The organism is Cardinium endosymbiont cEper1 of Encarsia pergandiella (genome assembly GCF_000304455.1).
GTDB lineage: Bacteria > Bacteroidota > Bacteroidia > Cytophagales > Amoebophilaceae > Cardinium.
In genome coordinates, this window is the sequence record NC_018605.1 from 1 (window position 1) to 57671 (window position 57671).

Annotated in this window: 46 protein-coding genes, 2 tRNA genes and 3 pseudogenes (1 of these 51 running past the window's edge); 23 read left to right on the forward strand and 28 right to left on the reverse strand. The window is 37.2% G+C overall.

Going from position 1 to position 57671, the window contains the following annotated elements; translation table 11 throughout:
• Nucleotide 1: 1 nt before the first annotated feature.
• Nucleotides 2–517 (reverse strand): annotated as a pseudogene (locus tag AL022_RS00010) (IS6 family transposase); the annotation flags it as partial.
• A 41-nt stretch (nucleotides 518–558) separates the two neighbouring features.
• Between AL022_RS00010 and AL022_RS04360 the strand changes: the two are divergent.
• Nucleotides 559–690: pseudogene (locus AL022_RS04360) on the forward strand (IS982 family transposase); the annotation flags it as partial.
• Nucleotides 691–719: 29 nt separating this feature from the next.
• Here AL022_RS04360 and AL022_RS00015 read toward each other — a convergent pair.
• Nucleotides 720–2501 (reverse strand): tyrosine-protein phosphatase, encoded by a 1782-nt coding sequence (locus tag AL022_RS00015; RefSeq protein WP_014934158.1) that lies wholly within the window; start codon nucleotides 2499–2501, stop codon nucleotides 720–722.
• A 221-nt stretch (nucleotides 2502–2722) separates the two neighbouring features.
• Between AL022_RS00015 and uvrB the strand changes: the two genes are divergently transcribed.
• Nucleotides 2723–4735 (forward strand): excinuclease ABC subunit UvrB, encoded by a 2013-nt coding sequence (gene uvrB / locus AL022_RS00020; protein ID WP_014934159.1) that lies wholly within the window; start codon nucleotides 2723–2725, stop codon nucleotides 4733–4735.
• Nucleotides 4736–5161: 426 nt separating this feature from the next.
• Entirely contained in the window at nucleotides 5162–5968 is an 807-nt protein-coding gene (locus AL022_RS00025; protein WP_014934160.1) for a hypothetical protein, read from the forward strand.
• A gap of 138 nt (nucleotides 5969–6106) precedes the next feature.
• On the opposite strand, the gene AL022_RS04475 is transcribed toward AL022_RS00025, so the two are convergent.
• A complete protein-coding gene (locus AL022_RS04475) occupies nucleotides 6107–6256 on the reverse strand; it encodes a hypothetical protein (RefSeq protein ID WP_158309897.1) in 150 nt (49 codons plus the stop codon).
• A 136-nt stretch (nucleotides 6257–6392) separates the two neighbouring features.
• Between AL022_RS04475 and AL022_RS00030 the strand changes: the two genes are divergently transcribed.
• The 5 genes from AL022_RS00030 (at nucleotide 6393) to AL022_RS00050 (ending at nucleotide 11251) form a co-directional block, all read left to right on the forward strand.
• On the forward strand, nucleotides 6393–7334 hold the full coding sequence (locus AL022_RS00030) for a hypothetical protein (RefSeq protein WP_014934162.1): 942 nt from the start codon (nucleotides 6393–6395) through the stop codon (nucleotides 7332–7334).
• A 171-nt stretch (nucleotides 7335–7505) separates the two neighbouring features.
• Nucleotides 7506–8546, forward strand: a complete 1041-nt coding sequence (locus tag AL022_RS00035) for a hypothetical protein (protein WP_014934163.1) — start codon at nucleotides 7506–7508, stop codon at nucleotides 8544–8546.
• A 15-nt stretch (nucleotides 8547–8561) separates the two neighbouring features.
• Complete coding sequence (locus tag AL022_RS00040; protein WP_014934164.1) at nucleotides 8562–8744, forward strand: hypothetical protein; 183 nt, start codon at nucleotides 8562–8564, stop codon at nucleotides 8742–8744.
• A gap of 197 nt (nucleotides 8745–8941) precedes the next feature.
• Nucleotides 8942–9745 carry a hypothetical protein gene (locus AL022_RS00045; RefSeq protein WP_014934165.1) on the forward strand — a complete coding sequence of 268 codons (804 nt, stop codon included), beginning with the start codon at nucleotides 8942–8944 and terminating at the stop codon, nucleotides 9743–9745.
• Nucleotides 9746–10171: 426 nt separating this feature from the next.
• Nucleotides 10172–11251, forward strand: coding sequence for a WH2 domain-containing protein (locus AL022_RS00050; protein ID WP_014934166.1), 1080 nt, complete (start codon nucleotides 10172–10174; stop codon nucleotides 11249–11251).
• A 35-nt stretch (nucleotides 11252–11286) separates the two neighbouring features.
• On the opposite strand, the gene AL022_RS00055 is transcribed toward AL022_RS00050, so the two are convergent.
• From AL022_RS00055 to AL022_RS00085, 7 genes are all read right to left on the reverse strand, one after another.
• Nucleotides 11287–11730, reverse strand: coding sequence for an NUDIX hydrolase (locus AL022_RS00055; RefSeq protein ID WP_041546022.1), 444 nt, complete (start codon nucleotides 11728–11730; stop codon nucleotides 11287–11289).
• 173 nt (nucleotides 11731–11903) lie between these two features.
• Nucleotides 11904–12764, reverse strand: coding sequence for an acetyl-CoA carboxylase, carboxyltransferase subunit beta (gene accD, locus AL022_RS00060; RefSeq protein ID WP_014934168.1), 861 nt, complete (start codon nucleotides 12762–12764; stop codon nucleotides 11904–11906).
• A 45-nt stretch (nucleotides 12765–12809) separates the two neighbouring features.
• Complete coding sequence (lysS, locus tag AL022_RS00065) at nucleotides 12810–14333, reverse strand: lysine--tRNA ligase (protein ID WP_014934169.1); 1524 nt, start codon at nucleotides 14331–14333, stop codon at nucleotides 12810–12812.
• A gap of 220 nt (nucleotides 14334–14553) precedes the next feature.
• Nucleotides 14554–14871, reverse strand: coding sequence for a MerR family transcriptional regulator (locus tag AL022_RS00070; protein WP_014934170.1), 318 nt, complete (start codon nucleotides 14869–14871; stop codon nucleotides 14554–14556).
• Between the two features lie 32 nt (nucleotides 14872–14903).
• A complete protein-coding gene (locus AL022_RS00075) occupies nucleotides 14904–15875 on the reverse strand; it encodes a M23 family metallopeptidase (RefSeq protein WP_014934171.1) in 972 nt (323 codons plus the stop codon).
• 194 nt (nucleotides 15876–16069) lie between these two features.
• Complete coding sequence (dnaK, locus tag AL022_RS00080; protein WP_014934172.1) at nucleotides 16070–17986, reverse strand: molecular chaperone DnaK; 1917 nt, start codon at nucleotides 17984–17986, stop codon at nucleotides 16070–16072.
• 171 nt (nucleotides 17987–18157) lie between these two features.
• Complete coding sequence (locus tag AL022_RS00085; RefSeq protein WP_014934173.1) at nucleotides 18158–20272, reverse strand: MutS-related protein; 2115 nt, start codon at nucleotides 20270–20272, stop codon at nucleotides 18158–18160.
• 190 nt (nucleotides 20273–20462) lie between these two features.
• Between AL022_RS00085 and AL022_RS00090 the strand changes: the two genes are divergently transcribed.
• Nucleotides 20463–21872 (forward strand): Npt1/Npt2 family nucleotide transporter, encoded by a 1410-nt coding sequence (locus AL022_RS00090; RefSeq protein WP_041546156.1) that lies wholly within the window; start codon nucleotides 20463–20465, stop codon nucleotides 21870–21872.
• Nucleotides 21873–22124: 252 nt separating this feature from the next.
• Nucleotides 22125–22833, forward strand: a protein-coding gene (locus tag AL022_RS04200) for an IS6 family transposase (RefSeq protein WP_420888362.1) whose coding sequence is annotated in 2 segments (ribosomal slippage) — nucleotides 22125–22325 and nucleotides 22327–22833 — 708 coding nt in all. Because the reading frame shifts where the segments join, the coding sequence is not laid out codon by codon here.
• Between the two features lie 75 nt (nucleotides 22834–22908).
• Here AL022_RS04200 and murA read toward each other — a convergent pair.
• Genes murA through AL022_RS00115 form a run of 3 tightly spaced genes read right to left on the reverse strand, consistent with a single transcriptional unit; the run spans nucleotide 22909 to nucleotide 27172 of the window.
• The gene (gene murA, locus AL022_RS00105; protein WP_014934178.1) at nucleotides 22909–24216 is read right to left on the reverse strand and encodes a UDP-N-acetylglucosamine 1-carboxyvinyltransferase; all 1308 of its coding nucleotides are present in this window, start codon (nucleotides 24214–24216) and stop codon (nucleotides 22909–22911) included.
• A 37-nt stretch (nucleotides 24217–24253) separates the two neighbouring features.
• The gene (locus AL022_RS00110; protein ID WP_014934179.1) at nucleotides 24254–24850 is read right to left on the reverse strand and encodes a DUF4290 domain-containing protein; all 597 of its coding nucleotides are present in this window, start codon (nucleotides 24848–24850) and stop codon (nucleotides 24254–24256) included.
• A gap of 33 nt (nucleotides 24851–24883) precedes the next feature.
• Nucleotides 24884–27172, reverse strand: coding sequence for an ATP-dependent helicase (locus tag AL022_RS00115; RefSeq protein WP_014934180.1), 2289 nt, complete (start codon nucleotides 27170–27172; stop codon nucleotides 24884–24886).
• A gap of 254 nt (nucleotides 27173–27426) precedes the next feature.
• On the opposite strand from AL022_RS00115, the gene AL022_RS00120 reads away from it, so the two are divergent.
• The 3 genes from AL022_RS00120 to AL022_RS00130 all read left to right on the forward strand — a co-directional run bounded on the left by AL022_RS00120 (nucleotide 27427) and on the right by AL022_RS00130 (nucleotide 31380).
• A complete protein-coding gene (locus AL022_RS00120; protein ID WP_014934181.1) occupies nucleotides 27427–28737 on the forward strand; it encodes a lipase family alpha/beta hydrolase in 1311 nt (436 codons plus the stop codon).
• Nucleotides 28738–28777: 40 nt separating this feature from the next.
• Nucleotides 28778–30217, forward strand: a complete 1440-nt coding sequence (locus AL022_RS00125) for a CCA tRNA nucleotidyltransferase (RefSeq protein ID WP_014934182.1) — start codon at nucleotides 28778–28780, stop codon at nucleotides 30215–30217.
• 401 nt (nucleotides 30218–30618) lie between these two features.
• Nucleotides 30619–31380, forward strand: a complete 762-nt coding sequence (locus AL022_RS00130) for an RNA methyltransferase (RefSeq protein ID WP_014934183.1) — start codon at nucleotides 30619–30621, stop codon at nucleotides 31378–31380.
• A gap of 38 nt (nucleotides 31381–31418) precedes the next feature.
• On the opposite strand, the gene AL022_RS00135 is transcribed toward AL022_RS00130, so the two are convergent.
• From AL022_RS00135 to asnS, 3 genes are all read right to left on the reverse strand, one after another.
• Nucleotides 31419–32636, reverse strand: a complete 1218-nt coding sequence (locus AL022_RS00135) for a ubiquitin carboxyl-terminal hydrolase family protein (RefSeq protein ID WP_014934184.1) — start codon at nucleotides 32634–32636, stop codon at nucleotides 31419–31421.
• A gap of 215 nt (nucleotides 32637–32851) precedes the next feature.
• A tRNA-Lys gene (locus AL022_RS00140) sits at nucleotides 32852–32924 on the reverse strand.
• A gap of 127 nt (nucleotides 32925–33051) precedes the next feature.
• Nucleotides 33052–34470 (reverse strand): asparagine--tRNA ligase, encoded by a 1419-nt coding sequence (asnS, locus tag AL022_RS00145; protein WP_014934185.1) that lies wholly within the window; start codon nucleotides 34468–34470, stop codon nucleotides 33052–33054.
• A gap of 111 nt (nucleotides 34471–34581) precedes the next feature.
• On the opposite strand from asnS, the gene rpoN reads away from it, so the two are divergent.
• A complete protein-coding gene (rpoN, locus tag AL022_RS00150; RefSeq protein ID WP_014934186.1) occupies nucleotides 34582–36000 on the forward strand; it encodes an RNA polymerase factor sigma-54 in 1419 nt (472 codons plus the stop codon).
• Nucleotides 36001–36079: 79 nt separating this feature from the next.
• On the opposite strand, the gene AL022_RS00155 is transcribed toward rpoN, so the two are convergent.
• The 5 genes from AL022_RS00155 to AL022_RS00175 form a co-directional block, all read right to left on the reverse strand.
• Complete coding sequence (locus AL022_RS00155) at nucleotides 36080–36787, reverse strand: IS6 family transposase (protein ID WP_041546162.1); 708 nt, start codon at nucleotides 36785–36787, stop codon at nucleotides 36080–36082.
• A gap of 358 nt (nucleotides 36788–37145) precedes the next feature.
• Nucleotides 37146–38273 (reverse strand): DNA polymerase III subunit, encoded by a 1128-nt coding sequence (locus AL022_RS00160; RefSeq protein ID WP_014934190.1) that lies wholly within the window; start codon nucleotides 38271–38273, stop codon nucleotides 37146–37148.
• A gap of 326 nt (nucleotides 38274–38599) precedes the next feature.
• The gene (locus AL022_RS00165; RefSeq protein ID WP_014934191.1) at nucleotides 38600–38857 is read right to left on the reverse strand and encodes a type B 50S ribosomal protein L31; all 258 of its coding nucleotides are present in this window, start codon (nucleotides 38855–38857) and stop codon (nucleotides 38600–38602) included.
• Nucleotides 38858–39019: 162 nt separating this feature from the next.
• Nucleotides 39020–39760, reverse strand: coding sequence for a hypothetical protein (locus AL022_RS00170; RefSeq protein ID WP_014934192.1), 741 nt, complete (start codon nucleotides 39758–39760; stop codon nucleotides 39020–39022).
• On the reverse strand, nucleotides 39747–43520 hold the full coding sequence (locus AL022_RS00175; RefSeq protein WP_014934193.1) for a baseplate J/gp47 family protein: 3774 nt from the start codon (nucleotides 43518–43520) through the stop codon (nucleotides 39747–39749). The genes AL022_RS00170 and AL022_RS00175 overlap by 14 nt, the downstream gene beginning before the upstream one ends.
• A 135-nt stretch (nucleotides 43521–43655) precedes the next feature.
• Here AL022_RS00175 and AL022_RS00180 point away from each other — a divergent pair, with 135 nt between their 5' ends.
• The 7 genes and pseudogenes from AL022_RS00180 (at nucleotide 43656) to AL022_RS04650 (ending at nucleotide 49786) form a co-directional block, all read left to right on the forward strand.
• Nucleotides 43656–44219 carry a hypothetical protein gene (locus AL022_RS00180; RefSeq protein WP_014934194.1) on the forward strand — a complete coding sequence of 188 codons (564 nt, stop codon included), beginning with the start codon at nucleotides 43656–43658 and terminating at the stop codon, nucleotides 44217–44219.
• A 196-nt stretch (nucleotides 44220–44415) separates the two neighbouring features.
• A complete protein-coding gene (locus tag AL022_RS00185) occupies nucleotides 44416–45861 on the forward strand; it encodes a sodium:solute symporter family protein (protein WP_014934195.1) in 1446 nt (481 codons plus the stop codon).
• A 149-nt stretch (nucleotides 45862–46010) separates the two neighbouring features.
• Nucleotides 46011–47102: a transient-receptor-potential channel family protein gene (locus AL022_RS00190; protein WP_014934196.1), complete on the forward strand. Its 1092-nt coding sequence runs from the start codon at nucleotides 46011–46013 to the stop codon at nucleotides 47100–47102.
• A gap of 52 nt (nucleotides 47103–47154) precedes the next feature.
• Nucleotides 47155–48243 (forward strand): IS481 family transposase, encoded by a 1089-nt coding sequence (locus tag AL022_RS00195; protein WP_014934197.1) that lies wholly within the window; start codon nucleotides 47155–47157, stop codon nucleotides 48241–48243.
• A 37-nt stretch (nucleotides 48244–48280) separates the two neighbouring features.
• Nucleotides 48281–48373 (forward strand): annotated as a pseudogene (locus AL022_RS04365) (IS6 family transposase); the annotation flags it as partial.
• 100 nt (nucleotides 48374–48473) lie between these two features.
• Nucleotides 48474–49580, forward strand: coding sequence for a tRNA (N(6)-L-threonylcarbamoyladenosine(37)-C(2))-methylthiotransferase MtaB (gene mtaB, locus AL022_RS00200; protein ID WP_014934199.1), 1107 nt, complete (start codon nucleotides 48474–48476; stop codon nucleotides 49578–49580).
• A 71-nt stretch (nucleotides 49581–49651) separates the two neighbouring features.
• Nucleotides 49652–49786 carry a hypothetical protein gene (locus AL022_RS04650; RefSeq protein WP_420888363.1) on the forward strand — a complete coding sequence of 45 codons (135 nt, stop codon included), beginning with the start codon at nucleotides 49652–49654 and terminating at the stop codon, nucleotides 49784–49786.
• 171 nt (nucleotides 49787–49957) lie between these two features.
• Here the strand turns inward: AL022_RS04650 and AL022_RS00205 are convergent, their stop codons facing one another.
• The 3 genes from AL022_RS00205 to AL022_RS00215 are packed head-to-tail and all read right to left on the reverse strand — an operon-like array spanning nucleotide 49958 to nucleotide 52427.
• Nucleotides 49958–50596: a 16S rRNA (guanine(527)-N(7))-methyltransferase RsmG gene (locus AL022_RS00205; protein ID WP_014934201.1), complete on the reverse strand. Its 639-nt coding sequence runs from the start codon at nucleotides 50594–50596 to the stop codon at nucleotides 49958–49960.
• Nucleotides 50597–50608: 12 nt separating this feature from the next.
• Entirely contained in the window at nucleotides 50609–51166 is a 558-nt protein-coding gene (gene hslV, locus AL022_RS00210) for an ATP-dependent protease subunit HslV (protein WP_014934202.1), read from the reverse strand.
• Between the two features lie 31 nt (nucleotides 51167–51197).
• Complete coding sequence (locus AL022_RS00215; RefSeq protein WP_014934203.1) at nucleotides 51198–52427, reverse strand: dihydrolipoamide acetyltransferase family protein; 1230 nt, start codon at nucleotides 52425–52427, stop codon at nucleotides 51198–51200.
• A gap of 201 nt (nucleotides 52428–52628) precedes the next feature.
• Here AL022_RS00215 and tilS point away from each other — a divergent pair, with 201 nt between their 5' ends.
• A complete protein-coding gene (tilS, locus tag AL022_RS00220) occupies nucleotides 52629–53957 on the forward strand; it encodes a tRNA lysidine(34) synthetase TilS (protein WP_014934204.1) in 1329 nt (442 codons plus the stop codon).
• Nucleotides 53958–53996: 39 nt separating this feature from the next.
• Complete coding sequence (gene radA, locus AL022_RS00225; RefSeq protein WP_014934205.1) at nucleotides 53997–55337, forward strand: DNA repair protein RadA; 1341 nt, start codon at nucleotides 53997–53999, stop codon at nucleotides 55335–55337.
• On the opposite strand, the gene AL022_RS00230 is transcribed toward radA, so the two are convergent.
• From AL022_RS00230 to ppdK, 4 genes are all read right to left on the reverse strand, one after another.
• A tRNA-Glu gene (locus AL022_RS00230) sits at nucleotides 55335–55406 on the reverse strand. The two genes, radA and AL022_RS00230, sit on opposite strands and share 3 nt — an antisense overlap.
• A gap of 106 nt (nucleotides 55407–55512) precedes the next feature.
• Nucleotides 55513–56265, reverse strand: coding sequence for an outer membrane beta-barrel protein (locus AL022_RS00235; RefSeq protein WP_014934206.1), 753 nt, complete (start codon nucleotides 56263–56265; stop codon nucleotides 55513–55515).
• Nucleotides 56266–56444: 179 nt separating this feature from the next.
• A complete protein-coding gene (gene tsaB / locus AL022_RS00240; protein ID WP_014934207.1) occupies nucleotides 56445–57113 on the reverse strand; it encodes a tRNA (adenosine(37)-N6)-threonylcarbamoyltransferase complex dimerization subunit type 1 TsaB in 669 nt (222 codons plus the stop codon).
• 31 nt (nucleotides 57114–57144) lie between these two features.
• Nucleotides 57145–57671: the 3' portion of a pyruvate, phosphate dikinase gene (ppdK, locus tag AL022_RS00245; protein WP_014934208.1), read on the reverse strand. Its footprint extends 2116 nt past the window's final position; 527 of the gene's 2643 nt are visible here — the last part of the coding sequence; its start codon lies beyond the right edge, outside the window; the stop codon is at nucleotides 57145–57147.

The following is a 57671-nucleotide window of genomic DNA, read 5'->3' on the forward strand; positions in this document are numbered from 1 at the left end:
TATTTACGTCTATATTTTGACATATTTGAATNNNGTGATCTTCATCTAGTTCTGTATTTAATGCATCAAGTGCAGACTTATTACTACCGCTTTTGTCAACTACTACTTTGTATGGAGTGTTATTATATCTGATAGCCTTACGAAAAAAAGAAAGAGCTGAAGACTTGTCTCTACGTGCACTTAGAAAAAAATCAACTGTATCTCCATAACGATCTACTGCTCTATATAAATAAATCCACTTACCATTTAGTTTGACGTAAGTTTCATCCATTCTCCAGCTACTACCAACTGGGCGTTTTCTTTTTCTTACTTCTTGATCTATGAGTGGAACAAATCTAATAACCCACCTTTGTAAAGTAGAATGATCAATCTTTGCGCTTCTCATATGCATCATCTCTTCTAAGTCTCTATAGCTTAAAGAAAAACGACATTTCATATACACAAATAGAAGGATTAACTCTGGTGAAGAACAAAATCCTTTAAAATAAGGCAGTAATCTACGGGTAATAGTAAACATTTTAGGCAATTTTTGACTAAAATTAATAAAATAATTTACTCCTTAAAACAGACGAGACAGAACCACATTTTAGGCATAGAAGTATACCTAATTTTAATGTCAATTTAATAGCTAGAATTACAGCTTATGGACTAAAAGAAAAAAACCTTCTATATTTAAATATATATAACTGATTTACAATAACTATAATCCCGAATTGACGTTAACTTAGGTTGATGGATGTATACAAGGCTGCTTTGGGAAAGAGTGCGTTGGTCATATTACGGGAAATTTCGTTGTTTCTTACAGGTTTCATGCCAAATCTTCCAGCCATTCCTCCATTAACCGAAGCCAAAAACTGATAATGGGAAGCATAGGCTAAGTTAGTATAGACCTTTGTCTCTTTGTCTATATCCAATGATGGGTCATGAATAGAAATCATATTTGCGTCTACCAAAAGACTCATAAACCCAGTTCTGTCTTTTCCGCTTTTGCAGCTAAATAAAACGGATGAGGTAGAGTTTTTTTCGCCCAGTACGGCTTTGCATGCAATATAATTTGATCCAATAGTCGCATAGTAATTATTACGCGGTTGTATAAAGTTATGCATCACTTTATTTTCGTAATCCGTTTTTTCAGCAGCCTCTTTTAATAGATGTAATGTGCTAAAGTAGCGTTTATCTTTTAGATTTTTGACATTTTCTATTTCTTTTTGCCGGTCTTTTTTGTTCCCCTCTTTAAAGGCTTTGCATAGTCCTTTATAACGAGTTTTATCTTTATTTTTTTTAGAGTTGTGCAAATGGATACTTTCTTCTATAAGTTTATTGACCTGAGGCTTAAACATAGGTGTTGTAAAAGTACCTAATTCATTGATGGGTATATATATAAATTGGTTGTCACCTACTACACGACGCGTTCCTTCTACAATATGTTCTTCTCCACCTAGTGTAGGCGGAAGTATATTGTGATTTAAAGAGATGCATTCTATGTTTTTAACAAATGCTTTAATTTGTTCCCAGTTATCTTTTGTAATTGTTTCATCTTTCCATTGGGTAGGTGAAACCAATGCGCCACTATGGTAATAACGGCCTAGCGTAGTAGGGTTATTATTTTGATCATAAGCGAGAATCTTTTTTTGATACCCATTTCTACATCCCGGAACATTTCGAATTTGGGTCGGAAGATAATGGCTGCCCTCTAAAAATTTGTCAAAGTAACGATCAATTAACTTTTGTTCAAATGGATCTAAACGGTTATACCAGTTGGCCGATTTTCTGTTTCTAAATGCTGATTTCTGTTTTTCTGTTAACTGCAACCATTTTTTATCCTCTAACCCAAATTTTTTATCATTTATTTTGAATACAGTTGTAACGTTGTAATGGGTATCATCCAATCCAACGTAATTTTCTGCTAACCTTAATTTTGTATTTATCAAAGAGATTTTTTCATTTGGAAGTACGATTTGATGTAGTTCTGCTACAACTTTTTTATTTATATCTTTCACCGCTTCTATCCAAAAGTCCTCTGTTTCTTTTTCATCATACTTATAGTGTTCCATAAATGTATGGGCCATTTTTTCGAATGGGGTACCATTTTTTTCATATAATTCGCATATTTTTTTTGCGGCACGATATATATTTATGATTTGCACCACATAGTCTTCTGCAGCGTATAGACTATCGCTTTTGTCTATTACTTCTCGTATCAAGTTATCACCGGATAAATGCCATCTAATGCCTCTTTTTGCATCCGCTATTTTGCGGAGTATTTCAATAGTAGTTTCAAAATCAAAGTCTGCATTGTTCTTTTTATGATCAACTGACTTTAACAGTTCTTCTATTGCCTTATTTTTAGGCTTATTCCCAGCTATAGGGTTGGGATCAGCAATTTTACTTATAGATGGTGGTGTTAGATCAGATCGGTTATTGCTTGTATAACAGCTGCGAAAAGCTGATAAAAATACCATTAGATGGCCCAAAAGTATATTGTGTTTAGAGTAGACCATTTTTATTTTTAACGATATATTGAGTCAATTAGATAAGCGACTATACATCAATGGTATTGATTTTAAATTACAAAAACAAATATAATCCTTTATGTCATAAGATATGACTCATATTTGTATACACCATGCATTAGCCTTGGTGTCATCTTACTTTTTTCGTATAATGCTCCGTTATCTGCCTTTTTCTTACTTTATTTGCCTCGTTCGCATCTTTTCTATGTATGTCATTTAAAATTCTATCACCTTATCAACCTGCAGGCGATCAGCCAAAGGCGATTCTAGAACTTGTATCACACATCAATCGTGGCGTAGCCAGTCAAGTACTCATGGGCGTTACAGGATCTGGAAAAACCTTTACGATAGCCAATACGATTGAAGCCTTAAATAGGCCTACACTGGTCATCAGCCATAATAAAACATTGGCTGCACAATTGTATAGCGAGTTACGCGCTTTTTTTCCCTACAATGCGGTTGAGTATTTTGTATCCTACTATGATTACTATCAACCAGAAGTCTATTTACCAGCTAGTGATATCTATATAGAAAAAGAGTTGGCCATTAATGATGAATTGGAACGATTGCGCCTTAGTGCAGTAGCTGCTTTATTAAGCGACCGAAGAGATGTGATTGTAGTGGCCTCTGTTTCTTGTATTTATGGACTTGGTACCCCAGCATCCTTCAAGGATAATAGCCATTTATTTAGAGTAGGCTGCCGATTGTCTCGCAATGATCTTTTGAAACATTTTGTAGAGATGCTCTATAGTCGGGACGATAGTGGATTTAAACGGGGTCGTTTCCGCGTAATGGGCGATACCATTGATCTATTTGTAGCCTATGGAGATTATGGCTATCGTTTTATCTTTTGGGGAGATGAACTAGAAGCCATCCATCTCATAGATCCAGCTTCTGGTAAAAAGACAAAAGAGCTCCAAGAAGCATTTGTTTTTCCCGCCAATCTTTTTGTAATGGGCAAACATGTATTAGATGGTGCGGTAAGCAAGATCCAACAAGATCTACATATACAGGTCAACTATTTTAATCAGAGCGGTCAATTTGAAGAAGCCAAACGGCTACAGGAAAGAACTGAACTAGATTTAGAAATGCTTCGAGAGTTAGGCTATTGTACCGGCATTGAAAATTATTCACGTTATATAGATGGCCGGTCCGTTGGAGAGCGTCCTTTCTGTTTACTTGACTATTTTCCTAAAGACTACCTGATGGTTATAGATGAAAGCCACGTTACCATTCCCCAATTTAGGGCTATGGCAGGAGGGGATAGGGCTAGAAAAATCAATTTGGTAGCACATGGTTTTAGGCTGCCATCTGCTATGGATAATCGGCCATTACATTTTAATGAATTTGAACAACTGATCCACCAAGTCATTTTTGTTAGTGCAACTCCTGCTGATTATGAGCTAGAACGTAGCCGAGGCCTAGTGATAGAGCAAATCATACGGCCAACAGGGTTGCTAGATCCCAAAATAGAGGTCCGTCCTACGCTCCATCAAATGCACGATATTTTAGAAGCAATCCATCAAGTTGTAAAAAAAGAAGAGCGGGTATTGATTACCACCCTTACCAAGCGTATGGCAGAAGAGCTGACCGATTACTTAGTCCATGCCCATATCCGTTGCCGGTATATCCATTCTGAAATCAAAACATTAGACCGTGTGACCATATTAAATGGCTTACGCAATGGTGCCTTTGATGTGTTGGTCGGGGTAAATTTACTACGGGAAGGGTTAGACCTGCCACAGGTCTCTTTAATGGTTATTTTAGATGCAGATAAAGAAGGATTTTTGCGCAATGCCCGCTCACTGATTCAAACCATAGGCAGGGTTGCACGCCATACACAAGGGCGTGTGCTGATGTATGCAGATAAGATTACACCATCTATGGAACAAGCAATAGGCGAAACACAGCGTAGGCGTGCTTTGCAAATGGACTATAATGCACAACATCAAATTACCCCTAGTTCCGTATACCAAAAACAAGCCACTATAGATTTAAAAGATCAAATAGTAGCCCCGCCTGTGGACGTAGCCAATGATGATAGTGCTTGTCCTATGGTTCTTGCCGATGGTAGAGCGCCTTATGGAAAAAAAGAAACAATAGAAGCCCGTATTCAAACATTAGAAAATAAAATGTACCAAGCGGCAGAAGCATTGCAATTTTTAGAAGCAGACCGACTAAAAGAAATGGTAGAAAATTTAAAAAAACAGCAGAATAGCTAGTGAAAATATTTTGTTCTCTTTATTTTTTTTGGTACCATTAGACATGGGCTTGTAGCAACAAGCGTTGCGGGTATAAAAGGCACTGAGCCAACTGGTGCGTTATGGGATGCGTCTCATTACCTGTACTTTTCTATGTATAATGTATCCGTTATAAAATAGTAGATTAATGGTTTGCACAGTTGCCACACCTGCCCCATCAGCAGACTGCCTATGTTGCTACCATCGCACCGAATGTAATAGAAAAGTCCAATATAGACTTTTCCATATGAATTCCTTTTAGCTGATTGGTGCACCCTACTTTAATGCTCTACATGGACCGTTAGTAAGTAGTGCATCTATTCAGCTTTAGCAGAGCATTGGCTTGGCCTTATGGGCTAGCTTTTGAAGCCTTGAAAACAATAATGTATAAATTAACGAAAAATAACTATGGCGTACAAATTTAATACACTTAAATCTATTAAGAAGGGGCTAATAAGTCCCAATATACTTTTCCCAGCCGCTTATCTTTTATTTAGTGCAGAGGTCTGTACAGGAGGGGCTAAAAACAAACCAGTCGACCGAATGGAGCAGGTATTGCGCACCGCATTGCCAGTCAACTCAGTTGATCAACTAGATATGAAAAAAAATCTAGAGAGCGCTGAAGGCAAGGCGTTAGAAGCAGCTGAGTCAGTTGATCCGTCCGATAAGATAGCAGAAGATTTAGAGGGGTCAGAAGGTAGTACAGAAGGGTTAGAAGCAGGCGAGTCAGTTGATCAACCAAATATAATAGAAGAAGGGCTAGAGGGCTCAGAAGGTAATATAGAAGGGTTAGAATCCGCCAAGCCAGTTGATCAACCAAAAGTTGATACAAAACCTGTACCATTAGCAGAAGGAGCACCAGCAGAAGTAGGCGTAGGAACACCAGCAGCGCCAGTGGCACCATTAGCAGCAGGACCACTACCACCACCACTACCGCCAATGCTAAATCTAGAGACCGTTTCTCGATCTCTGCCGTTAAAGACACCTAATAGTAAAGCGTCTGATCATAAAGATCAGCAGGGTGGTAATAGTCGTCTTAATGTTGGTGATGTAAAGGATAATGATATTTTTAAAAGACAACAACAGAAAAATAATCCAGAGGGTTATCAAGAAAATAATGTTAATACTACTAACCCGGCCCAAATAGGTGACCATAAATCAGAAAGTGGTAGTCATAGTAACCAGCAAAATCAATCGTTACCTGGTAATCAATAAGATAATAACAACGTGTTGTCTATTATAGAAAAACCATTGGATTAGGAAATGGATGATAACCTATCTTTGTTACCTAGTGGTGGTGCGCAAACCATCCAATATTATTTTGCCTCCTGCCACTAGGTTTTAGTAACCGATTTATCGGTAGATCCATTTATGGGTATCTCGTATTGGTTTGGCCCAAACCATTGTAGCTGAACCAATAGACAATGCATGTAGCGCATTAGGCGTAAATAATACACCCATTGGAAAAATTTGTGACGAGCCAGTGGCAGTAAGTTTTTGCATTAGAGCTTGTTATTCTAGCTACTTTTTATCAAGCAAAAAGTAACATACAAATCGCCTAAATAGGGCAAAAATAGGTACTGTGAAGGTATCTAAAAGAGTTAAGTTATTTATAAAATGTAAGAAATAAAAAACAGCTATGACCCCTAAATTTAATATACTTAAATCTATTAAGCAAGTGCTAATAGGTTCAAATATACTTTTCCCAGTTGCTTATCTTTTATTTAGTGCAGAAGTATGTAGTGGGGGAATGCTTAAAAACCAACCAAGTAACAAAATAAGTCATACCCCTCCTTTATCATTGGCAGCTAAGCCAGTTGATCAACTGAATAATATAGAAGGGGTAGCAGAGGCTGATCCTAATACAGATCTCTTAGATCTATTCCACAGAGATCAATCGGTTATCCCGGTTAAAATCAGGAAAGGTGTGGTATTAAATGATTTGGTTGCATCGCAAAAAAAGTCGGTTGCGCATGCAGATAAAGTAGCTGTGCTATTAAGCAACCAGGCGCAAGAGGATGTGTCACCTGAACAGTCCCAGGAAACTAAGGTTATAGATGCATCCAATAGGCCAAATGAAAATATAGATGGGTCTAACCATACTGATGGACCAGCTACAATACAACAAGATACACCACCCAATCTTAAGCCTTTTAGTGAAGCAAATCAAACCAAAGCTAATCATTCCGATATGACTGATAAAGAACTGAATCAGCAAAAAGTTAGACTATCTGTTTTAAATCGTAATTGTACTAAAAATTGTGCTTATAAAGGTTGTGCTTCTAGTTGTTTTCATACAATTTATATAGATGAAATACTTACACATGCACCTACTGAATATATCGTTGACCTAAGGCGTTTTGTTATAAACAAATGTCTAGAAGCATCTAAAGGTACCTATTATTTCGATAAAAAAGTAAATGTAGTAGAGTGGTTTTTCAATCAACCTGTTCAAGATATTGTTCAGCAATATGACAGGTCCATATTGGACCTTGTGATAAAACAGGTTCATGCAAGCAACCATCCCTATAGTTCGAGCGTAATGGATTCAGTTCAAGCATTAATGGAAAAGATTGGTTAGGCTATTACGGCTAGCTTGTAGGCATTGATGGGATATGCATCTACTTTGGCTACTTTGTGCTTGATAAAAAGTAGCCAAACAATGTCTTTTGCTTTAATGGCCTAAATAGGGAACAATACAGAGGCTATTCAGCCGTCTAAAACAGCTATTTATAAAAAACAAAAAACAATTATGTCATCCGTATCTAATACACTTAAATATATTAAGCAAGGGCTACTAAGTTCCAATATACTTTTTCCAGCCGCTTATCTTTTATTTAGTGCAGAGGTTTGTACTAGAATGGCTAAAGACAGATCAAGCAACCATATAGCCAATGCATCTCTGTTACCATTGACAGCCAAGCCAGTTGTCCAACTGAATGTAATAGAAGGGATGGAACCATCTGCAGGTAATGGAGATCGATTAGAAGCAGCTAAGCCAGTTTCTCACCTGGATGAAATAGAAGGTTTAGAGCCATCTACAGGTAATACAGATGAGTTAGAAGCAGTTAAGCCAGTTACTGACCTAAATCCAGATGTAGTGCCATCTGTAGGTAATGGAGATGCGTTAGAAGCAGTCAATCCAGTTGTTCAACCAGAGGTAGAAAAAAGTCTATCGGGATCAGAAGCTAATACAGATCGGTTAAAAGCAGATCGTGCTAATCTTACTTATCAGGCTCGAACGGATGGCCATAAACCAGAAAGGGATAGTAATTGTAATCAAGTCAGTCAGTGTGCTGAGTCATTCTCTCAAAATAGGTCTGTCGCATCCTCTGCGAAACCAAAAAAAAAGGGATTTTTTAATAAAGATCCTGAAGTTAAAATTTTTGAAGTGGAAGAAGAAACAGCAACAAAACAAAAACTGGTACAACCACCAGCAGAAGCAGAAAGACCATCTTGTAATAGATCTAAAAATAAAGAATCTTTCTGTAAAAAGTTTATAGAGAATCTAAAAAAACCATTCAATATGCTATCGAAAACCAATCGGGAGAGTCCAAAGCGCCAAAGTAGTGCCCACTCAGATATGCCAGTTGATCATCTATCAGAAAATCGTAGAGATTCTAATCAAATGATTGAATCCCCTGAATTATGTTCTCAACATAAGGAGGATGACTCATCAGATAGGCCTGTAGAAACCTCTACAACATCAAATAGTATAGTAGATCTCGATTTATCAAGAGATAATAGGTTAGTGGATCAAGGGATGGAGAAGGATGCAACCAAAGAGGCTTAGGAAAACAGTAAAGGGTTGCAGGAGTTAGATGAAGCCTTAATTTTGCTACGGTCATTTATAGAACCTTCCATAGTAGATAATAGATCAGTGGATCAAAGTATGGAGCATGATACAACAAAAGATGATCAGGAACAGAAGTTTAAGCAGCATATGGAAAATATGGTAAATGATTCCAAAATCTATCTGGCACAAAATTAAAACTTTATAAAAACAGCAAATAGTTATTCAAACGTAGAGCAAGTTTTCGTAATAAACCCGTTGGAATTTTCTATAAATAGTAGGCGCATTGAAAAAAGTTGTGATTTCGCTATTTTTTTTTGATAAAAAAGTAGTATACAAAAGGAGATGCTAATTGAGCTATCTGAAACAGCTATTTATAAAAAACAAAAATAACTATGGCAAGCAAATATAATATATATAAGTCTATTACACAAGGCCTAGTAGGTCCAAATATACTATTCCCAGCCGTTTATCTTTTATTTAGTGCAGAGATTTGTACCTCTTCTCCTAAAGATAAACCAAGGAACGGAATAGGTAATGAATATGTAGCAACACTTCAAGTTAAACAAACGAATAAGATAGCAGAGATCAGCAACCCTAAAGGTGAGGCAAACGATTTCAGCCAATTACATGAAGTACAAGATGATCTAGCAATAGATTCCGCACAGGATGATGAATCGTTTGATACAGATACAACTACTCCTTCTGTAGAACCATCAGAAGATTCTGTTGCTAAAGATGAATCAAAGGCATCCGTAGTGGATACAACATCTAAGCAGGATCAGCAGCAGGAATCTATTAAAGGTGATCCTTGTATACCATCTTCTGATGAAAATAGTGGTCTAAGCACTGCACTTCACAACGCTGTGTTTAAAAGAAGTCCCGCATTCAGAGGATCAGATGCTGAATCAGATGCTGAATCAGATAGTGAATGCGTTGATAATCAATTAGGTGATGAATCGGATGATAATCCGGATGATGAACATGATAAATACATAAATCAAGAGAAAAACAACTATAAAGCACTGAAAAGATATACTAATAATAAACCGCAAAACATAAACCTACGTGCATTTGCAGAAGGTTTTGATAATAGATCAGAAAATGACAAAAAAGTTGATGGACAGGATGAACAAAAATATGATAATGATGAAAATACTGATACTGATACTGATACTGATACTGAATGGGATGATTAGTAGAAAAAACCTTATCACCTAAATTAGGTTACCAACCTACTTCTACCACCCAGTGGTCGTGTGCAAAGCATCCAATATTTTTTGCCACCAGCCATTAGATTTTAAGGTTAATTTTTTGTTGGATCTATTTATATAGGTAAGCTTTTTTGTTCAGCCAATAGAATAAACAGTACGCGCATTGAAAAAAGTTGTGGTAAGGCAGTGGTCCTTCAAGCTGATTAGAAAATCAGCTTGGCTGGGTTTTGCAGAATGGATTCTGATTTTCCAGCTTGAAGGACCCAGTGGCCGCAACTTTTTTCATTAGCGCTTGATTTTTTGGCTACTTTTTTCTTGATAAAAAAGTAGCATAACAATGGCTAAGGAATGGCTTAGCCCTTATAGGCTAGCGCTTGACCCATATAAAGCAATTAAAAAAAAGAAACAACTATGGCAGGTAAATTTAATACATATAAATCTATTCATAAAGGGGTAGCAAATATACTATTTACAGCCGTTTATCTTTTATTTAGTGCAGAGATTTGTAGCTCTTCTCCTAAAGATAAACCAAGGAACGGAATAGGTAATGAATATATAGCAACACCTCAAGTCAAACAAACGAATAAGATAGAAGAGATCAGCGACGCTGAAGGTGAGGCAAACGATTTCAGCCAATTACATGAAGTACAAGATGATCTAGCAATAGATTCCGCACAGGATGATGAATCGTTTGATACAGATACAACTACTCCTTCTGTAGAACCATCAGAAGATTCTGTTGCTAAAGACGAATCAAAGGCGTCCGTAGTGGATACAACATCTAAGCAGGAGCAGAAGAAAGAGGGCTCTACTAGAGGTGTTGATGATCTTAGACCATCACCTGATGTTTTGGTAAAAGATGAATGTTCTGAGACACCTATAGATTCGAAAGTGTTACCGGAACGTCCGGAACGTAGACGTAGTAAATCAAAATCTAGATCTATCAAAAGTTCTGAGCATATACTGAATCTTTTACACACACTTTCAGATACAAATAAATTAGTTACATCGCTGCTACTAAATTCGGAAGTAAAACCGCAGCGTCCCAAACGTAGACGTCATAAATCAACTTTGCCAGTGAGAGTCGAAAAAGATAGTTCAAATAGTAGGTTATCTTCAAATCAGTCTAGTGATGCGAATACCTTTGTTCCACCACCTCCGCCTCCATTGCCTAGCGAAGATAATAGTCGACCATCTTCAAAATCATCTCTGCTTTCATCGTCTCCAAATGGTACTGTAGATAAAAATGAATCAGATGGTAGTCCAAATCAAGATCCTCGTGCAGATCTGCTAGAAGAGATTCGAGGCGGTGTTAAGCTTAGGAAGGTACCACAACAAGAAGGTGCAAGAAACCCTGTTGTACAACCTGAACAAAACTCCCTTGCAGCTGCCCTTGAAAGGGCTTTGAACGAAAGAAATAAGGCCATGCATTCTGAATCTGAATCTGATTCAGGTAGTGAATCAGAGCATGATGATGAATGGAATGGTTAGCAGAAAAAACCTTATCACCTAAACTAGGTTTACTTCTACCATCCAGTGGTCGTGTGCAAAGCTTCCAATATTTTTTTGCCACCGGCCACTAGGTTGAGTTGTTTGACAGTTTCTAGATCAGCCCATAGGTAATCGGTATGTTCGTGATTCAGCAGAATGGTATAGTCCGATGGCTGTGCCTTAGGCAATACCACTTTAAATAAGTGGAGTAGGTAATCCTGTTTGGGGTTAAAGATGCGGATACAAATCGTTTGGATAAAATTAGTCGCTTCTGGTAGTAGTAAGATATCTGTTTCTTCTTTTATTTCCCTTACTACTGCTTGAAGGGGCGTTTCATTTTTTTCTAGTTTTCCACCCGGCATGCACCATCGGCCGGCTACTGTTGGGACATCATTTTTTTTCAATAGCAAGACTTTTCCATTGCATACTATATAGCATATGGCTATTGATTTAGTAGGGTTAAAGCCCTCTATGTACAATGGATCAAATGCGAACTTACCCCCTTTAAATAATAACTACCTTCATTTTAATATAGTTGGTTAGATGACAGGAATGGCTGCTTATACAGGCTGGAAACCTTACTTTTTAAGTAGTATGATAACCGTTACCTATCAATGGATTCCAGCTATACACAGCGTTGCTATAGCTTTCGCTAGGCCAACATCTTCAGCAGTAGCGCCAGTGTTTCCTTTAATTTCCGTCTATCTACAATCATATCCAAGAAGCCATGTGCCAATAAAAATTCTGCGGTTTGAAAACCTTTCGGTAATGATTTGCCAACGGTTTCTCGAATCACACGTGGACCTGCAAAGCCAATTAGCGCCCCTGGTTCTGCCATATTAATGTCCCCTAGCATCGCGTAGGAGGCGCTTACCCCACCTGTAGTCGGGTCAGTTAGCAGCGAAAAATAAGGAATTTTAGCATCGGCCAATTGGCGTAATTTTGCAGCTGTTTTTGCCATTTGCATCAGGGAAAAGCTGCCTTCCATCATCCGTGCACCACCTGATTTAGAGATAATCAGTAGCGGGGTGTGGTGGGCCAAACAGTGGTTGACCAATTGGGCTATTTTTTCACCTACTACACTACCCATTGAACCCCCAATAAATTTAAAATCCATACAGGCAATGGCAAGGGGTAGGATATCGATCTTACCATAAGCCGTTCGTACGGCATCTGTTAAACCGGTTTCCCTTTCTGCTTGTTTTAATCGTTCGGTATAGGGTCTATTGTCTATAAAGTGGAGTGGATCAACCGATCGGAAGGTTGCATTCAGCTCTGTAAAATTGTTTGCGTCAAACAGAATGGAAAAGTATTCCTTTGAACCAATCGGTAAATGGTGGCCATCATCGGGCACCACTTGTAAATTTTCTTCTAATACTTTGCTGTGTATAATCTTTCCTTTTGCTGTTTTCACCCAAACGCCATCAGGTGACTCTTTTTTGGCAGAACTAGGGGTTAGGATTCCTTTCTTTTTGCGCTTAAACCAGCTTAGATTGTCGTTTATTAAACTCATAGACTTATGTAATAGATGGTAATGGATGGCATTGAGGTCTAGCTTTTATGGATTTTCAGGACGCATTTGTGGAAAAAATAGGACATCTTGAATAGATGGCACATTGGTCATGATCATCGTTAGCCGATCTATCCCTATGCCAATACCTACTGTTGGGGGCATGCCATAGCGCAAAGCTTTTAAAAAATCATGGTCTACCACCATCGCTTCTTCATCACCCCGTTCGCCTAGTTTACGTTGTGCCTCTAATCTTTTCTGTTGATCAATCGGATCATTTAACTCAGAAAAAGCATTGCAGATTTCTTTACCTGCGCATATTACCTCAAATCGTTCGGTTAAAGCTGGATTGGTGCGATGTCGTTTCGCCAAAGGAGACATTTCAACGGGGTAGTCGGTTATAATAGTAGGTTGAATAAAATGTGGTTCACATTTCGCGCCAAAAATTTCATCTATAATTTTACCTTTGGCAAAGTTATCTGCTATATCTATAGCCAATTGATGGGCCACTCTGCGCAAGGCCGCCTCATCCATATGGCTTACATCATGTCCCGTAAAATGGTGAATCGCCTCAAACATCGTAAACCGTTTCCATGGCCGTTGAAAGTTAATCAAATCTGTACCAAACGGAACCGTTGTAGTCCCATGTAGGGCTAGTGCGACTCCTTCTAATAATTCTTCTACATAGTCCATCATCCAGATGTAGTCTTTATAGGCCACATAAAGTTCTACTTGGGTAAATTCTGGGTTGTGGAAGCGGGACATGCCTTCGTTTCTAAAATCTTTTGCAAATTCGTAGACACCCTCATAGCCCCCAATAATTAACCGCTTTAAATAAAGCTCATTAGAGATCCGTAAATATAAGGGGATATCTAGGGTATGATGGTGTGTGATAAAGGGGCGTGCCGATGCGCCTCCATAAATGGGTTGCAGAATAGGGGTTTCCACTTCTAGGTATCCTTTATCCTGCAAGGAGGCTTTCATCGTGTGGATCAACTTCGCCCGTTGTTCAAATACCTTGCGTACTGCTGGATTCACGATTAAATCAACATATCTTTGACGATACCGTTGTGCAGGATCTGTGAAGGCATCATATACTTTCCCACCTTCTTTGGTCGATACTTCTTTGACAATTGGTAGAGGGCTAAGTGCCTTGGTTAACAGCCGAAGATGGGTCACATGCACCGCTATGGCACCCACTTGCGTTGTAAAGACAAAACCTTGGATTTCAATGATGTCACCTATGTCAAGTAATTTCTTAAAGAAGATATTGTAGTGGCTTTTGTCTTCTCCTGGACAAATGGAATCTCTTTGTACATAGAGTTGAATCCGCCCACTTGCATCTTGTAATTCTACAAACGAAGCCTTTCCCATAATTCTACGTCCCATAATCCGGCCTGCCAGTACTAGGTGGCTATAGTTTGCTTTATCTGCTTCTTTGTAATCGGAAAGAATAGTGGCTGCTTTGGCATTGATGGGGTGAACAGAACCTGGATAGGGATTGATCCCCATAGATTCTAAGCGGTCTTTTTTCTGTATTCGAATGGTGGTTTGTTCATTCAGCTCCTGCATGACTTTGGTAAAATAAAAGTAAAATATATGAGATAGCCCTGGACATTTTAGCCATCATAATTTATCCATCTAATTTACAGTTTATTTTTATAAATTCTTCTGTAGCCTCACTACTATTTTAATCTATGGCGTGGTTGAGCAGGGTATGGCCGCCTTTTTTCTAAGGTAATATTATGTTTGTAACCTCCTGAAAAGTTTAGAGAAAAAAAATAGATTATACTTAATCTATTTTTAACGCTACCAAAAAAGAACGTAAGCGACGCAATCGTTGTACCACTTCTCCTGGCGTAATGGTGGAGGCGATACCGTGCTTTTGAATTACTTTACGTGCCCCTGCTAAACTATATCCTTTTTCTTTAACCAGCGTATAGATGTACTGCAGCTGAGCGATATCTTTTTCTTGATACCTTCTGGCACCCTTGCTATTTTTATGAGGCTGAAGGATCCCACTAAAGGATTTTTCCCAAAAACGTATTAAAGAAGGTGCTACCCCAAGGTGGCAAGCTACTTCTTGAATGGTCCAATACTTTTTTTCCATACTTTGCTAAAGCCCTTACCCCTAACCAATTGCTAAAAATTTGAACAAAGGGCTTGTATACGATATGCTGATTGCCTACGAACTTCCTCATATTCAGCCGGAGTAAGTTCTCCTACGAAATATTGTATTGGATTTACACGTTTTCCATTGCAGTAGACTTCATAGTGAAGATGGGGAGCTGTTGAGTCGCCTGAATTACCAACTGTACCAATCTGTTGCCCTCTCGTGATCTGTTGTCGTTCTTTAATGATAATTGTATCCATATGGGCGTAGTGGGTTTTAAAGCCATTGCCATGTTCGATTAGTAAATGGTGGCCATATCCCTTTTTGTCTTTTTTGATCCATTTGATATATCCATCCGCAGCGGCATAAATGGGTGTATGCATAGGTGCCGAAAAATCAACCCCTTCATGCATTTTAAATATTTTATAAATTGGATGGAGGCGTCTACCAAAATGACCAGATATTCTTTTCAAATGTTTTTTAGAAACAGGTGGGAAAGTAGGAGTAGAAGCAAATTTCGCCGTTTTCTGTTTTGCAAGGCTCATGACTTGATCATAGGATTTCTTTTGAATGGTGAGTTGGCTCGCCAATTGATCTACTTTAGACAATGTTTGCGCAATTAAAGTATCTTTCCCTAAGTGGGCATATTTGTTAACCCCTCCGATGCCCGCATTGCGTTCTGTAGCAGAAAGTGGGGCGGTATTCAATAAAACCCTATAAAGGTCATCATCGCGTTGTTGCAGAGTCGCTAAGAGTGCCGTACTACTTTCTATTTTTTTTTGTACGAAATCGTAATAGGCCTTAAGTTTTTCATTGTCTTGCCACAGTGCTGCTTCCTTGGGAGAAGGAACATGATCTTGATAATACCGCACCATACCAACGGCCAACAATACCGAGAAAAATAAAAAAGCAAAAGTACGTAAAATAAAAGTTGATACAGACGGGCGCACAGGCTCATAGCTGCAAGTAGCAGGGTTATAATAATACTTGGTTTTAAGCATAAAAAATATATAATGATAAAATATATAGACCCACGCTATTTGAATTTAAAAAAAACTACTAAGAGAATCAACTATTATTGGGTTTTAAAAGGGCAGTAGGAGGGGACATGACAGACTATTATCAGCGGGTGCAATATAAAAAAGCGGCTTTCTAAAACCAAATTAGAAAGCCGCGAAAAAAAGAATTAAAAATACTATTTTACTTCTTCAAATTCTGCATCTGTCACATTGCCACTGTCTTCATTACCATTTTTTTGCTCCATAGTAGGATCAGATGGTTTTTGAGTAGCCTGCGATTTTTGGTAGGCTCTAACCTTTACCTCTTCCCAAATTAGGTTAAGCGGTTCTAATGCACGATCAATAGCCTCTATATCTTTTGTTGCATGTGCCTTTTTCAAATCCGCTAAAGCAGATTCTATCTGCTTTTTATCTGCTTCTTCTACTTTATCACCCAATTCCTTGAGTTCTTTTTCTACTTTAAATATAAATAAATCTGCTTGGTTTATTTTATCTATTTGCTCTTTTTCTGCTTTATCTGCCGCTTCGTTGCGTTCTGCTTCTTCTTTCATCCGTTTGATTTCATCTTCGGTTAAACCAGATGAAGCTTCAATGCGAATTTTTTGTTCTTTTCCCGTTCCTTGATCCTTGGCTGAAACATGTAATATACCATTCGCATCTACATCAAAAGCAACTTCTATTTTTGGGACACCCTTGGGAGCAGGTTGTATATCAGATAAATGAAACTGGCCAATAGTGCGGTTGTGCTTGGCCATAGGTCTATTGCCTTGTAACACATGTACCGTAACGGAGGATTGATCGTCTGAAGCAGTAGAGAAAACTTCTGATTTTTTTGTCGGAATAGTAGTATTGGCTTCAATCAATTTCGTAAAAACACCCCCTAAAGTTTCAATACCTAGTGATAGTGGAATCACATCCAGCAATACAACATCCTTTACTTCTCCTGTTAAGACCCCTCCTTGGATAGCGGCCCCTACGGCTACCACTTCATCAGGATTCACACCTTTAGAAGGTTTTTTACCAAAAAAACGGGCTACTTCTTCTTGAATTTTTGGTATACGGGTAGAGCCACCCACTAAAATAACCTCATGAATTTTATTTTGTGGATCAGCAATGTCGCCAAAAGCATCTTTTAAAGCTTGCCTACAAGGGGCAAGTGTACGTTTTACCAGGTCATCTACCAGTTTTTCAAACTGCGCCCTAGATAGTTGCTTTACCAAGTGTTTAGGGACCCCATCAATAGCTGTAATGTAGGGTAGATTGATCTCTGTAGTGGTTGCACTGGAAAGTTCTATTTTGGCTTTTTCAGCAGCCTCTCTGAGGCGCTGTAGCGCAGTTGGGTCTTTTCTTAGATCAACCCCTTCTTCTGTTTGAAAATTATCTGCTAGCCAATCAGTTATTTTTTGGTCAAAGTCATCTCCACCTAAATGGATATCGCCATTGGTAGATTTAACCTCAAAAACGCCATCACCTAGCTCTAGGATAGAAATATCAAAAGTACCCCCCCCTAAGTCAAATACTGCAATGGTGATATCCTTATTTTTTTTGTCCAAGCCATAAGCCAAAGCAGCAGCCGTTGGTTCATTAATAATTCGTTTTACCGTCAAACCGGCTATTTCTCCTGCCTCTTTAGTAGCTTGCCGTTCTGCATCGTTGAAATAGGCAGGAACGGTAATAACTGCCTCTGTAACCGTTGTGCCTAGGTAATCTTCTGCAGAACTTTTCATCTTTTGCAAGATAATAGCGGAAATTTCTTGCGGTGTATAGAGGCGATCACCAATCCGCACACGGACGGTATTGTTGGCTCCGCTTTCTACCTTATAAGCCACTTCATTCAGCTCATTGGCCACACTACTGTATCCCTTACCCATAAAACGCTTGATGGAGCTTATGGTATTGTGTGGATTGATGATGGCCTGACGTTTGGCAGGATCACCTACTTTGCGTTCACCCTGTCCACTATTTAAAAAAGCTACTACCGATGGAGTAGTTCTTTTTCCTTCATTATTAGGAATGACCACTGGCTCGTTGCCTTCCATAACGGCAACACAGGAGTTAGTGGTTCCTAAATCGATTCCAATTATTTTTCCCATGTCTAATTTCTATTTTGTTTGTATTGGACCATGCGCTCTATATCGAGCTACTTATTTAGCTTCATTTAGATTGGGATCCTACAAAGTCCATGCCAAATCCATTAGTTTGTAGCAAATTGTGTCAAAATGACATAATTTGCGTATACATACTACTTTCAAAATGATGGCGTACTATTCTCTAAAGCTTTTGCGGTACCGTTCTGGGTGGTTGATAATATCTCTGGCTTGTTCCAACATTTCGGTTGCATACCCCTGATCTGCTAGTATATCAATCGCAATCGTTTGGTTTGAAGCACCAGGGATTACTTTATAGGTGTAGTGAATTTTTCCATTTTTGCCTATAGATTTGATAAACACTTTATAGTTCTTAAATCCTTTTTGGGGTTCACGTTGTTGTAAAAGCATGACCACTGGATAGTGGGTCGCTACTATATTAAAAGCATTGCTATATTGGGCAATATAATTTAATACAGAATATTCTGCTGCTGCCCCCTCTACTGGATTGGTGCCACTAAAAGGTTCATCAAAAATAGTAAAACTAAATTCCTCTTTTTTTAACTGTTTTAATAATTTTAAATGAGACTGAAAACGATCTACTTCTGCCATAAAGAGTGATTTACCCGCAGCAATGTCATCGGTAATCTCTATATAGGTATTGATTTTGCTAAATGGGGTCAATTCACAGGATTTAGCTGGCGTAATACCAAATGTTTGGCTTAACACAACCGCTGTAGCCACACCTGTTAAAAAGGTAGATTTACCACCTGCATTGGGACCGGTAACAATAACATTACATGTATTATTTAGCGCATCCATAGTCAGATCATTCCCAACCGCTGTAGTAGGGGTAAGCATCGGGTTCCACATTTCAACAAGTGCCAATCGAGGTTTTGTATAGGCTTTAGGTGGTAACAATTTGGCAAATGTATAGCGATGTGGCCCATTTAGCGCAGCTGTTTCCTCTATAAGGGTGGCGATAGAGACAAAAGCATCTAATTCCCCTAAGGCATACATGGCATCATGTAAAACAGCCTTATGGGCTAGAAAAAGCTTGTAACTGGCCAATAGCTTTCCGGCATGATTCCGGAGATAGGACCAAGAACGGAGGGGCAACTCCTCTAGATAACGCAATAAATTCCCTACTTCAGAGGATTCGTTTAGATGGGCCAATAGCCTGTTAATGGGTTCAAGGTTTAGGCCATAGTGTGCTGCTAAAGTAGGATTTTGCTGTACCAATGTATCGATCTTTTTAGCCGTTATCAAAAAGTTTTGTACATCTGCCATACGTAAAGCAAGGTGGTGCAACACGCCTGCATATTCTTTGTAGTTGCGATATCCTTTGTAATATTGATAGAAGGAATGTATGGTATATAATATAGTCGGAACATAAAGTACAGCACTAAGATCATGAGTACTACCACCTGCTTGTTTAAGTTCTTGAATTCCTATGTAGGTATGGTATATATTATATACAGGTAGCCAGTTTAGGTACAGCTTTGAGAATAAGTTCCTACTGGTATGAGGAGGTATAAATTGATAGAATATTCCTGCAATAGGCAGCCCTATTAGAGGATACCAAATATAATTACTATAAATGTTCCAAATATCTCGGAGCCATATTTTTTTGGTTTGCAATGCAGTAGCCGATTTATTTGAAGCAGCAGAACCGGTATAAAAGAGTCTGGTCAAATATTTGTCATATTCTTTGGGATAGAGCGGGTCTGTTTCAGTCCAAAAAGATAACATTGCTTTTTCAGATGGTTGGTAATGTTGCAACGCACTTTTTAAATCATTGTAAAGTGGTCTGTCTTGGCACAACAAAGCTACAAACTGCTGCCGTTTTGTAAGGGATTCCAGATCCGCAATAGGTGCGCCTATTAGTGAAGCAAGCGCCCCCTCTCCTAAAACTGTAAGGGTCTTATTGATTCTAGATAAAAAATGATAATCTGGTGCAGTAGTGGTCCCATAAAAAAGATGCAAATCATTCCAACCATATGGGTTGAATAAGCTTTGCTGATAGCGCTTCTGATAGTAACTACTTTTGGCAAAAATTTCATTGAATACTACATCCCGCTCTGCTCTTGGTGAAAGATGGATTTGGGTAATATCTATATTCGATGCTTTGGCTTCTTTAATTTGATTGGCCTTTGGAAAAGGCTTTACGGATTCAGAGAATGATTTTAAATAGTGATCCGCCAATTGGGTAGCCATCGAGGGAGCCTCTTCAACAGCTATAGCAAAAGTTGGTAAACAAAATAAAAAGGATAAATATGAAATAATACGCATAAAAATTAAGAAAAAGAAAATAGCGTGCATGTATTCACTTTAATCAGTTGGTATAAAGCGAAGACAACTGCAACAACCTTATGTAAAAAACGCACATAGATGCTAAATCTAGTTTAACAAAACTATGAAATATACATAAATTTTTACTAAATTAGGGTTAGAAACAAAATTTTTGATGCAAAAAACCACTATGATACAACCCATTTCTTTACTGTGGTTAAAAAAATGGTTACAAGTTATTTTCCCTATTAGAAAGGGGGAAAAGCAAAAAATTTTTCTCCTTCTTTTTTTAAAATTTCTTATTTCTTTTGTCTACTGCATTTTAGTTGCACTTAAAGATACCGTTTTGGTGACCGCTGATGCTTCTGCTGCTGAGGTAATTCCTATTATAAAAGGATTTATTATTTTTCCTATTTCTATAGGGGTCGTTCTATTGTACACAAAATTAAACAATTGTTTAAAGCAGTCTACCCTCTTTTATGGTACCATCCTTTTTTTCTTAGCCTTGATTCTTTTATATGGTTTTCTGCTATATCCCCATGCAAATAAAGTAAGTCCCTATGCTATGGCAGATTGGTTCAGTAGGTATACAGGTGGTAAATATTTGCATTGGATTACTGCATTCCGCCATTGGATCCACGTATTATTTTTTGTGGTTGCTGAACTTTGGGGACAAGTGGCACTGATGTTACTCTATTGGAGTTTTGTAAACCATGTTTGTAAAATTCAAGATGCGAAACGCTTCTATGCTATTTTAATTGCTGCAGGAGATGTTGCACTGATTATTAGTGGGCCACTGGTTCTAGCGTATACTAAAAAATATAGCCATAGTGATTTTGTATATACGGTACAAGCCTTAGTAAAGTATGTAGCTTGTAGTTGCGTAGCCATTTTATTGACCTACTGGTTTACCAATCGTATGGTAAAACCAGGTCTTATAAATGTAAGCCGTAATGCCCCTGCCCAAAAATTACATTTATCGCTCTGGAAGAGTCTAAAACATGTGGCTTCTTCGCCATATTTAGGAAATATAGCCATTATGGTGGTTGCCTGTGGACTATCCATCAATATTGTAGAAGGGACCTGGAAATCTTATCTGAAAGAAGCCTTTCCAAGGGCGGTAGATTATCAAACTTTTATATCCAAACTAAATTTTTGGACCGGGATCATTGCGCTGCTGCTCTCTCTTTTTTTTAGCGGAGGTATTTTAAGAAAATTTGGGTGGAGAAAAACTGCACGGATTGTACCTGTAATGATTGGGATAATGGGTTCTCTATTTTTTTTAATGAGTTATACTAAAAATCATGCACCTTTCTTAACAAACTGGATCGGATCTAAGCTGGTTTTATATATTGTGATCTTTGGTGGCGTCCATAATATAATGGCAAAATCTATCAAGTATGCGTTTTTTGATAAAACAACCCAAATGGCTTATATTCCACTTGATCCAGAGGCAAAAATTAAAGGGAAAGCAGCTGTAGATCTATTGGGATCTCGCTTAGGAAAAGCAGGTTCTTCTTGTATCCAAATTGGATTGCTTGAACTGCTACATACCAGTAGCATGCAACCGCTTTCAGGTATATTATTTTTTTTTTGCTGATCACCAATATTATGTGGTACCGCGCAGCTGGTAATATTGATGAACAACTCCATAAATTAGAAGCAGAAGGCGCTAAAAATAGTTAGTAATTCGTCTGTTGGATGGAGGTTAAAATGGCTGAGCATTATATATTTCAACTAATTTTGATACATTCATAATTGGATCCTTTGGTAATTTTGGTTCTATTTGGTTCTGTCTCGTCTGTTTTAAGGAGTAAATTATTTTAGTAATTTTAGTCAAAAATTGACTAAAATGTTTAGTATTACCTGTAGATTATTGCCCTATTTTAAAGGATTTTGTTCATCACCAGAGTTAATTCTTCTATTTGTGTATATGAAATGTCGTTTTTCATTAAGCTATAGAGACTTGGAAGAGATGATGCGTATGAGAGGCGCAAAGATTGACCATTCTACTTTACAAAGGTGGGTCATTAAGTTCATTCCACTCATAGATCAAGAAGATAAGAAAAAGAAAACGCCCCGTTGGTAGTAGCTGGAGAATGGATGAAACTTACGTCAAACTAAATGGTAAGTGGATTTATTTATATAGAGCAGTAGATCGTTATGGAGATACAGTTGATTTTTTTCTAAGTGCACATAGAGACAAGTCTGCAGCTATTTCTTTTTTTCGTAAGGTTATCAAAGATAATAACACTCCAGCCAAAGTGGTAGTTGACAAAAGCGGTAGTAATAAGGCGGCTCTTGATACGTTAAATACAGAAATAGATCAAGATCACAAGATTCAAATATTTCAAAATAAATACTTGAACAATAGAATCGAACAAGATCATAGGTTTATCACAAAACGGATAAAACCTATGTTGGGATTTAAAAGTTTCCATTCAGCTAACATTACCATTACAGGAATAGAAAATATTAGAATCATTCAAAAAGGACAATTAATCGGATCTAAAAAACAGGTATCTACTTTTGAGAACTTTGCTAAACTTATGGTCGCATAATATCCAAAATTCAAGACAAGGAATAGAACTATACAAAATCAAATACAGATGCGACAGAACCAGAAGATTTTGCATCTATGAAACCCTTTCAATTGATGCACCTAAGTTATTGAGGCGTTGGTCAATGCATTCATATCCTCGATCAATTTGGCCAATATTTTCAATCGTACTTGTGCCTTCTGCAGCTAGTGCAGCAATTAATAAAGCGATGCCAGCTCTAATATCACTTGAACTCATATGGGTACCCTGTAGCCTATGGTGAGGGCCTAAGCCTACTATATGGATCCTATGTGGATCGCATAAGACTAGCCGTGCACCCATTTCAATCAAGTGGTCTACAAAAAAGAGCCTGCTTTCAAACATTTTTTGGTGGATTAAAATATGACCTTGTGCATGTACAGCAGTTACAACCGCAATACTAATTAAATCAGCAGGTATACCTGGCCAAATTGCATCATACAGCGTTACTAGCTTCCCATCCATTTCTGTTTTAATAGCATGGCAAGGTTGCAATGGAATATGCAATTTATGCTCTTGTGTTTCTATCACAATACCCAACTGTTTAAAACAATACCAAATGGGTGCAAAAAATTTAATAGGCACATCTGTAATCGTTAGTGCTGATTGGGTAGCTGCAGCTAATCCAATAAAACTTCCAATTTCCAATAGATCGGGCAAAATGGTATGGGTAGTGCCCCTGAGTCCTTGTACGCCCTCTATGGTTAATACATTAGAGCCAATACCTGTGATACGCGCACCCATGGCTATCAGCATATGGCAAAGTTGTTGTATATGCGGCTCACAAGCGGCAGGATAAATAATGGTTTTGCCTTTGGCCATGCTGGCAGCCATAATCAAATTTGCGGTGCCCGTTACCGATGCTTCTGGCATCAGTACATCAGCGCCCTTCAACGCAGCGCATTTCGCTTCCCAAGTTGCTTTGGCACCATCGTAGTAAAAAGCAACCCCTAATTGTTCAAATCCTTCAAAATGCGCATGTAAGCCTCTGCGTCCAATTCGGTCTCCTCCAGGCTTTGCTATGGCTACTTGCTTAAAACGGATTAAGAGCGGAGCCAGTAACATAATAGAGCCCCTTACTTTAGTGTACGTTTGTCGGAATACTGTGGTACACATCACCTTTTTATCAAGATCCATTGCACAAAATTGATACCCTCCATCATCCAATGGGGTAATGCTAACCCCTAGCAGGACCAGTAGTTTCATCAGATGTTGTACATCTGTAATGTTGGGAATATTGTATAAAGTCACAACTTGATCGGTCAGTAAGGTGGCACATATCACCTGCAGTGCTTCATTTTTTGACCCTTGTGGTTTAATGGTGCCAGACAATTGGCGCCCTCCATGGATAATAAATTTGCCCATTGCTTTAATTTTATACTACCCTATGTATGGGGCCTAGCTACTTTTTAGCAGTGCTGACTTTGATTTGATACTTGTTTCTAGACTTTTGACCATTTACACCTTCATCTGGTAGTGTCCGTATTATTTCTACATCAAGTATTGTACCATCTGGTATCATTCGCTTGATATCTTGCATCATTCTTTCATTACTGATGTAATCGTTGTTCCATGTGCTACTAAGACGGCGCATAAGCTTTCCAGCTGCTATAAGCATTTGCTGCTGTTCTTTAAGCGTGAGCAAGGTAGTAATTTTTTTCAAAAGTGATTCCATATGTCGCCCATAATATTTGTATCTGATTAGCTTAACAAAGGGCATATGCGCATAATGGGGTTGACTACTTTCTCGTTTAATAGGTTTGGGATTGGGGCTATCGATATCTAACTTGTAATCTGACAGGATAAAAAGATCACCCCAACGTTTTTCAAGAGATTCTGCATTAGGATTAACCACTTCCATCAGCTTTACAATACTATGGGCCTTTTGCGTGCGAACCGATTTATCCTTAATCGCTGCGATTTGTTCCATAAGCTTTTGTATATTTCTACCATACTCTTTAAGGATTAAAGGCGATCTAGTTGTATTATAGTCGTACATTATGGGTTATTGGGTTATAATAATAAATAATATTCAATAGGCCTTCTGTTTAGAAGGCAGTATCTCTAGTTTTGCATAATTTAACAATAAAGTCTTTTCCCCGAATTTATGAAAAAGAATAACAGCTTTACGCATGGTTGAAGATTCCACCAACTGCAAGACTTTTCCTACACCAAAATGAAGATGTTGGACAGTATGGCCAACCTGTATAGCACTAGGATCAGTAGGAATGCGTAGTCTAGCAGGTGCCACCATGGGGCCAATAGTGCGGATCGGTTTGTTGGACTGCTTTTGGGTGGCCATAGGCTTACCAGTATGGAGCGTATCCGTCGCTACCCTTTTAGCCATAGCTTTGGTTGCCGTATGGTCCATCCAACCCATCTCTTTTAAAAAACGACTTGGCTGAACATTGGCTAATTTGCCAAATCGGTATCTGCTTAATGCATAAGACAGCGTTAATTTTAGTTGGGCACGGGTAACAGCTACGTAAAGAAGACGCCTTTCTTCTTCTAAGTCTGCTTTGCTGCCCAACATCATAGCAGAAGGGAAGAGCTCTTCTTCCATGCCTACCAGGTATACGCATTTAAATTCTAGCCCTTTTGCCGCATGGATCGTCATTAGTGTAATGGAATCTTCATTTGAATTTTCTTTATCTGCACTAGTAATCAATGCTATTTCTTGTAAAAAACTGCCTAGAGTTGGATCATGGTGGTCAGGGTGGTCTACAAACTGTTTGATGCTATTTAACAGTTCTTGGATATGTTCATAGCGGGTTAATCCCTCTACTGTTTTATCTTCATGAAGTTCCTTGAGTAGACCAGATGCTTTGGCCATGTAGTCTGCTATAGCATATGCATTTTCTTTTTCTAGCTTTAAAGTAGCGGTATGAATCAATGTTACAAAACGGGCTACAGCGGCTGCAGTAGCACCACTTAAAAAGTCATTTACATTACCCAGTACAGTCCAGAAGGGAACCATTTTTTCAGCTGAAATAGAAAGAATTTTATTAATAGTAGTAGGGCCTATTCCCCTTCTAGGGAAGTTAATAATCCTTCTAAAAGCTTCCGTATCATTATGGTTTACTACCAAACGCAAATAGGCTAAAAGATCCTTGACTTCTTTGCGTTGATAAAACGAAAGTCCCCCAATGATCCGGTAAGGAATATTCTTTTTACGGAGTGCTTCCTCAAAATTCCGGGATTGATTATTGGTACGATACAAGATGGCAAAATCGCGATAAAGCAGTTGGTGGTTCAATTTTTCTGCTAAAATATTATCTGCGATCAACCGACTTTCTTCCATATCTGACATAGTCGTCAGCACCTCAATGGGGGCACCCATAGGATTGGCGGTCCAAACTTTTTTCTTTAATTGTGTTTCGTTATAGCTAATAATACAGTTGGCTGCATCTACAATATGTTGGGTAGAGCGGTAATTTTGTTCCAGCTTGATCATTTGATGATCAGGATAGTCATGGACAAAATGCAAAATATTTTGAATATCGGCACCTCTAAATGCATAAATACTCTGTGCATCATCTCCCACTACGCAAATATTTTGGTGGTAGGCAGCTAGTTTTTTTGCAATACAGTATTGAACCAAGTTGGTATCTTGAAACTCATCAATAAATATATAGCGAAATTGTTGTTGATACTTTTCACTTAATGCAGGATGATCATATAGCAGCTTATGTGTCTGTACCAATAGATCATCAAAATCCATTGCACCAGCTTGCAAGCAGTAATGGGTATATTTTATAAAAATTTCACTAAATCTAGGCATACGCATATAGGCATCCTCTTTTTGATAGGTTGGATCTGCAGCGTAGCCCTTTGGCGTAATCAATTTGTTTTTAGCATGGGAAATACGTCCTAATATAATACTTGGTTTATATACTTTCTCATCAAGATCTATTCCCTTAATAATTTGTTTGATAAGTGACTTACTGTCGTCTGTATCATAAATACTAAAATTGGAAGGATATCCCAAACTATTGGCTTCATATCGCAATAGTTTCATAAATACACTGTGAAAGGTTCCTAGCCATATCGCTTTAGTGCCATTGCCTACTACCTGGGTGATCCGTTGACGCATTTCAGAAGCCGCTTTGTTGGTAAAGGTTAAAGCGAGAATTTGATCAGCTGTTGCTTTGTTTTCCTTAAGGAGATGGGCTATTCTGGCCGTTAATACTTTGGTTTTACCTGAGCCAGCACCTGCTACCACAATGGAGGGACCTTCGGTATGGGTAACTGCTTTTTTTTGCATCTGATTAAGTCCAGAAAGATAGGATGCTTCTGTAGCTGGTTTCGTTGTGATGACCATTTTACTTTTATATTGGATGCAATCTAAGCAAGTCTGCTTTGATGGTTTAAACCTTCCATAGGGATTACATTTGTGCGTTGGTAAATGGGTAAGCCAATTTAATAAATAGTTAGATAAAGGCCAAACAAGGGGTTGCCTATACTATCCTCATCGGGCCCATCTTTTTAAAATAGATCAAAAGTGCTATATTTAAATACTGTAGGAAATTATTAAACCATTTTCGTCACTCTTTTATATTATAGAAGTTTACCAGTATGCGCTATATCATAGGGATGCGTAAGGCCCTTATTTCCATTGGTCGATCTAGTTGCGTGGTTTCTTTAGCGCTAGCTGTTGGTTGTAGCAGTAAAAATTGTGTACGCAAACATAGCAAAGATAAAGTACCACTTCCACTAAATCCCCAAACACTATTGACGTCAAAAGCTTCATTAGACAAAACTGATGCCATTACAGCAACCTTGTATTGCTCAAATAATCCTAATCCGTATCCAAAAAAAGTAAAGAAATTGAAACGAGTCCCTAAAGTAGAAGAGAGCAAACAAGCTATTGTATTGTTGCATGGGTTGCATAGGCTGTCTTATGATTTTGCTACTATGCAGGCAGTTTTAAAAGAAAAATTTCCACATGCTAGTATACTGGCCTCAACAAGTCTGAATAAAGATCCTAATAAAAAAGGGATACTAAATTCTTTTGAGTCCCCTACTACCTTACTTCCTATAAGCGAGCAAGCTGACTCAGTATATAAAGAAATAAAAGCAATGCTTCCTGGTAGGCATATCGTAATTATCGGCCATAGCCAAGGGGGATTGCGGGGATTTGTTCTGGTTAAAGAATACCGCTGTCGTTTAAAGCAGGAAGGTATCGATATTAATCATTTAATCACTATAGGCACACCATGGAAAGGCGCGCCCGTAATGGACCACATAAAAAATATCAACGGGTTTCAGCAAGAATTTAAAAAAATAGAACCTACTTTAGATAAAATACAAAAAAATTATGGAAAAGATGTAATCAAATATTTTTTTAAATTTAAACCCGAATTAGCTCAAAAATGGCCTAATTTGTACAGCATAGCAGTCACATATTTTATGAATAAAGTATGCCCTGGCGCTGCCATATTAGAACCAGAGAGTAATTTTATATGTGGTTATGTTGCTAAAAATCTCCAACAAGTTGATATTCCTATTACCGCTATTGCAGGTGTTTTAACTGATTTTTCCAATCTTTTTCATCCGTTTTCATCCTCTATTAGCGCTGAGGCATTGAATAAACTGAATGCTACCTATGCACGTTTGATTGGTGGCAATGAAACGTCTGAGCATGATATGTTGCTTCCTGTTGATACACAACATGCAGAAGGATTTACTAAATCAAATTTTAAATGTATAACCGTATACGGTGCCTGTCATGGTAATAAAGTAGGTCGTACAGTAAAAGAAGGCATTGCCGAGCTCAATAATAGGAAGGTTATACAAAAGGTAGTGGAGTCTATAGAAGCTACTTTTTACGAAAACAAAGAACAGATATCTATGGAAAATCCAGAACTATGTTCTCCTGCTGCTTAGCTAGGTATAGCATAAAAGAGATCATTTAAAAAATAAAATCTTGGACAGTCTAAAAATTAACAACTGTATCGTTTCCTTGGATAGAATCGTGGATCATCCTGTGTTGCGTCAAATCGGGGAGATGGCTGATGCCCTTTCATTGGAAACCTATGTAGTGGGAGGATTTGTACGTGATTTGTTTTTAGGCCGTGTTGCCAAAGATATTGATATTGTATGCGTAGGAGATAGTATTGTACTCGCACAAGCTGTAGCACAATACAAAGATGTTCCAGTTACGTTTTTTAAACGTTTTGGTACCGCTATGTTGCAATGGGATGAGTGGGCATTAGAGTTTATAAGCGCCAGAAAAGAATCCTATGTGCTGACCTCTCGTCATCCAAATGTATCAACAGGAACACTTGCTGATGATCAAATGCGTCGAGACTTTACCATTAATACAATGGCTGCCTCTTTAAACAAAGGAGATTATGGACGATTGGTAGATCCATTCAACGGCCAGAGCGATTTGATGCATGGTTTGATTAGAACCCCTTCTAATCCCTATCAAACCTTTTCAGATGACCCATTGCGGATCATGCGTGCTATACGTTTTTCGACTCAGCTTCATTTTACCATAGTACCAGAAACATGGTTGGCCATGACAACTGTTCAGGATCGATTGGCTATTGTAGCTCAGGAGCGTATCTCAGAGGAGCTTCATAAAATAATCATGACTGATCGGCCTTCTTATGGGTTTAAACTTTTATTTGATGCCAATCTATTATCCGTTGTACTACCAGAATTACACAACCTTGCAGGGAAAGAACAAATTGGATGCCATTCTCATAAAGACAATTTTTTCCATACCCTTGAAGTTTTGGACAATATATCCCACCATTCTAGTAAATTATGGCTTCGTTGGGCAGCTGTTTTGCATGATATCGCTAAACCATTGACGAAAAGATTTGATCCCATACATGGGTTTTCTTTTCATGGCCACGAAGAACAGGGTGCTAGAATGTTGCCTAAGATTTTTAAAAGAATGCGCTTCCCTATCACTAAAGAAGTATTGGGCTATGTACAAAAATTGGTTAGGTTGCATTTACGTCCTATAGCCTTGGCCCGTGAGGTCACAGATGGCGCAATACGGCGTCTTTTGTATGAAGTTGGTGATCATTTAGAAGATTTATTTTTGTTGTGTAGAGCTGATATAACTTCTAAAAACGAGGACAAAGTGCAACAATATTTGGCCAACTTTGATAGGGTACAGCAGCGCGTCTGGGAAGTAGAAGCGCGTGATAAAATTAGAAATTTTCAACCTGTTATTACGGGTCAAATTATTATCCAAACATTTGGATTAAAACCATCTCCTCAAATAGGCCTTATTAAGAACGCAATTAAGGAGGCTATATTAGAAGGTACAATTAAAAATAGATACCAAGAAGCATTGGATTATATGTTAATGCTTGGTAAGCAGTATGGGCTATCCCAACTGATTTGATTTTGTGCCATCTATAGTAGCTCGAAAAATTCGGATAAAAATATTTTATACAATCTTTAGACCCTATGGACACAAGGCAACCTTTTTTGGGATGGTTTTTTTGGATGGTTTCGAAAATAGTTGTAATATTATAGTACGCGTTATGGTTATTTATATACATTTTTTCTATTTTTGATCTATGATTTCATTTAAAACTGGCTTTTTAATTGCTATAATATTATTCTTTTTACCTTTTTTATCATTGCTTTTTATATTAAAAATTGCTATGGTGCCATGCATCTTTGCAATCTATTATTTGTTGTTTCATTATGTAAAAGCTAAGTACGCTCGTAAGTAAGTTGCTAAGCCATTTTTGTGCTACTTTTTGATCCAGCAAAAAGTAGCATAAAATGTGTCTATATATGTATCCTACCTTAAGTAAAAACAAAGCTACATTTATCCGTCAGCTGGGGGTTAAAAAGCATCGTCTAGCGCAAGCTGCTTTTGTCTTAGAGGGTAAAAAAGGTATCGAGGCCTTGCTTTCTTCTGATTATACCATAAAATGTATCGTGGGTACCTCTTCTTTTTTTTTCGAAAATAAAAATATTGTTGCAACCTTTCCTAGCACGATGGAAGCATTTGAGGCGCCGAAGGAGCTCCTTTCTAGGTTGGGGTCTTTGGTCCATAACTATCAAGTACTGGCTGTGGCGGCTATACCGAAACCTACTGAACCTCATTTACCATTGATGGGTGTAACCCTTGCATTGGATGGCATACAAGATCCTGGAAATTTAGGGACGATCATCCGTATAGCAGATTGGTATGGCATACGAACCATACTTTGTGCGCAAACAACTGTGGATCTATATAACCCAAAGGTACTCCAAGCCAGCATGGGCTCTTTTCTAAAGGTGGACCTACATTATGTAGATTTGCCAGGCTATTTACAAAATCTAAACCTACCTATTGTAGGGGCTATGCTAAAGGGCAAACGGGTAGGCGATTTTGCCTTTCCAGACCATGGAATATTAGTCATTGGGAACGAATCCCATGGGATTCAGCCTGCCATACAAGCAGTGGTTACAGATGCTGTTTGTATTCCTAGGTATGGCACTGCCAATTCTTTGAATGCAGCTGTAGCCACAGCTGTTTTATGTGACCATTGGAAAGCAGCTCTTTGCTAAGACATCTAACCAGCATATACAAAAAATCATAGTCTATATTATTTCTTTTTATAAAACAATAGATAGGCTTGTTTAGATTTATCTATAGCTGTTGACTCGCTCATTTGAGTTATGGACGAATCATTTGCTTCGTACCATTTTTCATTGCGTTTTACGTAGGCTATGTAGTGGCCACCATTTGTACTTCCTGTGTGTAGAATAAATCCATGTAAATCAAAATGAATAGTTTCGTTTAAATTAGGATCTGGCTTAATCGTAAGCTCAAATGTTCCATCAACTGCTGTTTCGATTTTAGTGTTTTCGTTTGTAAACCGCTTCAATTGTACATACAATATAGAAGGTATTTTACTTTTACTCATCACGTGTTGCTGAATGTAAGATTGTAATTTCTCAGGGTCCTGATTTTGAATTTCTAGATTATTTTCATTTTCTTTTAAAAAAGAAGACTTAGGACCCTTGTAGTAAGAACAGCGCGTTGGATCTTTTGTTACACACGGATCTGTCACTAATTCTTCTCTGCTCAATGCAATCATCTTACTCAAAAAACATTGAGTGGTTTTTTGCTCATCCAGAGATACAAATAATTGGCGTTCCTGCTTTTCGTCCTCAATAGAGTTAAATTGCTGATACAAATTCTTTTTATTCTTTTTTGTAGTTTTAAAAAGGAATCGGTTACCACAGCCAACACGATCAAGATTTAGCTCTTTTTCTAGATTAGCGATAAATTCATGAGGATCTTGTTGTGTGCCTGATTGTGCCTCTTTTGCCATCTTTTGCGCATTTTCTGGTAAAGACGTCACAAATTTTTCCATCTCCTCACGCTTTAACGGCTGGTGACCATTATTTATTTTATTGACCAAATTTTTTAACCCACTATGGCTTTTTATCTTGTCTTCATACAACGCTGCAATAATCTGCAGCACTGCATTCATATAGCAAGTATTGCCGATGTTAGGAAGGCCAGCAAAATCAGTCGGACGAGCGGGGGAACTGGACCGACTTGAGGAAGCGCTACCACTAGAAAAATTTGAGGAACCACTGGTGGCAGAAGATGGTCCACCACTGCTGTCACTCGCATAACCTGAAGAGGTGCTAGATGCTGAATCAGCGTTATCTATAGCCGTAGGCATAGTAGGGGTAGGCTTAGGGGTAGAGGTGCGCTTATGGTTACAACTATCGCAACTCCCTCCTGTTACATAGGTAGTAATGATGACAAGCAACCAGATGAGTTGATGGGATATATATTTTTTAGCCATATTACATAGATTTATTTTGTAAACGGACCTTAATTAGGCTAAAATAGCGACATTGAGGATGTAGACCAACCAACACTAATGCCATACACCATATGCTACCAATGAACCTTTAAAAAACTTATGCTTTTTAAAGGTTTTAAAGTTTAAATGGCGGAAATTTGTAATAAAAGAGACGGGCATTTATGCTTTATATTTTATTTGTTGACGTAAAAACGTGATTCCGCTGGGACTCGAACCCAGGACCCTCTCATTAAAAGTGAGATGCTCTACCAGCTGAGCTACGAAATCCTTATTAACACCAGCAATTGTAAATTTATCTATTTTTTAGCGAAAATAAAAATAAATAAAATATAGTGGCCCGAAAAATTAGGACAACTTTTATTTAATTTTGTTTCCTTACCTGCGAAAGAGCCATTTAACAAGGTACATGACCTGGTGTACGTGGAAATGGAATCACATCACGTATGTTTTCCATACCCGTTATAAACAATATCAACCGGTCAAGCCCTAAACCAAATCCGCTATGGGGTACGGTACCAAAACGTCTGGTATCCAGATACCAGTTTAGATCTTGAATAGAAGTACGCTGCATTGCTTTTTCTAAATAATCTATGCGCTCTTCTCTTTGGGATCCTCCAATAATTTCTCCTATACCAGGGAAAAGCACATCCATAGCTGCTACTGTTTTGCCATCATCATTTTGTCGCATGTAAAATGCTTTGATATCTTTTGGGTAATCCGTTATTACTACAGGTCTTTTAAAATGATGTTCTACCAAATAACGTTCATGTTCTGATTGAAGATCCATACCCCAGTCGGTAACAGGATAGACAAACTTACCTTGCTTATTTGATTCAGCTTCCTTTAAAAGGGCAATGGCTTCTGTGTAGGTAATACGCGCAAAAGGCTCTGCCAATACGAATCGCAACCGTTCTAACAGCCGCAGCTCAGCTCGATCTTGTTCGTTGCTATAGTTAAGCAAACGTTGGTTCAAAAAATCCAGTTCTGTGGGACACTGTTTTAGTACATAGTCTAATAAGCATTTTAACAACGCTTCTGCAAGCGCAATAGTATCCTCTAGGTTATCAAAAGCCACCTCTGGTTCAACCATCCAAAATTCTGCTAAGTGTCTGGTTGTATTAGAATTTTCTGCCCTAAAAGTAGGACCAAAGGTATAGACTGCCCCTAGTCCCATGGCTGCTGCTTCTGCAGCAAGTTGTCCAGATACTGTTAAGTTAGTAGCCTGATTAAAAAAATCTTCTCTAAAATCAATACTACCATCTAGATTTTTAGGTAAGTGGGCAATATTCAGGCTGGTTACACGAAATAATTCTCCTGCACCTTCTGCATCAGCTGCAGTAATAATAGGCGTGTGAAGGTAAAAAAAACCACGCTCATGAAAAAAATGGTGAATTGCATAACTAACGGCATGTCTAATGCGAAACACGGCACTAAAGGTATTGGTGCGAAAACGAAGATGTGGCCATGTGCGTAGAAATTCTAACGAATGGGCTTTGGGTTGTAAGGGATAGTCTGGCGCATTACCTAGTAGGGTCAGTTGGGAACCATGTAATTCCACCAATTGATTGCTACCTTTTGAAGCTACTAGATTGCCAGATACTGCAATACTAGCACCTGTAATCAGTTGGTTGAGCAGTGTCTTGGGAAGTGCAGATGGTGCCATAACTACCTGTAGGTTTTGTTGGCAAGAACCATCATTTATCGTAAGGAATATAACTTGTTTATTGATACGTTTGGTGCGGATCCAGCCTTTTGCTTCAATTGCACTACCTACTGTGCCAAATTGTAAAAGTTCTTTAATTTTGTGATACAATGTTATGCTCTTTATTAGTATAGGAATAGTATGGAAAGATTCATATTTTCTTACATACCCAGTAAGGTCTAATCTATAAATAGTTTTTATGTAATCCAACTGAATGCTAAGATGCAGAAGTTACAATTAGAACAACGGTTAACCCAGAGATTGTCGGGACAACAAATTCAATTTATTAAGTTATTACAAGTACCTACTGTAGCACTTAACGACTATATCTCAAAAGAGGTCGTTACGAATCCTTTATTAGATGAGGTAAAAGAGGTGGCAAGTGAAGAACTATCTTGCCTATCAGAACAACTTGCTCAGGATTTTTCTGATTATCGTTCAATTGATTTAAATAAAAAAATATACAAAACAGAGGCTCATCCCACGCGTGACCTTTGGACGCCAGCTATTGTTTCACTACAAGAAAAATTGAGAGAACAACTTCATTTGCTCCACTTAAATAAGATAGGATATATAATAGGTGAACATCTAATTGGTAGTTTAGATCAAAATGGCTACCTTTCATGTGATTTGGAAACAGTGTTACAAGATCTTCATGTAATGCATTATTTAGAACTGTCTCTAGAAGAAGTTGAAGAAGTATTAACCGCTATTCAGGATTTAGATCCACCTGGCATTGCAGCTAGAAATCTACAAGAGTGTTTATTAATTCAACTGAAAGGGCAAAATCAGAAAGATCCACTTATTCAGTTGTCACAGCGTGTGGTAAGTAGTTGTTTTGAAGCTTTTACGAAGAAACACTACGGCGTAATGGTTAAAAAATTAGGCGTTACTGACACAAATTTTTTAAAGAAAGCACTGGCACATATTGCTCGGCTTAATCCTAGGCCAGGCCAACATAATAATGGAATAGGGTATGGCAATGAGTATCTTACTCCAGACTTTATAATTTTAGAAAATCGAGGAAAACTTAGTGTTGAACTGGTTCACTACCCGATTTATAAGCCACGTTTTAATAAAAGATATCTTAATATACTGGAAACGTATGAGAAAAAACGTAAACAAGATTTAAAAAGTCAGGAGATGATTGCTTTTTTAAGAAAAAATCTAGAGCATGCCAAATGGTTTATGGAAGCGCTGAGTCAGCGGAGTGAAACACTTTTAAAAACTATGGAAGCAATTTTACAACTGCAATATGCTTTCTTTTCAGAAGAGGAAGAAACTGATAAATTAAAGCCAATGGTTTTGCAGCATGTAGCCGATAGAGTTGGTATGGATGCGTCTACTGTTTCAAGAATTGTCAACCAAAAGTCAGTACAAGGTAGGTTTGGTGTATATCCTCTAAAGTTTTTTTTCTCTGAAGCCATCAACAGATCTACTGGAGAAGATATTAGCAATAAGGTTGTTAAAAACAGAATTTTAGAATTAATTAATACTGAGCATAAAAAAAATCCTTACTCGGATGAACGTATTGTAGCGTTATTGGCAGCTGAGGGATATAATGTGGCACGCCGTACCGTCACTAAGTACAGAAAGCAATTGCATCTACCAGTTGCTAGGTTACGAAAGATACTGATATAATCTGTGGGATTCGGATGCGGTTCTGTCGCATCTGTATTTAATTTTGTATAGTTCTGTCTCTTGTCTTCAAATTTGGATATTATGCGGCCATAAGTTTAGCAAAGTTCTCAAAAGTAGATGCTTGTTTTTTAGCTCCTATTAATTGTCCTTTTTGAATTATTCTAATATTTTCTATTCCTGTAATGGTAATGTTAACAGCATGAAAACTCTTAAATCCTAACATAGGTTTGATCCGTTTTTTAATGAATCTATGATCTTGTTCAACTCTATTATTCAAGTATTTGTTTTGAAATATTTGAATCTTCTGATCTTGATCTATTGCTGTATTTAATGCATCAAGTGCAGCTTTATTGCTACCGCTTTTGTCAACTACCACTTTGGATGGAGTGTTATTATATCTGATAGCCTTACGAAAAAAAGAAATAGCTGCAGACTTGTCTCTACGTTCACTTAGAAGACAATCAACTGTATCTCCATAACGATCTACTGCTCTATATAAATAAATCCACTTACCATTTAGTTTTACGTACGTTTCATCCATTCTCCAGCTACTACCAACTGGGCGTTTTCTTTTTCTTACTTCTTGATCTATGCGTGGCATGAACTTAATGACCCACCTTTGTAAAGTAGCATGATCAATCTTTGCGCCTCTGATACGCATCGTCTCTTCCAAGTCTCTATAGCTTAAAGAAAAACGACATTTGATATACATAAATAGAAGGATTAACTCTGGTGATGCACACAATCCTTTAAAATATGGCAATAATCTCAGGGTAATAGTAAATATTTTAGTCAATTTTTAACTAAAAATAATAAATTAACTGACGCCTTAAAACAAATGCGACAGAACCGTCTTTACTGCAACAATTGTTGAATTGTGTTAAAGCTTGTTCTTCTATATTTAAACCATAAATATGAATTTTTTTATCCATGACAAATCAAGTAAATAAATCCAGATTTCACGTTACGCTACTAAGCGCTTCTTGTAACAGATCTAGTGATAAGCATTGTACCATACTATTGGATAATTTATAACGCAATATAGCCTTACTGTGCCAGTCTATAATAGCTGAAAAATAGATAAATCTTGCTTTAGTTCTAATATAAGCAGTATCAGCACGCAAATACAGCCCCGCTTGAAATAGCTAAATAGAGGCAAAAATATTTATGATTTGAATGGACATATGGAGGTAAACCATTTTTGGATTGCCATTTCGTTCTACATAATAATAAGCCTGCATCAATTGTGTTATAATCTCTTTTAATTGGTTTATGCTCACATTAAGACCAAATTTCTTGAGAAACGTTGCCTCAGCAGGCAAACCTAGTTGAAAAAGTGGATGATTGAATTTGCCCAATAAGGTGGCTCTACTCATCTGTAGTGCATAAGTAAAAAAATTCTTTTGTACTTCAATAGATAGTTTATAAAATACTTCAGCTTGGGCAACTAATTTAATCAAATTACCACTATAGCAACAACGTATCCACTGACTAAAATAGTCAAAGTTTTCCCTAACACTTTGCTCGATCAGTTGAAAAGCTTTAGACAGATTCCCTTGAGCTAGAAATGCTATCTCTTTACATCGATGGGCATCTAAATCGCTATAGCTATTGCGCAACATTTGCTCAATGGCTTCTTCGGAAAAAGGAGGAATAGCATGGTGTTGAGCACGTGATCGAATGGTTGGTAATACTTTTTCACTATTGGAACCCACCAATAAAAAAACAGTAGATGGCGGTGGCTCTTCTAAGGTTTTTAATAGTGCATTAGCTGCTGTATGATGGAGATATTCTGGTAGCCATATGCAGACAACTTTATATGGCCCCATAAAAGGTTTTAAGCTAAGTTGTTCGATAATTTTACCAACCTCTTTTTTACTAATTTGACATTGTTTACGATCAAAGTGCATAGCACTAATCCACTCTTCTAACGTCAAAAAAGGATTTTTTTTAAGCAAATTACGGAATGTGTCTAGATAATTCCTATCTGATTGCGCATCAAAAATTGCACTACTAGTTTTTTTAGGAAAAATTAGTAGCAAATCCGGATGGGTCAATTGTTCCATGCTGGCACAGGAAAAACAATTGCCACAAGCATTTGTTTGCTTAGGGGATCTACAATTTAGATAAGTAGCAAAGGCTAATGCTAAAGCAAGATTTGCAGAACCAGTAGGACCTATAAAAAGCTGCGCATGTGCTACCTTATCGGTAGCAGCCATTCTTATTAAAGCATTTTTAAAAGCGTAGTGGTCAGGTATCTTGGCAAATTGCATATCAAATAATAGATTTAAATCTTTGCTACTTGAACACCTAGTCTATTCCCTTTTTTTAGCAACACCATATACTTACAACCAGCTAATGCATATAGGAAGAAATTTTTATGTATCCTGCATTACTTTCTGATTAATTGAAAACTACAAAAAATTAACCCCTGATGCAAAAAATTGATCTAACAGATATGGTTAAAAATGCAAACATCAAAAGGAACTTTGACACAACCACTAACGGGTTCCTTGAATTGCGACCATTGACTAAACGTAATACCAAACTATATGTATTGGTTAGAAGAAACAATAGACTTTATAGATTATTAGTCTATTTAAATAGTAACATTTTTCTTTTTGTACTTTTGATTGAAACGCTCAATCCTACCTGCTGTATCTACAAAAATTTTCTTACCTGTATAAAAAGGATGGGAAACATAACTAACTTCTACTTTAAACAAAGGATATGTTTTTTTATCTTCCCACTCAATAGTTTCTGATGTATGTATAGTAGAACGCGTCATAAACTTAGCACCACTAGAAGTGTCTAAAAAGACAACTGGCCTATATTCTGGATGAATGTCTTTTTTCATAAGTATATTAAATAGTATAATTGACTGGATAAAACTATCCCTCAAATCTAGGAAAATTTATCCATTATCTCTACGTTTCTTTGGTTAAAAAATAGTACTTTATCCTCTTAAACTTTTGATTAATCAGAAAGATTCTTGCATAACAGGGCTAGTAATCCAATGTTATTGGTGCACAGCTTCGTATTCTTCTTCCTCCCACCACAAATTGGTCACATAATACTTAATCATACTATCTTCTCCATAATCACGTTGGGTTTTTATTTGTAAAGTATAGTTAAAAGTATCTCCAGCCCAGCGAAACTTAATTTTATTTCTAAAACTTCCATAATAGGCTTTTACAGTACTAACCTTATTGCTGGAATCTCCAAATGTGCTGAGTGCTATAGCATGAGTCATAGCATATAAACCACGCCCTTTTTTACCAATTTTAGCAATGACTTCAAATGCATGGCATGCATTTAATGTAGGTGTAATACTATACCAGTTGCCATCTCCAGGGACTTCACCAGAAGCATATGCTCCCCTACGCCCATGCATACTGACGTTACCATTTACAGTTAATTTTTCTGATGGATTGGTGGTGCCTATACCAACATGGCCATTAGACTGGACAAGGAATCTACTCTCCCCTTCTTTATCCACAAGATTAAACCCAAAGGATGGCGTATTTTTAGGATATTGTTCAATACTCCAGGTAGGTTTAAAATCATTTAAGTTATTAAACAATGTTATCAACTTAGCGGAACTACCTTTAGGAGATAAACTCAAGCCATAATCTTGAGAAAGAATTTTATCATCTTGTTTATGGAACATGGAATCTATCAAATCTTCAAAATCACGTTGGGTAGGAATAGATCCCTTTTCAAAGCTTTTCTTTAGTTCTTCTCTACTAGTGATGGCCATGATCGGTTTTAATGTATTTTTTAGTGATTAAATAGTATTGTTCTAAGCTTGGTATAGGGCTATCTTGATCTATACATGGCGGCAACAGTTCTTCTTCTTTAGGCACTTGCCATGGACCTACTATAAAATCTTCAGCAATAGCCATATCACCTATGCTACCGTGACGCAATTTCAGAGCAGTATCAAATGTATCCACAACAGCTATTTTATGCTTTTTTGAAGAAACCATGACAGACCATGGATGGCTGGCAAATAAATGGCTATCATAGGTTGTTATCTTATCTAATTTTAAGTCTGGAGGTTTACCAGAATACTTTAATATAGAAAAATTTCCTATGCCTTCTACATAATAACGGTTATTAATGAAGTCTATAATTTTAGACGTAGGTATACTATCACCCAACTGGACATCTTCTGATGGGTTCAATAACCATGGAGAAAAAAAGTTATATAAGTCTTGGTGTAGTAAATTTAAAAATAATCCTTTTTCATAATCAGGTTTAAATTTAACCGTAAAATTAACCTTCACATCCTCATAAGTGGGATTTACTACTTCACACTTTATAAATGGAGCACTTACACTTTGAATATATGTTTTAATTTTAGCTAATAGCTGCCTACTTACCATGGGCATACCCACACTAAGCTCTGTTTTAGCCATCACTACAATAGTTATATGACCAGGATTTATCATATTATTCCTGCTTTTTGAGGTATGGTTGATACACTTTACCCTGAAAATTTCTGGAAATTTTTCAAGGATCATTCGTTCATAATCCCAGACCGATATGGCTCTATTTTTATGCCTTAACCGCTCACTAACCCGTCTATATAAGGCTTGGTGATTTTCAAACTGTCTTCCTCCAAAGGTTTGACAAGGCTGTTGGACCAATTCAATACCCTCTATAGGATTTTTAAGCTGTTGAATCGCTTTTTCGGGTAGTACTGGAGTAGAAAAAACACCATTTTTATCCATAAGTCTTGAGACAGGAACGGCTTGTATATAAACGCCTACTATAGTGGGCAGGACGCCGATGTCATTCATAAATTGTGCTTTAAACCAAGTTAATCCTGGCTTCATGCAGGTATTATTTTTATTGAGATCACTGGGCAATTTAGATAAATCAAAGATCATAATGCCAGACTTGGATAACCCATTGGTGCCGTCTACAACAATCGCTTCCTCAAAGGGCTCCCAAATATTATCATATAAGTAGAACCATTTGGGTTTTGGGGTTTCTTGATCTGAACTATTTTCACGAATAGCTATATGCATGGATAAATTTGTACCATTTAGATCTTCTATACCAAAAGCTATAAATTGCTCTGGTATCAATGGTAATAATGTAACTGGTGCGACTAACTTGCTGGGAAATAGCTTTAAATAGCCAAAAGAAGCAAGACGAAAAAAACTGTTTAGATACTTTTCTTCCTCTTCTCCAGGAGGAGAAGTCAATACAATAGACTCCTCTGCTTCATAATCTACGGTAATGGCCTTGATACGGGGTGTATAAGGCTCATTCAAAATAATAGAATCTTCTTCTTGTTTTTTCTGAACATTTTTAACGAGTACACTACTCATCAAATTGGGATAGATAGCATGACCAAAAGCTTGTTCGGGTGTATATAATTGCAATTTTAAGAAGCCGGCTGCTGTTTTAGGACCATAAACGGAAACATCTAACGGGGTATTTGTTTTAGTGATCCGTAATGCAGCTACATCAATTTCACTAATGGTCCTAAGATCATCTAACCGCTCACTACCTTTACTGGTTTTAACAACTTGAAAAAGAGATACCCGTTGCCTATTTTGAACATAAGATGGATTCCAATGCTGATGATTTAAGTAAGAAATACTGACTTTGAAGTCATCATTGTTCACTTTAATAGGATACGCATCATAATAACTCTTAAACCCTCCTTCTATCGTAGGAAGACTATCCCATTTGATATGTATTTTTAAATCAGTTAAATTTTTAGAAAAAATTTCGCCACTTCCTATATAAAAACTACTGTCTAATTTGGCTAATGGGCCGAAAGGTTCAAAAATTTGACTATTATCAATAATACCTAATTGATTCTGAAGAATTAATCCACGATATCCCTGTACACGAACCTTTAAATCTATTCTTTCCAATACCAATCCACTTAAAAGATACAAACCAGTAAGTGAGGCGCCATCACGTATGCCAATAGATAAAGTAGGAGTCCCAGGATTAACGATACCCCCTTTGTATTCGGTAGGCAACGCTTCGACTGGTGGTACTTCTGTATTGAGCAATAGTGTCATATCTAGACAACAGGTATCATGGATAAACCGTATCGTTACAAATTCTTTTGGTATATCTAACCACCCATCTTTAGTGGTAACTTGTACCCTTAACATGCTGTGAAAGATATCTGACAATTGTTTTAACAATCCTTCATTATCCATTTCTTTACTTGGATTCCTCTTGATTAATACCTGAAAAGACTCAAAGTTAAATTTCCATTTTATATAAATGGTACGAATGCCTTCAGAAAGATACAATAAAGGGGAACCAACCAATAAAGCCAAGTGTTGGTTGGTTTGCTTTTTGGCTACTTTATTATCTTTTAAGGTAGGGAATAATTGAAAGGGAAGGGTCTGCAAGAGTTCTCTATTATAAGTAGCAGCAGATAATTCAATGGTTTGATATCCTTCTTTATCAATTTTTTTAGTAGTAAATAGGGTATTAATCTCAGAAATTTTGGCTTTATTTAAGGTTATATTCCTTTTTGTTTCAAACAAAATATCTTCACCATTAACTGGATTTTTTGCAACCAAAAGGCTGCCTTCTGGTACAAAAGCAAAAGAATGGTTGGGGCTAAGCACAAAATGGACATAAGCCTGGTCCGGAATAGAAGGATTATTATTAAATTTTAATACATGCCTATAGTAGTGATCTAAGCTCTTTTGTGGAATATAATTAAGGTGGCCATCTGCATACTCTAGGAGCTGTAAAAAAGCTATCAATAGTGCCATATGCGGTTCTTTGTTCTTAGAAGAAAGGGTGTCAAAATAATCGCTAGCAGATAGCGCTTTTAAGGTATAAATGGTATTAAAAACTGCATCAAAAAAATCATCAAAGATATCAATAACTTGATCATCATTAAGCTGTCTACACCCTACTTCATCATAAAACAAATCGGATTTTAATTGCCATAAAGAAGTATTATCACACTTTTGATAAAGAAAAGTAGAAAAGTTTATAAAAGATTGAATAGAACTGGTTTTATGATACTGCTGGAGCAATCCATATATTTTAGTGATATGGGTATTGATTTCTTCATCTATAATAGTAGCTAGTTTTACTCGAACTATATCTTCATTGGATAGGTTTTTATACCAATAATCCAATAATATAATCAGCTCTTGCGCGACGGACAATATGGTTTCCATAGACTTGCCATCTGAAATGCCTCTATGCATCCGCCGTAGTGTTAAAAAATCTTCATGAATACGTTTTTTTAACGTATCAATATTGGTATGCAAAATTAGAGAACGTACAACTGTATCATCCTGCTCTAGAAACCTTCGCCAGATATTTTCATCTATTCGTTGATTGTTGTTGTCGTAGTAGGCTAATAAATCTGTATACAGATAAAGAAAGCGAAGGTGATCACTAAGTTGTCTATCACTAATCAAGAGATCGTTTTCTACTAATTGAGGAAGTAATCGTTCAGCGTGGCAGGTGCCTCTTCTGGCAAATAAAATATTAAGTTTCTTTTGAATATTCATACATTTAAACTATGATCTTTTTTCAAAAATTAAGATATTGGGTTAAAAGTAAGGGAAATGTGGAGAGAATCGCCCTGCTTTCACATTAATCTAATCTAAAAAGCACTTATAAAAAAGTAATTAAGCTGAAAATTTATGCACTTCTTATCTTATGTACTGAGCATAGTCGCTTGTATCACAACAAATCTTAAATGGAATCAGTCTATTAGCTTTTGCTACAAAGGAGAAGTGGCTGTACAAACCTTGTGCAACATGGAATCGGAAACTACCAATGAACAAGATATGCCTGCTGATTCTTTAGATGAAATACTCAAAAAGGAAACCCATTCTGGGGGTGCGATTCAAAATATATTAGGTGGTTTGGCACTTTGTTACAATGTTTTGACCAATCTTCTTTTATACCCAATTTTTTCTTTTTTATTATTGCTATTGTCGATAGGAGCTATTGTACTGGGTGTACTTTGGATCAAGAAAATAAAAAATGAAAAATCAATTTCCACAAGATGGATCCTATGTACTTGTTTGTATTTACTTTTGTATCTAGATCTATTTTTAGTCGTCCACCAGAAAAAGAAAATTCTTCTTTTAATGCTAGAATTAGAAAAAGATCTTTTTTTAATAATCGCTGGTGCATGTATAGGTTATGTAGTAGGTAAGTTCTTTTCTAGTAAGTTTTTTGAAGAAAAAGAATTGCCTTAGATCCAAAAAGATTCTATTGCATTTATTCTAAAAAATATTATTATTATTATTATTCCTTAATTGAATTTAAAAATTCAGTGATGATGCGCACTATTTTTCCAAGTAATCTATAATTCTTCACTCAGGTCATGGTTAAAGAGGATGGTAGGGCCTAAGTTTTTACACAATTTTTTCAAGATGTTTACCACTTAGCATTATGTCAGTTGATTTTTTATTGGTTTCATTCGCCATATTTTTGCTATGTACGTTGTTGGTTTCTTTGTGCACCTTGAATAGAAACAAAAAAGTTACCAACTTTGTAGCGCATGCTATTGGACATAAACAATTTTCTACATTTACTATAGTAGCTACTATAGCAGGTGTCCATTGTACTGGCCCATTACTACACTATAGTATAGTAGATGTTCCTAGTAAGGGCGTTTTCTATATAGCGTATAGAATAGGTATTACGCTTTTTCCCTTATTATTCTTAAGCTGGTTATCAGGCCGTATGCACAAGTTTATGGATAACCTATCGATGCCAGAGACAATGGCTACTGCATATGGTAGTTGTGGAAGATTGATTACTGCTCTGTTTGAGGTTGCTAATGCAGTCATTATTATTTCATTACAAATCCATGTTATATATAATACAGCTAGCCGATTGATCCCTTCAGCTAGTCCACTGGTGGTTACTATACTCATCGCTATAGTCATGGTTGTTTATGCAATGTTTGGTGGTGCGCGTGCTATTGCGTTGACAGATGTATGGCAATGCACTGTTTTTACTACACTTCTTATTGTACTAACTTGGCTAGTTTTTAAGCAAACAGGTCAACCAATTATTGAAATGATTGACTTTTTGCAAGATCAAAAACAATTCGAACTACATAATCTTATGCCCTCCGATGGTAAGGTAAAAAGCATACTGCGATACCTTTCTTTTATTTTTAGTTCGGTAAGTCCATATCTTGTCCATAATGTATATATAGCTTCTAGCCCAACTCAGGCAAGAAAAGCATTCTTATATGCGGGTATTTTTTGTACTGCTATTGTAGCATCTATGCTAGTAGTGGGTTTGTTTAGCTTTGTCCGGTTTCCCAATATACCCTCTAAAGATATTTGGGATTATTTTCTTGCCCATGCTTCTCCTCACTTAAAAGGAATGGTCTGTTTGATTATATTAGCTTGCGCTATGTCTACGGTCGATTCTAGGTTACATGTAGTGGGTATTATGTTTGCTTATGATATACCCAAAAGTATACCTTTTTTAAAAAGATTTGTTTATCCCCACCAACTTCTAGTCGCACGTCTAGCGCTGTTGCTGGTGGCAGTATTCACTTTGGTGCTCTCTTTTAATTCTTTGTCTATACTACGGAAAATCCTTGCATGGTATGGTCGTTTGTATGTACCCATACTAATGGCTCCATTTATTTTAGTTGTTTTAGATTTCCGTACTACTTTGCCTGTTGCTTTAATAGGCATGGTTACGGGCTTACTATCTGTTTTTGCTTGGCACAAATGGATATTTCCTATACTTCGTACAGATAGTAGCCAGGTGCCTTGTATGTTAATGACTAGCTTGGCTATGATCGTAGTACACTATTTAGTAAACAGACAAAAAAAGATAAGATCCTCTAAAAAAAAGCTTGGGTCGATTTAGTTTATAATTAACAAGGGAACAGGCTTCTACAAAAGAAGGAATAAATATAATATAACTTAGTTGTTTTTTTAATTGTATAGAAAATAGAATGCCCCCGTATCCAGTCTTAGGGTTTTGTATTAATTTTTAACTGTTTTAATTTTCATGATATGAAAAAAAAATATTATACCAGCTATTTCAGCGCTATCTTACCCATTGGGGTAGTTTGTTTTTTGATTCTGGCTTGTAGTAAGGTGAGGCGGGGGGAATATGCTATGGCTCATAGCCATGAGAATAAAAACTTTCATACACACCATGGTACTTCTTGGCAGACTAATACAATAATATTACCCGAAGAAAAAACATTGGCAAAACTTTTTAAAGCAGTAGAGAATAGTAATGAAAATGAAGTAAGATATATACTAGAGAAAGAGTTCAAAGGATATAGTAATATTATGGATCTTAAAAATTTTTGTTATGACAACAACCTATTTCATATAGCAGCAGGCATAAATGAAAATAAGGAAAATAAAGCACCACAAGCTATCATGGGATTACTATTGGATAAACTAAAACCTACCTTGATGGAAGAAACATATGCTCTTCATCTTCTTTTTGAATGTTGGCCAAGCCGATGCGTACTAAAACCAATTGTAGAAAAAAGTTGTTTTTGGGACATAAATACAATGTACGACTGCCTAGTAACACTACGCTATAAAGATGGTGAGCATACTGTAAACCGAAAACTAATGAATTTAGATCGTAGGTATACTAGTCTGTTTTTAAAAAAAAATTCTTGGGATAAAACACCGCTATTAGTAGCAGCAGAATCAGGAAATATAGAAATAGTAAAAACTTTGCTAAAAGCTACCGTTGAGAATTTTGGAAACCGGTTTCTTTCAAATAACCAAGACAATAATTTGGAGGCAATATTTTCGCACATGAAGAACTTAGCACCCACCAATAGTGATATAGAAAATTTGGTCGGTTTATTAGACCCTTACATTGAAAATTTCAAAAAAATAGATAAACAGATGTCAGATGCATGTAAGTCAACTACAAATGGATCCTTAAACAATTCTATTACATCTAGTAACGATAGTTATAATTCTAATGAACCTTATAATTCTATAAATGATTATAACTCTTCTATTGCATCTAGTCGAGATAGTCATAACTCTCGTGAAGATCCTCCCCAAAATTCTATCAAAAAACCAATGCAACACAACATGCAAAAAAGATCCATAATCTGTAGTAGTTGAGATATACTCTGACAATTGTTAAATTGTGATGATATAAATATCGACTATTATTATGAAGTTACATCAAAAAATAATTAAACCTAAACTAGGTTTATTAGATCTAGCCAAAACGTTGGGTAATATCTCATCAGCGTGTAAAAGCATGGGTTATAGTAGAGATAGCTATTACCGCTTTAAATCCTTGTATGAAACAGGCGGTCAAGAGGCGTTACATGAGATAAGCCGCAGGAAGCCGATCATGGCTAATAGAGTAGATCCTAGTATAGAAAAAGCAGTAGTAGATATGGCGATAGATTATCCAGCCTATGGTCAACTTAGGGTATCCAATGAGTTAAATCAGCAAGGTATACTGGTCTCTCCAGGCGGTGTCAGGTCTATCTGGTTACGTAATGATTTAAATAATATAAAAAAACGTCTTAAAGCATTAGAAGCCAAAATGGCTCAAGATGGTCTTGTTTTAACTGAATCCCAGCTAGCCGCATTAGAAAAACGTAAGAATGAACAAGAAGCATTTGGAGAAATAGATACAGAACACCCTGGTTATTTAGGCTGTCAAGATACTTATTATGTTGGTAACTTTAAAGGGATAGGTAAGGTTTATACCCAGGTATTTATAGATAGCTATTCTCGAGTAGCTAATGCAAAACTCTATACTGATAAAACAGCTTTGACAGCTGCTGATATGTTAAATGATAGAGTACTGCCTTGGTATCAAGAACAAAGCATACCCCTCTTGCGCATTCTAACAGATCGTGGCACTGAGTATAAAGGCAAAATAGAGCATCATGCCTTTGAGTTGTTTTTAAGCATAGAAGGTATAGAGCATACGGTTACTAAAGCCTATTCACCGCAAACCAATGGATTTTGTGAGCGTTTTAATAAAACTATGAAACAGGAATTTTTTGATACAGCCATGCGTAAAAAAATCTATAGCAATCTAGATGATTTGCAAGAAGATTTAGATTACTGGTTGCATCACTACAATCATGAGCGACCTCATTCTGGAAAATATTGTTACGGAAAAACTCCGATGCAAACTTGGCAGGATAGTAAAAAATTAGTACTTGAAAAAAATAATCAAATCGCGTATCTTAAAAGAATACCTGACAACCTAAACTTAACTGACAGCTATATACTATAATTTTTTATTGCCTGTTAGATTAAATCCTGACTACTACAAAAATATTAGAATCATTCAAAAAGGACAACTAATCGAATCTAAAAAACAAGCATCTACTTTTGAGAACTTTGCTAAACTTATGGCCGCATAATATCCAAAATTCAAGACAAGGGAGAGGGCTATACAAAATTAATTACAGGTGCGACAGAACCAATTATTTAGATGCATAATTGCAAAACTTTAGAAATAGAATGAAAAAAGTTTCCTTTCATACATTAGCCTGCAAATTAAATTTTTCTGAGACTTCGGAAATTGGTCGATTGTTTACAGAAAAAGGATTTGTTACGGTAACACTAGCACAACGTCCGCATGTCTTTGTACTAAACACCTGCTCTGTAACAGAAAATGCAGATCATAAATGTGCAAAAATTGTTAAAGAAGCGCTAAAAATGGCACCGAAAGCCTTTGTAATTGTAATAGGTTGCTATGCACAACTCAAACCAGAAGAGATTGCGGCCATACCAGGTGTAGACGCCGTATTTGGGACACATGAAAAATTTAAATTGCTGCATTGGATTACTGACTGGCATAAAAAACGATCGGATGAATGGGGTACGATACAAGTTACCTCCATTAAAGAAAAACTAGCCTTTTCTCCTGCATACTCTCTAGGAGATCGCACAAGAACCTTCCTTAAAGTACAAGATGGTTGTAGCTATCGCTGTTCTTTTTGCACCATCCCACTTGCTAGAGGCGCAAGCAGAAGTGCTACCATTGCAGAAGTAGTCACCCAAGTCCAAACCATTGTTCGCAACAATGTGAAAGAAATTGTACTGACAGGGGTAAATTTAGGAGATTTTGGCATCATTGATCAGCAACGACAAACCAATTTTTTTGAACTAATTCAAGCCTTAGATGAAATAGACGGGATAAAACGTTTTCGCATTTCCTCTATTGAACCCAATTTACTTGGTAAAGAAATTATAGATTTTGTTACTGCATCCAAACGCTTTGTGCCACACTTCCACATACCTCTACAATCTGGTAGTGACAAGATTTTAAAATTAATGCAGCGTCGATATACAACTGCTCTCTACCAAGAACGTGTAACCTATCTAAAAGAAAAAATGGCTTCTTGCTGCATAGGCATAGATGTACTGGTTGGATTTCCAGGTGAAACAGAAGAAGATTTTTTAGAAACCTATCATTTTTTAAATGAATTGCCGATTGCATATATACATGTTTTCCCTTACTCAGAAAGAGCCCATACAAAAGCGGCCCATATGGATCAGGTAGTACCTCAAAAAGAGCGTGTAAAACGGGCTAGAATGTTGCGCATCCTATCAGAAAAAAACTAAGACATTTTTATAGCCAACATTTGGGTGATACAGCTACTGTTTTATTCGAATATGGAGCAGATAATAGCGTTATGGAAGGTTTTACAGAAAATTACATTCGTGTACAGCTGCCCCATCAACCGGCATTAGCCAATAAGCTCTGTAAAGTGTTACTCAAAGAAATAAATTCGGAGGGAATGGTTATTCCAGAATTATTAAAAAGCTAATTTAGGCAATTTGCGCGCTGAAAATTAATCAGAAAATCATAGGCGCACACCATAAAATGGTTTGATAAAGATTACGCCATTCCAACCAGAAAGAAAAAAGTGCGTTTCCTGCTTTTTGAGATCTAATGTTGCCAAACGGTTCAATGATGGATACACCGCAAAAACATATATTTATGTAGTATAAACATGGGCCAAATACTTTTCCCTAAAAAAGGGCTCGATAAAAAAGCGCTGAACCGGATATACATCCATAGATATGGGTAAATGGTCGGATGATGGGCCTTTTAGGTATAGTATGCCATTATATAAGCTATTCTTATTTTCCTTAGCTATTTTGTCTTTTACCCAATGATAGAATAAAGCTAGATGGGCAACCCCCCTTCCGATTACAAAATCATAGGTACTCTTTAAGTCCTCCCCTCTTGCCCAATCCACGCTAATATTTTTCAACCCAAGGGTTGTGGCGATTGCTTGTACAGCTTTTATCTTTTTTGCGGTCGCATCGACTAAATGAAAATTTACCTCTGGAAACATAATGGCTAGCGGAATACCAGGGAAACCTCCCCCTGTACCAAAATCTAAAATCTTAGTATGGGCACGAAAAGTAATTACCTTAGCAATGGCTAATCCATGCAAAACATGGTGCAAATAAAGATGGACTATATCCTTACGAGATATAAGATTGATCTTTCTATTCCAATGGTCATAGATATCCCTTAAACGATTAAAAAGTGCTATTTGGTTGGGTGCCAATTTAGGAAAATAATGCGATACAATAGAAGCTGTATGGAATTTTTTTTGTACATCCATTCTTGTATAAACTTATACTGTTAAACGTTCATCTTCAATCGATTCAAATACAAAATTATGGTTGGTATAGATACAAATATCCGCTGTTATGGTTAAGCTTTCTCGTACCATTTCCATGGCGGTTAAATGAGGTGCATGTTTCATCAAAGCCATGGCAGCAGATTGTGCATACATACTACCTGATCCAATAGCTGCTAAGGGATAATCTGGTTCTAACACATCACCTGTACCCGTAACCATTAGTAATCCTTCTCGATTGGCCACTACTAACATAGCTTCTAACCGTTTTAGCATACGATCTGTACGCCAATCCTTGGCCAACTCAATAGCCGATCGCTTCATATTACCGTGATAGCTTTGGAGCTTTTCTTCAAAACGTTCTAATAAGGTAAAAGCATCAGCAGTAGAACCGGCAAAACCAGCTAAAACCTTGCCTTCAAAAAGCTTTCTTACCTTTTTAACATTGCTTTTAGCAACGGTATGGCCAAATGTAGCTTGGCCATCTGCACCAATAACTACTGCTCCATTGTGGATCATGGCTAAAACAGTAGTCGATTTAAGTTGGATCATATGATTATTATGGGGTAAATAGATAGGTTTTTTATAGTAAGAGACTCAATGGCTGTTCCAACAACGTTTTCAAAGTAGCTAAAAACAATGCCCCTGCATGGCCATCTACGACGCGATGGTCACAAGACAATGTAAGCTGTAACATATGTGCAGGCACAACCTGATTATCTTTAAAAATAGGTATTTGTTGCATGGCACCAATTGCCAAAATACAAGCCGCTGGCGGGTTAATGATAGCCGAAAAAGATGTAATACCGAACATACCTAAATTTGAAATAGTAAAAGTAGCACCTGTATAATCTTTAGGCGTCAATGTTTTTTGTTGTGCCTGTTTAGATAAAATTTTTACGGTTTTACTAATTTGTACCAATGGCTTTTGATCTGCAAAACGCACTACAGGAACCATTAAACCATCTTCAACCGCTACTGCTACACCTATATGCACATACTGGTAGCTTCTAATCTTATCAGTCAACCATGCAGCATTGACTTTTGGATGTTGGATAAGCGCTAAGGCAGTAGCTTTAATAATCAGGTCATTAATAGAAATTTTTGTTGATGCGTATTGATTCAGCTCCGCACGGATCTCAACTAGTTTATTCATATTTATGTCAACCGTTAAGTAAAAATGAGGAATATTCATTTTACTCTCTGTGAGCACTTCTGCTATTTTTTGACGCATAGCAGAAATGGGAAAATCTTGATAAGCTGTTCTAGTAGATTGCTCACTTATCGAAAATTGGTCCAGTCTATTGGGTACAAAATGGATGACATCTTTCTTTATAATCCGCCCTGCCTCACCAGATCCCTGAATTTGTGAGAGATCATATCCCTTTTCTTTTGCTATTTTTTTGGCCAAAGGGGAAGCAATAGATCGCTCTAAAGGCAAATGTGACTGCATATGGGCAGTAGGCACTACCGGTTGGTCATCTACAATTGGAAGTGGTAAATCTATACGCGTATCAGCAGGTCTATCCCCATCTATAGCAACAGTAGAGGCCAATAGTGTGTTAATATCCTCTTCAGGATCTCCTATAATGGCAATTATATCATTAATCCTTGCAGCTGCCCTTTCTGCTACGCCTACATACAGCAATGTACCATCTTCATAGGACTCCAACTCCATAGTAGCTTTATCTGTATCTACCTCAGCCAATATATCACCAGCTACCACCTTATCCCCTACTTGCTTAATCCAACGGCTTACGATACCATACTCCATAGTATCACTCATTTTAGGCATCCTAATGCACTCTGCCATATGCTTTAAATAACAAATTAAAATAATCTAAACTACCTAGCCTAGCTAGCGTATGGTAGGTGATGGGATCTACATTCCCTAACTTTAGAATAAATTTACATAATAATTTGGCAACTATACTGCTTCATCTATGCTTCCTTTTATTTAAAGGAAGCATATGCATCGTTTGGTACCTATGGGCAGCGTTTCAATTTTCAAACTATGTTTACTTCTTTTTTACAGTTTCTAGCGGACAAAAAGTTAATCGTAGATAGCCATCAAACCACTCTTTTAGCAGTAAGTGGTGGGGTAGATTCTGTGGTACTCTGCCACCTTTTTAAAAAGGCCTGCTTACCTTTTGCTATAGCCCATTGTAATTTCAATTTACGCGGCGCAGAAGCAGATGGGGAAACCGCATTTGTACAAGCATTAGCCGCATCTTATGAAGTCCCTTTTTATACCACCCAATTTGACACAAAAACCTTCGCACACAACAATAAAGTTTCTATACAAATGGCTGCTAGAAGCTTACGTTACGAATTCTTTGATAAGCTACTAGAACAATATGGATGGGATAAAATAGCTACAGCACATCATTGGGATGATGTGATGGAAACCATACTACTTAACTTTATTAAAGGCACAGGTATTAAAGGATTCTATGGCATTCAGCCGATGCACCATCAGGTCATACGTCCGCTACTTTTTGCTAGAAAAAAGGAAATCATACATTATGCAGCAGAACAAAAGTTGCATTGGGAAGAAGATAGTTCCAATCAATGCAACCATTACCAAAGGAATTTTATTCGAAATAAAGTAATCCCCCTTTTACATCAAGTCAATCCAAACCTTGCCTCAACCATGCAAACAACAGCTATACAATTGAAAGATATAGGCAACCTGTTTGACAATCATATGGATCAGATAAAAAAAAAGGTAAGCTCTTTTAAAGAAGGGATCCACTACTTATCCATACACCCCATCATCGATCAGCCATGGGCTACTACGGTAACATTTGAACTATTGCGCCCTTATGGCTTTAGCTTTAAACAAATCAAACAGCTACTCAAAACCACTAGGACCAGTGGAAAAATGATCCATTCAACAGAACATACGCTATATATAGATAGAAAAAATTGGTTGGTAAGCAAAAAAAAAAGAGAACCATTTCCGGAACAGGTAATTGCAGATACGACACGATCGATTCCATACAGGAATCACCTTTTATACTTTCATTGTTACAAGAATGCCAACTATATACTAAAAAAAACAACTATGATCGCAGCACTGGACTACGATAAGTTGCAGTTTCCGCTGATCATACGTCCATGGCAACTTGGAGATTTTTTCTATCCCCTTGGTATGAAAGGACGTAAAAAGATCAGCGATTTATTAATTGATCTTAAAATACCAATTGCTATCAAAGAAAGGGTATGCGTCATCACAAGTAATGATCAAATTGTATGGGTAATAGGCCATAGAATAGACGAACGCTTTAAGGTAAATGAAACCACAGAAATGGTATATGAAATAACATGGACTAAACCATAAAATTGTTTCTATATTATTGGGCAGCTAAACAAAATTTATATGACATTTTTTTGTACAAACTGTGGGCTAGAATATGTTAAATGGCAAGGAAAATGCGATGGATGTAAAGAATGGAATAGGGTCACCCAATTTAGTACAAGCGGTAATACCAAACGTGGTATCATAGTAACCCAAAGATCTGCCAACCATCCCAAAAGATTAGAGGAGATTCAACCGACTACTAGTAAACGTCTGCTATCTGAAGACGCAGAGTTCAATAGGGTACTGGGTGGAGGAATTGTTCCAGGATCATTGGTACTGTTAGGCGGCGAGCCTGGTATTGGTAAATCAACTCTTTTGCTTCAAATGGCCTTAGAATTAAAAGCCATTAAAGTATTATATGTATCTGGAGAAGAAACAGAAAATCAAATTAAAATACGTGCTTCTCGTCTTGGATTGTCTTCACCAAACTGCTTTCTGCTACAGGAGTCTGCTTTAGTACAGATACTCAAACATGCAAATGATTTGGAACCAACTTTATTGGTTATAGATTCTATTCAAACCTTATATGATGAAGAAGAGGAAGGATCGGTAGGGAGTATCAATCAGATTAAGGCTTGTACCACACGACTGCTGCAGTATGCCAAAAGTACAGATGTAGCCCTATTTTTAATAGGGCATATCAATAAAGATGGGGGATTAGCAGGTCCTAAATTATTGGAACATATGGTAGATACAGTGCTCCAGTTTGAAGGAGATAAGTCATGCTTATATCGAATGGTACGGACCATAAAGAATCGATTTGGTCCTACATCAGAATTAGGGATATATGAAATGAAAGTAACTGGACTACATGGTGTTAACAATCCCTCCTCTATGCTACTTTCTCAACAGGACTATCCTGGTATAGCTATCGGCGCTTGTTTAGAAGGCACTAGGCCATTGATGCTCGAAAGTCAGTCATTGGTAACAGCAACCAGATATGGAAATCCTCAACGGAACGCTACAGGCTATGACCCCAGGCGGTTGAACATGTTGCTAGCTGTATTGGAAAAGCGGACTGGTTTGCGGCTACATGACCGTGATGTATTTTTAAATATTACAGGGGGGCTTAGGGTAGATGATACTGCATTAGATTTGGCCATCTGTATGGCAGTTGTAAGCTCCTTAAAGGATAAGGTTATCTGCAATAGCAAATGTTTTATAGCAGAAGTTGGACTAGGCGGTGAGCTAAGAGGGGTACAAAGAATAGAGCACAGAATAGCAGAAGCGGAAAAATTGGGGTTTAAAGAGGCCTTTGTAGCTACACAACATCAGCAGCTGTCTATATCTTCTAATATAGAAATTAATTTTATTAAAAATTTAAAAGATTTAATAAGCAGCATATGCGTGAAAGCGTAGCCCGTAGGGGAATCGAACCCCTGTTTCCAGGATGAAAACCTGACGTCCTAACCCCTAGACGAACGGGCCTTTATTTAATAGGAGCCAGCTGATGCATACACCAGCTGGCTCCTATTAAATAAAGGTAAAATAAAAGAATAAGCCCAAAAAGGCTTACTGCTTTATTTCTAGCCTACTACGTCAGTAAAGACATAAAATTAAAACCTACACCAAGTGTAAGATGCTGTGTAGGGAATTTCGTTAATGTAGCATTCTGAAATATAGATTGTGATTTACCTGTTTGCAATTTAAGGTTTTCCTTAGGTCCAAATCCATATGCATACTTAGCATCAATAGTAAGACCAAATGGGAATTCGTATACAGCGCCAGCGTGGAATGCTCCTCTATAAATCGGAAGCTCTTTTTTCTGATCCTCTGTAAGAGTTATTTCATTACCATTTTCTGTACAAGTTGTTGTAAATGGAACATAGCTCGTAATACCTACATTAATTTTTAAAATACCTGATTCCTCTTCACGACCCAATGGATAGAATTGTAGATGGAGCGGAATAGCCACACCATGGCTAGCCATGCCAATAGAAGAAGGTTCTTTCGAATTAGTGGTATTGGACTCATGGGTATTATCATTGCCATTCGTGGACTTGTCTTCTGTTAAGGTTCCTCCTAGCTTCATATAGCCAGCTTCTAGCCCCATACCTATATAATCGTTAAATGCATATTCAACATAGAGACCACCGTGAGCAAAAAGGGTATCAAAAAACTTACCACTTGCTTTGTTTCCATTAATCTTAGTATCATCAGACGCCGTGGCAAAGGATAGACTTGGGCCAATTTTAGCACCCCAACTAAATGGATTTACTTCTGCCTTAGCATTAAATGCAGCACAAGCCAAAAGGCCTGCTATTAAAGTTTTTTTTATGTTTTTCATATTAATGTTAAAATTTGTGTGTAAAGAACTTTTTATTATTATTGATTCATTTATACATGAACTTTACTGCTCAGCAGTAATTTAACGCTATTATAAGCTAATCTGGTTTTACTAATGACTTAATAGAAGCAATATTAAGGCTAATCCAAAAAAAAACCAAATAAATATCCTAAATTCTTTTATTTTTCCTGAAACTGGCTTAAATAACAAGGCGTATAATGGGCAACATCTACCCAAAGCTGTTGTTGAAACTTAGCAAAAGCCAAGTAGCCTATTTGTATAGCAGAAGGAACTACTTGTGCTATACAACGGATGTTTTTATTTTCTGCAAGGAATGTTTTGCATTTCAATGCACCGTCTCCAAAAAAAAGTAAAGGTTGGTTGGGAAGTCCATCTCGGTATACTTTACTATCCAATAGCGCTACATGGGGAGGAGATTTGATTTGGCCAACTTGGTCCGCTATAAGGGTATAAATAGCCGTTCGCCTCGCGTCAATGGCGGGACATAGTAAGGTACCCCGATCAACAAATGGACGCATGCCATAGACCATAGCTTCCAGCGTACAAACCGAAATAAGTGGCACATCTAATCCGTAACAAAGACCTTTTCCCACTGCCGTACCAATCCGTAACCCAGTATAGGAACCAGGACCAGCAGACACAGCTATGGCCTCCAATGATTTTGTATCACAGTTGCTATTGTTTAATAAAGCTTCTACAATTGGCATTAAGTATTCGGAATGCGAACGATCCATGCAAAGTGCAGTATGGGCTATAAGTGTACCACTATGATGTAACGCAACAGAACAGACAGTTGTGGCAGTTTCAATGCTTAAAATAGGGGACATATAGCCGTATATTTTGCTAAGGACAACAGGTTTAGAGCAAATTTGCCTTTGCAGCAGCTAACTTTGCAATAGGTACTCTATAGGGAGAAGTAGATACATAGTCTAAACCTATCGACTCAAAAAACTGGATAGAAGCTGGGTCACCCCCATGTTCACCACAAATGCCTACTTTTAATCTTGGATTTGTCGACCTACCGTTCGTTACAGCCATTTGAATCAATGCGCCAACGCCTTCTTGATCAATCGTAACAAAAGGGTCTGCTTGCAACAGCCCCTTTTGTTGATAATCCTCTAGAAACTTTACGCCATCATCCCGTGAAATACCAAATGTAGTTTGGGTTAAATCATTCGTGCCCACACTAAAAAAATCCACTAATGGTGCAATAGTTGCCGCTTGTAAGGCTGCTCTTGGTAATTCTATCATTACGCCAAGTTTATATAGAATATGCGGTGCTATTTTTTGATGTACTTCTTCTATGACATTTTTAAGAAAAATTACTTCTTTGGCATCAAAAACAAGGGGTAACATAATCTCTAATGCAACGTTTTCTACTTCTA

Bases quoted from the DNA above. Each gene is read 5' to 3' on its own strand.
- tsaB (WP_014934207.1), bottom strand. From the start codon at position 57,113: ATGTCCCCTATTTTAAGCATTGAAACTGCCACAACTGTCTGTTCTGTT.
- AL022_RS00185 (WP_014934195.1), top strand. From the start codon at position 44,416: ATGTCAGTTGATTTTTTATTGGTTTCATTCGCCATATTTTTGCTATGT.
- AL022_RS00195 (WP_014934197.1), top strand. From the start codon at position 47,155: ATGAAGTTACATCAAAAAATAATTAAACCTAAACTAGGTTTATTAGAT.
- AL022_RS00235 (WP_014934206.1), bottom strand. From the start codon at position 56,265: ATGAAAAACATAAAAAAAACTTTAATAGCAGGCCTTTTGGCTTGTGCT.
- uvrB (WP_014934159.1), top strand. From the start codon at position 2,723: ATGTCATTTAAAATTCTATCACCTTATCAACCTGCAGGCGATCAGCCA.
- dnaK (WP_014934172.1), bottom strand. From the start codon at position 17,986: ATGGGAAAAATAATTGGAATCGATTTAGGAACCACTAACTCCTGTGTT.
- AL022_RS00165 (WP_014934191.1), bottom strand. From the start codon at position 38,857: ATGAAAAAAGACATTCATCCAGAATATAGGCCAGTTGTCTTTTTAGAC.
- AL022_RS00190 (WP_014934196.1), top strand. From the start codon at position 46,011: ATGAAAAAAAAATATTATACCAGCTATTTCAGCGCTATCTTACCCATT.
- rpoN (WP_014934186.1), top strand. From the start codon at position 34,582: ATGCAGAAGTTACAATTAGAACAACGGTTAACCCAGAGATTGTCGGGA.
- murA (WP_014934178.1), bottom strand. From the start codon at position 24,216: ATGGGCAAATTTATTATCCATGGAGGGCGCCAATTGTCTGGCACCATT.
- AL022_RS00175 (WP_014934193.1), bottom strand. From the start codon at position 43,520: ATGAATATTCAAAAGAAACTTAATATTTTATTTGCCAGAAGAGGCACC.
- AL022_RS00070 (WP_014934170.1), bottom strand. From the start codon at position 14,871: ATGGAAAAAAAGTATTGGACCATTCAAGAAGTAGCTTGCCACCTTGGG.
- AL022_RS00160 (WP_014934190.1), bottom strand. From the start codon at position 38,273: ATGCAATTTGCCAAGATACCTGACCACTACGCTTTTAAAAATGCTTTA.
- hslV (WP_014934202.1), bottom strand. From the start codon at position 51,166: ATGATCCAACTTAAATCGACTACTGTTTTAGCCATGATCCACAATGGA.
- AL022_RS00090 (WP_041546156.1), top strand. From the start codon at position 20,463: ATGATACAACCCATTTCTTTACTGTGGTTAAAAAAATGGTTACAAGTT.
- AL022_RS00130 (WP_014934183.1), top strand. From the start codon at position 30,619: ATGTATCCTACCTTAAGTAAAAACAAAGCTACATTTATCCGTCAGCTG.
- AL022_RS00085 (WP_014934173.1), bottom strand. From the start codon at position 20,272: ATGCGTATTATTTCATATTTATCCTTTTTATTTTGTTTACCAACTTTT.
- AL022_RS00135 (WP_014934184.1), bottom strand. From the start codon at position 32,636: ATGGCTAAAAAATATATATCCCATCAACTCATCTGGTTGCTTGTCATC.
- AL022_RS00015 (WP_014934158.1), bottom strand. From the start codon at position 2,501: ATGGTCTACTCTAAACACAATATACTTTTGGGCCATCTAATGGTATTT.
- AL022_RS00215 (WP_014934203.1), bottom strand. From the start codon at position 52,427: ATGGCAGAGTGCATTAGGATGCCTAAAATGAGTGATACTATGGAGTAT.
- radA (WP_014934205.1), top strand. From the start codon at position 53,997: ATGACATTTTTTTGTACAAACTGTGGGCTAGAATATGTTAAATGGCAA.
- accD (WP_014934168.1), bottom strand. From the start codon at position 12,764: ATGAGTTTAATAAACGACAATCTAAGCTGGTTTAAGCGCAAAAAGAAA.
- tilS (WP_014934204.1), top strand. From the start codon at position 52,629: ATGTTTACTTCTTTTTTACAGTTTCTAGCGGACAAAAAGTTAATCGTA.
- AL022_RS00120 (WP_014934181.1), top strand. From the start codon at position 27,427: ATGCGCTATATCATAGGGATGCGTAAGGCCCTTATTTCCATTGGTCGA.
- AL022_RS00025 (WP_014934160.1), top strand. From the start codon at position 5,162: ATGGCGTACAAATTTAATACACTTAAATCTATTAAGAAGGGGCTAATA.
- AL022_RS00045 (WP_014934165.1), top strand. From the start codon at position 8,942: ATGGCAAGCAAATATAATATATATAAGTCTATTACACAAGGCCTAGTA.
- AL022_RS04475 (WP_158309897.1), bottom strand. From the start codon at position 6,256: ATGCAAAAACTTACTGCCACTGGCTCGTCACAAATTTTTCCAATGGGT.
- AL022_RS00030 (WP_014934162.1), top strand. From the start codon at position 6,393: ATGACCCCTAAATTTAATATACTTAAATCTATTAAGCAAGTGCTAATA.
- AL022_RS00050 (WP_014934166.1), top strand. From the start codon at position 10,172: ATGGCAGGTAAATTTAATACATATAAATCTATTCATAAAGGGGTAGCA.
- AL022_RS00075 (WP_014934171.1), bottom strand. From the start codon at position 15,875: ATGCTTAAAACCAAGTATTATTATAACCCTGCTACTTGCAGCTATGAG.
- AL022_RS00180 (WP_014934194.1), top strand. From the start codon at position 43,656: ATGCACTTCTTATCTTATGTACTGAGCATAGTCGCTTGTATCACAACA.
- mtaB (WP_014934199.1), top strand. From the start codon at position 48,474: ATGAAAAAAGTTTCCTTTCATACATTAGCCTGCAAATTAAATTTTTCT.
- AL022_RS00170 (WP_014934192.1), bottom strand. From the start codon at position 39,760: ATGGCCATCACTAGTAGAGAAGAACTAAAGAAAAGCTTTGAAAAGGGA.
- AL022_RS00205 (WP_014934201.1), bottom strand. From the start codon at position 50,596: ATGGATGTACAAAAAAAATTCCATACAGCTTCTATTGTATCGCATTAT.
- AL022_RS00035 (WP_014934163.1), top strand. From the start codon at position 7,506: ATGTCATCCGTATCTAATACACTTAAATATATTAAGCAAGGGCTACTA.
- lysS (WP_014934169.1), bottom strand. From the start codon at position 14,333: ATGCAGGAGCTGAATGAACAAACCACCATTCGAATACAGAAAAAAGAC.
- AL022_RS04650 (WP_420888363.1), top strand. From the start codon at position 49,652: ATGGAAGGTTTTACAGAAAATTACATTCGTGTACAGCTGCCCCATCAA.
- AL022_RS00115 (WP_014934180.1), bottom strand. From the start codon at position 27,172: ATGGTCATCACAACGAAACCAGCTACAGAAGCATCCTATCTTTCTGGA.
- AL022_RS00110 (WP_014934179.1), bottom strand. From the start codon at position 24,850: ATGTACGACTATAATACAACTAGATCGCCTTTAATCCTTAAAGAGTAT.